At 49.3% G+C, this 57,671-nt stretch carries 52 protein-coding genes and 1 pseudogene (1 of these 53 running past the window's edge); 20 read left to right on the top strand and 33 right to left on the bottom strand.

All coding sequences use genetic code 11. From position 1 onward, the window contains the following. From PGR14_RS08350 to PGR14_RS08465, 24 genes are all read right to left on the bottom strand, one after another. On the bottom strand, positions 1 to 3,395 hold a 3,395-nt coding region (locus tag PGR14_RS08350; protein WP_270223229.1), incomplete at its 3' end, for a VaFE repeat-containing surface-anchored protein. 87 nt (positions 3,396 to 3,482) lie between these two features. After that, positions 3,483 to 4,106: a hypothetical protein gene (locus tag PGR14_RS08355; protein ID WP_270223231.1), complete on the bottom strand. Its 624-nt coding sequence runs from the start codon at positions 4,104 to 4,106 to the stop codon at positions 3,483 to 3,485. A 24-nt stretch (positions 4,107 to 4,130) separates the two neighbouring features. Beyond that, positions 4,131 to 4,661, bottom strand: coding sequence for a hypothetical protein (locus tag PGR14_RS08360; RefSeq protein ID WP_227183816.1), 531 nt, complete (start codon positions 4,659 to 4,661; stop codon positions 4,131 to 4,133). Between the two features lie 149 nt (positions 4,662 to 4,810). Then, a complete protein-coding gene (locus PGR14_RS08365) occupies positions 4,811 to 5,569 on the bottom strand; it encodes a DUF4313 domain-containing protein (protein WP_270223234.1) in 759 nt (252 codons plus the stop codon). A 21-nt stretch (positions 5,570 to 5,590) separates the two neighbouring features. Further along, positions 5,591 to 7,777, bottom strand: coding sequence for a type IA DNA topoisomerase (locus PGR14_RS08370; protein WP_270223235.1), 2,187 nt, complete (start codon positions 7,775 to 7,777; stop codon positions 5,591 to 5,593). 82 nt (positions 7,778 to 7,859) lie between these two features. Then, a complete protein-coding gene (locus PGR14_RS08375) occupies positions 7,860 to 8,609 on the bottom strand; it encodes a MuF-C-terminal domain-containing protein (protein ID WP_270223237.1) in 750 nt (249 codons plus the stop codon). A 91-nt stretch (positions 8,610 to 8,700) separates the two neighbouring features. Continuing rightward, entirely contained in the window at positions 8,701 to 9,705 is a 1,005-nt protein-coding gene (locus PGR14_RS08380) for a DUF3846 domain-containing protein (protein ID WP_118453033.1), read from the bottom strand. Continuing rightward, positions 9,706 to 10,272, bottom strand: coding sequence for a hypothetical protein (locus PGR14_RS08385; protein ID WP_270223239.1), 567 nt, complete (start codon positions 10,270 to 10,272; stop codon positions 9,706 to 9,708). 48 nt (positions 10,273 to 10,320) lie between these two features. Then, positions 10,321 to 11,427 carry a hypothetical protein gene (locus PGR14_RS08390; RefSeq protein WP_270223240.1) on the bottom strand — a complete coding sequence of 369 codons (1,107 nt, stop codon included), beginning with the start codon at positions 11,425 to 11,427 and terminating at the stop codon, positions 10,321 to 10,323. A 34-nt stretch (positions 11,428 to 11,461) separates the two neighbouring features. Continuing rightward, complete coding sequence (locus PGR14_RS08395; RefSeq protein WP_270223241.1) at positions 11,462 to 12,424, bottom strand: hypothetical protein; 963 nt, start codon at positions 12,422 to 12,424, stop codon at positions 11,462 to 11,464. A gap of 58 nt (positions 12,425 to 12,482) precedes the next feature. Then, a complete protein-coding gene (locus PGR14_RS08400) occupies positions 12,483 to 12,722 on the bottom strand; it encodes a hypothetical protein (protein ID WP_117527892.1) in 240 nt (79 codons plus the stop codon). A gap of 28 nt (positions 12,723 to 12,750) precedes the next feature. Beyond that, positions 12,751 to 13,293 carry a hypothetical protein gene (locus tag PGR14_RS08405; protein WP_270223242.1) on the bottom strand — a complete coding sequence of 181 codons (543 nt, stop codon included), beginning with the start codon at positions 13,291 to 13,293 and terminating at the stop codon, positions 12,751 to 12,753. Between the two features lies 1 nt (position 13,294). Continuing rightward, positions 13,295 to 14,539: a hypothetical protein gene (locus PGR14_RS08410; RefSeq protein ID WP_270223244.1), complete on the bottom strand. Its 1,245-nt coding sequence runs from the start codon at positions 14,537 to 14,539 to the stop codon at positions 13,295 to 13,297. 61 nt (positions 14,540 to 14,600) lie between these two features. Continuing rightward, on the bottom strand, positions 14,601 to 15,869 hold the full coding sequence (locus PGR14_RS08415) for a hypothetical protein (RefSeq protein WP_270223245.1): 1,269 nt from the start codon (positions 15,867 to 15,869) through the stop codon (positions 14,601 to 14,603). Positions 15,870 to 15,989: 120 nt separating this feature from the next. After that, the gene (locus PGR14_RS08420; RefSeq protein ID WP_270223246.1) at positions 15,990 to 17,054 is read right to left on the bottom strand and encodes a type IV secretion system protein; all 1,065 of its coding nucleotides are present in this window, start codon (positions 17,052 to 17,054) and stop codon (positions 15,990 to 15,992) included. 34 nt (positions 17,055 to 17,088) lie between these two features. Further along, a complete protein-coding gene (locus PGR14_RS08425) occupies positions 17,089 to 17,952 on the bottom strand; it encodes a hypothetical protein (RefSeq protein ID WP_270223248.1) in 864 nt (287 codons plus the stop codon). A gap of 22 nt (positions 17,953 to 17,974) precedes the next feature. Beyond that, positions 17,975 to 19,747: a glucosaminidase domain-containing protein gene (locus PGR14_RS08430; protein ID WP_270223249.1), complete on the bottom strand. Its 1,773-nt coding sequence runs from the start codon at positions 19,745 to 19,747 to the stop codon at positions 17,975 to 17,977. Between the two features lie 41 nt (positions 19,748 to 19,788). Continuing rightward, positions 19,789 to 22,545, bottom strand: a complete 2,757-nt coding sequence (locus PGR14_RS08435; protein WP_147344057.1) for a VirB4-like conjugal transfer ATPase, CD1110 family — start codon at positions 22,543 to 22,545, stop codon at positions 19,789 to 19,791. Continuing rightward, positions 22,466 to 22,903 carry a PrgI family protein gene (locus PGR14_RS08440; protein ID WP_082430262.1) on the bottom strand — a complete coding sequence of 146 codons (438 nt, stop codon included), beginning with the start codon at positions 22,901 to 22,903 and terminating at the stop codon, positions 22,466 to 22,468. The genes PGR14_RS08435 and PGR14_RS08440 overlap by 80 nt, the downstream gene beginning before the upstream one ends. A gap of 18 nt (positions 22,904 to 22,921) precedes the next feature. Then, on the bottom strand, positions 22,922 to 23,146 hold the full coding sequence (locus tag PGR14_RS08445; protein ID WP_082421059.1) for a hypothetical protein: 225 nt from the start codon (positions 23,144 to 23,146) through the stop codon (positions 22,922 to 22,924). Between the two features lie 29 nt (positions 23,147 to 23,175). Beyond that, a complete protein-coding gene (locus PGR14_RS08450) occupies positions 23,176 to 23,370 on the bottom strand; it encodes a hypothetical protein (protein WP_117527907.1) in 195 nt (64 codons plus the stop codon). A gap of 64 nt (positions 23,371 to 23,434) precedes the next feature. After that, positions 23,435 to 25,468 carry a VirD4-like conjugal transfer protein, CD1115 family gene (locus PGR14_RS08455; RefSeq protein WP_270223251.1) on the bottom strand — a complete coding sequence of 678 codons (2,034 nt, stop codon included), beginning with the start codon at positions 25,466 to 25,468 and terminating at the stop codon, positions 23,435 to 23,437. Continuing rightward, complete coding sequence (locus tag PGR14_RS08460; RefSeq protein WP_270223252.1) at positions 25,458 to 25,994, bottom strand: hypothetical protein; 537 nt, start codon at positions 25,992 to 25,994, stop codon at positions 25,458 to 25,460. Before PGR14_RS08460 ends, PGR14_RS08455 begins: the two co-directional genes overlap by 11 nt. 11 nt (positions 25,995 to 26,005) lie before the next feature. Then, positions 26,006 to 27,478 (bottom strand): hypothetical protein, encoded by a 1,473-nt coding sequence (locus tag PGR14_RS08465; RefSeq protein WP_270223253.1) that lies wholly within the window; start codon positions 27,476 to 27,478, stop codon positions 26,006 to 26,008. Between the two features lie 603 nt (positions 27,479 to 28,081). On the opposite strand from PGR14_RS08465, the gene PGR14_RS08470 reads away from it, so the two are divergent. Continuing rightward, positions 28,082 to 28,885 carry a PD-(D/E)XK nuclease family transposase gene (locus tag PGR14_RS08470; protein WP_270223255.1) on the top strand — a complete coding sequence of 268 codons (804 nt, stop codon included), beginning with the start codon at positions 28,082 to 28,084 and terminating at the stop codon, positions 28,883 to 28,885. Between the two features lie 501 nt (positions 28,886 to 29,386). On the opposite strand, the pseudogene PGR14_RS08475 reads toward PGR14_RS08470, so the two are convergent. Beyond that, positions 29,387 to 29,635, bottom strand: a pseudogene (locus PGR14_RS08475) (plasmid mobilization protein); the annotation flags it as partial. Positions 29,636 to 30,015: 380 nt separating this feature from the next. Between PGR14_RS08475 and PGR14_RS08480 the strand changes: the two are divergent. The 3 genes from PGR14_RS08480 (at position 30,016) to PGR14_RS08490 (ending at position 32,478) form a co-directional block, all read left to right on the top strand. Continuing rightward, positions 30,016 to 30,441: a GNAT family N-acetyltransferase gene (locus PGR14_RS08480; RefSeq protein WP_055248682.1), complete on the top strand. Its 426-nt coding sequence runs from the start codon at positions 30,016 to 30,018 to the stop codon at positions 30,439 to 30,441. 25 nt (positions 30,442 to 30,466) lie between these two features. Continuing rightward, positions 30,467 to 30,910, top strand: coding sequence for a GNAT family N-acetyltransferase (locus tag PGR14_RS08485; RefSeq protein WP_055248683.1), 444 nt, complete (start codon positions 30,467 to 30,469; stop codon positions 30,908 to 30,910). Positions 30,911 to 31,224: 314 nt separating this feature from the next. Then, positions 31,225 to 32,478 carry an ATP-binding protein gene (locus PGR14_RS08490; protein ID WP_055261663.1) on the top strand — a complete coding sequence of 418 codons (1,254 nt, stop codon included), beginning with the start codon at positions 31,225 to 31,227 and terminating at the stop codon, positions 32,476 to 32,478. A gap of 530 nt (positions 32,479 to 33,008) precedes the next feature. Here PGR14_RS08490 and PGR14_RS08495 read toward each other — a convergent pair. After that, positions 33,009 to 34,769, bottom strand: coding sequence for a diguanylate cyclase domain-containing protein (locus tag PGR14_RS08495; protein ID WP_082424225.1), 1,761 nt, complete (start codon positions 34,767 to 34,769; stop codon positions 33,009 to 33,011). Between the two features lie 227 nt (positions 34,770 to 34,996). Then, positions 34,997 to 35,755: a GntR family transcriptional regulator gene (locus PGR14_RS08500; RefSeq protein ID WP_055155945.1), complete on the bottom strand. Its 759-nt coding sequence runs from the start codon at positions 35,753 to 35,755 to the stop codon at positions 34,997 to 34,999. Positions 35,756 to 36,169: 414 nt separating this feature from the next. Here PGR14_RS08500 and PGR14_RS08505 point away from each other — a divergent pair, with 414 nt between their 5' ends. Both PGR14_RS08505 and PGR14_RS08510 read left to right on the top strand, forming a co-directional pair. Continuing rightward, positions 36,170 to 36,931, top strand: a complete 762-nt coding sequence (locus PGR14_RS08505; protein ID WP_008371256.1) for a creatininase family protein — start codon at positions 36,170 to 36,172, stop codon at positions 36,929 to 36,931. A gap of 12 nt (positions 36,932 to 36,943) precedes the next feature. Then, entirely contained in the window at positions 36,944 to 38,020 is a 1,077-nt protein-coding gene (locus PGR14_RS08510; RefSeq protein ID WP_008371255.1) for a M42 family metallopeptidase, read from the top strand. Positions 38,021 to 38,241: 221 nt separating this feature from the next. On the opposite strand, the gene PGR14_RS08515 is transcribed toward PGR14_RS08510, so the two are convergent. From PGR14_RS08515 to PGR14_RS08525, 3 genes are read right to left on the bottom strand one after another with little or no spacing between them, the layout of a single operon-like run. Further along, positions 38,242 to 39,186: a TlpA disulfide reductase family protein gene (locus PGR14_RS08515; RefSeq protein WP_055248687.1), complete on the bottom strand. Its 945-nt coding sequence runs from the start codon at positions 39,184 to 39,186 to the stop codon at positions 38,242 to 38,244. 42 nt (positions 39,187 to 39,228) lie between these two features. Further along, positions 39,229 to 40,116, bottom strand: coding sequence for a 4Fe-4S binding protein (locus PGR14_RS08520; protein WP_055248689.1), 888 nt, complete (start codon positions 40,114 to 40,116; stop codon positions 39,229 to 39,231). Next, positions 40,109 to 40,249: a CD1871A family CXXC motif-containing protein gene (locus tag PGR14_RS08525; protein ID WP_055248691.1), complete on the bottom strand. Its 141-nt coding sequence runs from the start codon at positions 40,247 to 40,249 to the stop codon at positions 40,109 to 40,111. Before PGR14_RS08525 ends, PGR14_RS08520 begins: the two co-directional genes overlap by 8 nt. Positions 40,250 to 40,371: 122 nt before the next feature. On the opposite strand from PGR14_RS08525, the gene PGR14_RS08530 reads away from it, so the two are divergent. Both PGR14_RS08530 and PGR14_RS08535 read left to right on the top strand, forming a co-directional pair. Then, entirely contained in the window at positions 40,372 to 41,067 is a 696-nt protein-coding gene (locus PGR14_RS08530) for a response regulator transcription factor (RefSeq protein WP_227084779.1), read from the top strand. After that, positions 41,064 to 42,248 (top strand): sensor histidine kinase, encoded by a 1,185-nt coding sequence (locus tag PGR14_RS08535; RefSeq protein ID WP_055248693.1) that lies wholly within the window; start codon positions 41,064 to 41,066, stop codon positions 42,246 to 42,248. Before PGR14_RS08530 ends, PGR14_RS08535 begins: the two co-directional genes overlap by 4 nt. A 133-nt stretch (positions 42,249 to 42,381) precedes the next feature. Here the strand turns inward: PGR14_RS08535 and PGR14_RS08540 are convergent, their stop codons facing one another. Then, positions 42,382 to 43,230, bottom strand: a complete 849-nt coding sequence (locus PGR14_RS08540; RefSeq protein ID WP_055248695.1) for a LysR family transcriptional regulator — start codon at positions 43,228 to 43,230, stop codon at positions 42,382 to 42,384. A 352-nt stretch (positions 43,231 to 43,582) separates the two neighbouring features. Here PGR14_RS08540 and PGR14_RS08545 point away from each other — a divergent pair, with 352 nt between their 5' ends. The 7 genes from PGR14_RS08545 to PGR14_RS08575 all read left to right on the top strand — a co-directional run bounded on the left by PGR14_RS08545 (position 43,583) and on the right by PGR14_RS08575 (position 48,796). Next, positions 43,583 to 45,331 carry an ABC transporter ATP-binding protein gene (locus tag PGR14_RS08545; RefSeq protein ID WP_055248697.1) on the top strand — a complete coding sequence of 583 codons (1,749 nt, stop codon included), beginning with the start codon at positions 43,583 to 43,585 and terminating at the stop codon, positions 45,329 to 45,331. 2 nt (positions 45,332 to 45,333) lie between these two features. After that, positions 45,334 to 47,064: an ABC transporter ATP-binding protein gene (locus PGR14_RS08550; protein WP_242856279.1), complete on the top strand. Its 1,731-nt coding sequence runs from the start codon at positions 45,334 to 45,336 to the stop codon at positions 47,062 to 47,064. 327 nt (positions 47,065 to 47,391) lie between these two features. Then, positions 47,392 to 47,598 (top strand): helix-turn-helix domain-containing protein, encoded by a 207-nt coding sequence (locus tag PGR14_RS08555; protein WP_005341250.1) that lies wholly within the window; start codon positions 47,392 to 47,394, stop codon positions 47,596 to 47,598. Between the two features lie 69 nt (positions 47,599 to 47,667). After that, positions 47,668 to 48,096 carry a hypothetical protein gene (locus PGR14_RS08560; RefSeq protein ID WP_055248699.1) on the top strand — a complete coding sequence of 143 codons (429 nt, stop codon included), beginning with the start codon at positions 47,668 to 47,670 and terminating at the stop codon, positions 48,094 to 48,096. A gap of 52 nt (positions 48,097 to 48,148) precedes the next feature. Continuing rightward, positions 48,149 to 48,364, top strand: a complete 216-nt coding sequence (locus PGR14_RS08565) for a DUF3791 domain-containing protein (RefSeq protein ID WP_055248701.1) — start codon at positions 48,149 to 48,151, stop codon at positions 48,362 to 48,364. Next, entirely contained in the window at positions 48,321 to 48,578 is a 258-nt protein-coding gene (locus tag PGR14_RS08570; protein WP_242859496.1) for a DUF3990 domain-containing protein, read from the top strand. The genes PGR14_RS08565 and PGR14_RS08570 overlap by 44 nt, the downstream gene beginning before the upstream one ends. After that, positions 48,566 to 48,796, top strand: coding sequence for a hypothetical protein (locus PGR14_RS08575; RefSeq protein ID WP_055155952.1), 231 nt, complete (start codon positions 48,566 to 48,568; stop codon positions 48,794 to 48,796). Before PGR14_RS08570 ends, PGR14_RS08575 begins: the two co-directional genes overlap by 13 nt. A gap of 169 nt (positions 48,797 to 48,965) precedes the next feature. Here PGR14_RS08575 and PGR14_RS08580 read toward each other — a convergent pair whose 3' ends face one another. Beyond that, positions 48,966 to 50,309, bottom strand: a complete 1,344-nt coding sequence (locus PGR14_RS08580; RefSeq protein ID WP_270223258.1) for a D-serine ammonia-lyase — start codon at positions 50,307 to 50,309, stop codon at positions 48,966 to 48,968. 136 nt (positions 50,310 to 50,445) lie between these two features. Here PGR14_RS08580 and bilS point away from each other — a divergent pair, with 136 nt between their 5' ends. Further along, positions 50,446 to 50,949 carry a flavodoxin family protein BilS gene (bilS, locus tag PGR14_RS08585; RefSeq protein WP_022220512.1) on the top strand — a complete coding sequence of 168 codons (504 nt, stop codon included), beginning with the start codon at positions 50,446 to 50,448 and terminating at the stop codon, positions 50,947 to 50,949. Between the two features lie 57 nt (positions 50,950 to 51,006). Here the strand turns inward: bilS and glsA are convergent, their stop codons facing one another. Further along, positions 51,007 to 51,954, bottom strand: a complete 948-nt coding sequence (glsA, locus tag PGR14_RS08590; RefSeq protein ID WP_022220511.1) for a glutaminase A — start codon at positions 51,952 to 51,954, stop codon at positions 51,007 to 51,009. 194 nt (positions 51,955 to 52,148) lie between these two features. Here glsA and PGR14_RS08595 point away from each other — a divergent pair, with 194 nt between their 5' ends. The 4 genes from PGR14_RS08595 to PGR14_RS08610 form a co-directional block, all read left to right on the top strand. Beyond that, complete coding sequence (locus PGR14_RS08595) at positions 52,149 to 53,384, top strand: MFS transporter (RefSeq protein WP_055248703.1); 1,236 nt, start codon at positions 52,149 to 52,151, stop codon at positions 53,382 to 53,384. 175 nt (positions 53,385 to 53,559) lie between these two features. Continuing rightward, the gene (locus PGR14_RS08600; protein WP_055248705.1) at positions 53,560 to 54,609 is read left to right on the top strand and encodes a LacI family DNA-binding transcriptional regulator; all 1,050 of its coding nucleotides are present in this window, start codon (positions 53,560 to 53,562) and stop codon (positions 54,607 to 54,609) included. Positions 54,610 to 54,784: 175 nt separating this feature from the next. Continuing rightward, the gene (locus PGR14_RS08605) at positions 54,785 to 56,737 is read left to right on the top strand and encodes a PTS beta-glucoside transporter subunit IIBCA (protein ID WP_055248706.1); all 1,953 of its coding nucleotides are present in this window, start codon (positions 54,785 to 54,787) and stop codon (positions 56,735 to 56,737) included. 111 nt (positions 56,738 to 56,848) lie between these two features. Beyond that, positions 56,849 to 57,671: the 5' portion of a glycoside hydrolase family 32 protein gene (locus PGR14_RS08610; protein WP_055248708.1), read on the top strand. Its footprint extends 602 nt past the window's final position; only the first 823 of its 1,425 coding nucleotides appear in the window; its start codon is at positions 56,849 to 56,851; its stop codon lies beyond the right edge, outside the window.

The raw sequence follows: 57,671 nt of genomic DNA on the forward strand, positions 1-57,671 counted from the left end.
ACCTTGTCCTTGGCCTTGAGGTCGGACGCGTCGAAGGTGAAGGTAACGTCCACATCACCGAAAGCGGTTTCGGGAATGAACTCGGTCTCGGCTGTGACAGGGTTGCCGTCGGCATCGAGGAGCTGCTTCTTGGAGGCCTTGCCGTCCTTGTCGGTGACCTTCTCGTAGAGGGTGCCGGAAACCTTGTAGGTCTTGCCGGGTGTCACGTTCATGTAATGGACGGTATCGGCGATGGTGGCATTATCCTCGCCGATGAGGTTCTTATCACCATCAAGGGCATCCGTTGCGGTAGTGGAGAGCTTGGGCTTCGTGATGATGACAGTCTGGCCGGAATCATTCACGTCGGCATGGGAAGCAATCTCCTTGTCGTTGTGGGACAGGGACTCGAAGGCAACGAGAGAGGTACCTTCCTTGAGCGAACTGCCATCGAAGTAGAAGGTCACATCGACGTTTCCGTAGGAGTCCTCTGCGGTGAAGTTTGCTTCCGCAGTGACGGGGGTACCGTTCTTGTCTTTGAATACCTTCTTCGTGACCTTTCCGTTCTTGTCAAGAACCTTCTCATAGAGGGTACCGGTGACCTTGTAGGTCTTACCGGGGGTCACGTTGTTGTAGTGGACAGTATCGCGGACAGCGACATTTTCCTCACCCGTGACCGTCTTGTCACCGTCGGCAGCATCGACGGCGGTGGTGCCGATAACGGGAGCCTTCACGGTAACGGTCTGGTCAATGTCGTTGATATCCTTGTGGTCGGCAATCTCGATACCGTTCGTGGCAACAGTCTCGAAGGCGACGAGCTTGGTGCCGGTCTTGATGCCGCTGGCATCGAAGGTGAAGGTCACGGTCGTGGTACCGCTTTCGGCTTCCGCCGTGAACTCCGCAGTCGCGGTGACGGGGGTGCCGTCGGCATCCATGAAAGCCTTCTTGGTGGACTTGTCCATAAGGGTTCCCGTGAGCGTGTAGGTCTGCCCGGCGGTAAGCCCGGTGTAACGGACATAATCGGTAACGGTAACATCGCCCTCAGCGGTGACGGACTTGCTATTGTCCGCATCGCCCACGGCGCTTGTCGAGAGCTTCGGCGTGAGCACGGTCACCTGCTGGGAAACGTCGGATTTGTCCCTATGCTCGGCGAGCTTCGCACCATTTGCATCGGTAAGCGTCTCATAGACTACGAGGGTCTTCCCCTTGAGGTCATAGGAATCGAAAGTGTAGTCAAGGGTGACGGAACCTGCGGAGTCCTCAGCCGTGAAGGTCTTCTCGGCAGTGATAGCCTGACCGTTTACCGTGACGGCATCGCCGGTAGCGGCATCATGCAGCTCACCGATGACGGTGTAGGTCTTACCCGCGACGAGATGGCTGTATTCCACCTTGTCGGAAATCTTGACGGTGCCGACTCCGACGTAATGGTCGCTATCAGAAGCGTCGTATGCAGTGGTATGGATTTCAGGCTCAGGGTCATCGAAGGTGCCGAGGTCGATGGTCTTGGCATCACGGGTCACGGTAACAGTCGTGTTGATGAGAGCATAGCCCTCATTAGCGGAGCAGCGAAGCTCTTCGACGGAATAGGTGTCAAAGGGCAGGGCACCGAGCTTGTTGTCCGCCTTGACGGCATCGGAGGTGGCAGTGGTGCCGTTCCCATCGAGTACGCTGTTGTTGCCGAACCAGAAACCGGCGTTAGCATCGAGCTTCGTGCTGTCGATGGTGCCGCTTGCGGTCAGCGCCCAATCGTTTGCGTTGGTGTTCGAGTCATGCGCGTTCCAAGAGGACGCGGAGCTGAAATAGCCGTTCTCGTCGGTCACGGCGATATGGGACTCACCGGTGGTGAGGGAGGTCACCTTGAAGGGCACACCGGCGAGGTGCGCGGAACCGTTATCGGCCTTTTTCGTGAACTCGATATCGGAGCGGTAGACCTGCTCGGCAACCTTCGGGACGTTGTAAGTACGAACGGCACCTGTGGTCGGATTCTCCTGAATCTTCTGGAAAGACACATCGTCGGACTTCACATAGCCTGCGGGTGCCTTGGTCTCACGAATGACGACAGTGCCGCGCGGGATGCACGGGTCGTTATTAGAGTTGTAGTAGAAGGTATCGCCGGAAACAAAATCGTCGGCCTTGAAGTTGGCGATTCCGTTTTCGTTCGTCTTGAACGTCCAAGAACGCGTCGGCTTCACGTCGGCGTTCTTAAGGTCATCGTAGCTCTTGTAGTCAAGGGTGGCATAGTAATCGACGGTGAACTCGGCACCTGCAAGGGTGGCGGAACCCTGCGGGAGGTTGCCCGCGCCGTTATAGGTCTTCTGGCCGTCGTATTTACCAAGGAGCATAGCCATAGGGTCATTTGCAGGATTGTCGCTGACCGAGAGCTTCACAGGCGAAGACTCCCGATTCGCTCCGGAAACATCTGCGGTGTAAACCTGCGAATCGGTGAAATATCCCTTGGGAGCCTTGGTTTCCTTCACATAGTAGCGTCCGGGATTGAGCGAGACGGTGTTCGCGTTCCCGCTTGCGTTCGTCGTAAGGGTCGCTACCTTGTTCGAGCAGTTGGAGTCAGTGTAGACCCCATATTCGGCACCTGCGAGGGAATAGCAGTCATTGGCATCGGTAAGGGTCTTATTTGAGGAGTCCTTATGCAGTGTCAGATATCCCTTGTGCAACGTCTTGATGACACGGTAGTAGCGAACGGGATACTTGGGCGTGATTTTGGAAATCACGTTGCCGCCTGCGGAGTTCGGGAAATAGCCCTTTACAATTCCGTCTGCGTGGCTGGAAGAGTGCCAGAAAAGGTCTTCCGAGCTGTTGCTGCCCCAGAAGAAGCCGATATGGCAGTCTGAATTGCTATGATTCCAGTCCGCCGGCTCCATGTAGATGATATCGCCCTTCTCAAGGATACCGGACGCGAGCATCTGCTCTTTGGAGCTGAATGTGTAGCTGACGGCATTGTTGTCGCGACAATACTCTTCCCATTTGGAGGCGTTCGCTTCGTTGCCCCTGTTGTAGCCGTCCTTGGCGGTATAGTTTCCGATGATGGATGTGTTCGCTCCGCAGGCACGGAGGACGGCAACCACAAAACCGGTGCAGTTCATATAGGCACCGCTACCGTACTCGCCCTTCGGTTTCCAGCAGTCCCAAGTGTCGATTGCGCCGTCCTCGCCATGAGGCCCTTTGTTGCCGTATGGCGTGGTGAGGTAATACTCGTCGTTCTCGTGCTGGGAGAGCACGGACTCGACCGTCTTGGTGGCACCGAGTGCTTGGTCGATGGTCTGACCGGCAGAATAGGCGCTAACACCCGATTTCTGCGCGGCATAGGCAAGCCCGGTGGGGCAGGCCGATTGGAAGATGAGCACTGCGGTCATGACCGCAGTGAGCACCTTAGATTTCTTGATTCGTCCGAGAATCTTCATGTGTTCTTTTCTCCTTCCTTGTTTGCGTGGTTTTCTGTAGCTTCGTTGGTGGTTCGTTTGAACTGCGTTTCTCGTTTCGTTCTATCTCTAACCGAAGTCATATCCGCCGATAGCCCCGGTGTTGTCTTCCTCGTTTTGACCTTCCCCATCATCGTCTGCGAAGCCCTCGTCCTGTGAGATTTCTGCATCGCGGATGCGCTCGATGGCGGATTCGGTGTAGCCCATGATGCGGGCAATCTCATCATCCGAGTATGTCGGGTGCGCATGTTTCAAGTAGTCGAACACGGCGATGGCGCGACGGTTGATGGATTGCACTGTGGCATCGGAGTAACACAGCTGCTCCATGGCGAAGAACCGCTCGCCATTTATCAGCTCATCGCCCTCCCGCCACAGGAGCTTTTCGCCGTCCTTCTTGAGCCAGACCACATCGTCCAGCTCATCTGGCGAGACGAGGAGCATGGCGCTCCCGACCTGACGGGTGGCGGCGGGAACCTTGGTGCCCTCAAGGGTCACCTGCCCGCCTGCGTGCTGCGGATTTCCGTCATACCAGTGCTCTGCGAGGATGATGCCGTTTTCCTCAAGGGCACCGAGGTAGAGGTTCCAGTCGGTAAGGATGTTCGTTCCCTTCGCACGGAACGGCTCGGAGTTCGTCTGGGCAGACGAGTCGAACTTCTCGTAGCGGAAGGACTTGTAGAGCACCTCGATTACCATGGACTGTCACCTCTTTCCTCTGTACTACTGGGCAATATCCTGCCCGGTTCGCGACTTGGTGGACTTGGCGGGGTCATCGCCTGCGAGCGCGTCCTTCCCGGTCTCCATGTCGCGCGCTTCGCCCGCAAGGCTCACGCCGTCCTTTGCGGCGGCACGCTCTGCGGCTTTTTCGGCCTTATAGGAGTCCTGCGCCACCTTGAGTGCGTGGGTGAGGTCGGTGGCCTTCACCTCGTAGCGCTGATACGGGTGCTCGGCATCGTCCTTCTTCCCCGTCCAGATGGGCACCGGCTCGTCCTTCTTGAACGAGACCGTGGCGCGTCCCTTCTCAAGCATGTCCTTCTTCATGTAGTCGGAGAGGAACACGTCGGTCGAGAAGCCGCTCACGTCGATGCCGTTCACCTTCGTCCCCTTGGGGAAGGAAACGAAGCACTTCTCGAAGGTGCGCCCGTCATTTGCCTGAAACTCGTGGGGCGTGAGGAAGGCGGCGGGCATGTTGATTTTGGCGTAGTTGTCTGCCTTGGGAGCCTGCTCTGGCTCCGGTGTCTTCTTGGGCATGTTTTTCCATCCTTTCTGTCTGTGCGGAACGGGTAGTCCCGCGCGGTGTGTATACGGTACCCGATTTTAGCACAATGGTGTGTTTTGGCTGCTTGGGATAGCTGTCGGCGAACGGATGCAAGTCCGGTTCGAGTGAAAGCGGCTCATGCCTATCGCACCCCCTTCACATGGTTCGCGGGTTGTTCCGCGCGGGTCGTATCGCAGGTTTCGAGCACGGCGCTTCCGGAAGCGCAGTCATGGGATTCGGCGTTCAGGTCGTAACCGCTTTCCAAGGCATCCGTGAACTCGCTACCGTATACGTTTTCGAGTGCCGCGTGGCACGCATCCTGCATTTTGGCAAGGCTCATATGGTCTGCCGATGCGAACTCGTTTAAGTCACGCATATTGCCCATGACTTCGGTATCGAAGGTGAAGGCCGGGTAGGAGCAGAACCCCGAACGCATGAACTGGCCGGTGAAGGCTCCGAGCTGGGAGATTTTCGAGAGCATCGCTTCTCCCATGTTATTGGTGTCGAGGAAAACGGTCGCGTCCTGTTGCAGCGGGGAACCGAAGTTCACGGTGACGCTGCTCCAAGGCTGTCCGAACGATTCGTCGGTTGGGTCGGAGAGATAGGCGGTCACTGCAAAGTTTCCGTCCGCATAGGACTCCTGTACAAGCTCGACCTGCTGGGTGTATCCGAAGGCATCGAAGGAGAACTCGATGCCCGATTTCTCACTGTCGTTTCCTCGCAGGTTCCCAGAAAGCATGTCCGGGGAGAGCGGTATGGCAGGGCGGTCTGGTGCGGATGTGGTCGTATCGTAGGGCGCTTCCGGGGTCTGGGCTTCTGGCGCGTGGGGCATGGAAGCCTGCCCGAAATCCATGTTCCGAATATCCTCGGGAAGCATATCCGGTGATAGGAGTGTTGCCATGTCATTCCTTCCTTTCTGCCGCTACCTGCGGCCTTTCTTCGTGGGTTTTCTCGGTGTGAAAATGGGTTCTACCGACCCGTCCTTTTGAAGAACGACTGTGCAATCGAAGGTCTTCCCGGCCTTGGACTTGCAGCCCCTTAGCGAGACCGCCTTCCCGTCAAGAAGGGATGCGGCCTGCTTCTCGGTGAACTTCTTGGTGCAGAAGCCGAACAGCTTGAACCCGCAGCCCGCGACCTCCTTCCAAGTGCCGTCCTCCTGCTTCTCGTTCTTGATGGAGGAGCAGGCGTAGATGGAGCCGGTCTTTACAACGTCCTTGCCGCACCTCGGACACTTGCCCACTACGGTCTTTCCGGCACCTGCGATGGATGCGCCCACGTAGGCGGTCTCGCGGTGGTGATTGAAGACCTCGATGACGGAATCTTGCAGGGCGTTCACGTCCGCCTTACCGTCTGCGATATCCTGTTGGATGAGCCACCATCTTGCGGTCACGTCTGCACCGCGAATCTCCGGCGGGAGGAGTGCGTAGAACGCCTTGGCCTTATCGGTCGCTCGAACCTTTCCCTTTCGTTCCTCAAGGTAGCCACGGGTTTTCAGACCCTCGATGATGGAGGAGCGGGTGGCCGTCGTTCCGATACCGCCGTGTTCGCCCTTCTTGCCGTCATCCTTACGCTTAAGGATTTCCCGGATTTCCGGGTCTTTGACGTACTTCGCGATGGATGCCATGTCTGTGATGAGGGTGCCCTCCGTATAGGGTGCGGGCGGGGTGGTCTCCCCTTCCGTGATTGAGCAAGAGATACCGGCAAGGGTGTGGCTTCCTGCGGGAACCCATGGGTTCCCCGTATCGGAATCCTCTCTGACACGGCTGTTCGAGACGTTCGGGAAGACAGCCGTGAACCCCGCGTCCGAAAGGCGCTTCGCTGTGAGCTTAAGCGTTCCGCCGTCCACGCTTACCGTGCTCTCGCTCACGTCGTACACGGCGGGAGGAAGAAATTGCACCGCATAGCGCTCGCAGATGGCGGTGTAGACCTTGGCTTCGTCCGGTTCCATCGCGGACACGGGCGCATCCGCTTCCTGCGGGATGATGCCGTGGTGGGCGGTCACGTTCCCATCGTTGAACGCCTTGGAGTGGAGCCGGTAATCCAAAGACCAGCGCACACCGAGGTTCTTCATCGCCTGCGCAAGGACTGCCGGTGCCTGCTCTCGGTGCTCTTCCTTGAGGTATTGGGAATCGGAGCGGTTGTAGGTGATGGCTTTGTACTTATCACGCAAATCCTGCGTGATTTGCTGAGTCTCGGCGGCAGTGAAGCCGAAGCGCTCGCTCATGTCGGAAAGCAGTACGGTCAAGTTGTAGGGAAGCGGCGGGTTCTCCTGCTTTTTCGATACGGTCGTTTCAAAGTGCAGGTCGCGTCCGTCGAGCTTTTCCTTAAGGGCTTCCAGCGTATGCCGCTCGAACAGATGCTTCTCACCGGCAAGCAGCTCCTTTCCCGGCAGATACTTGAAGGTGAGTTCTCCGGCATCCGAATCACCGCTTGCAAACAGCTCGTAGAACTTTCGGGTGACGTGGTGGGCGATGGCTTCGTCGCGTTTCACCACAAGCCCCAGCGTCGGTGTCTGCACGCGTCCGACGGTGAACAGGCCGTCGAGACGCTTGGTGGCGAGTCTCGTCTCGTTCACGCCGAAGCACATATCCGCCATCTGTCGGGCAAAGGCGGCGTTCCCGGCACCCCGGCAGGAATCGTTGGGCACGAGCTTGTCGAATGCCTTCACGATGTTCTTCTCGATGTTGTCGTTCACGTAGACGCGCTCGACCTTACCGGTATAGCCGAGGTAATCCAAAAGCTCGTCCACGATAAGCTGCCCCTCATCGTCCGGGTCACCGGCGGCGATGACGGAATCGCAAGTTTTAAGGAGTCCCGCAATCTGGTCGATGAGGGGCTTTTTGCTCTCTCCGGTCTTCTTATCGACCGCCGGTTCCTTCGGCCAGTCGTGAACCTCGATAGGGAGTACATCAAGGCTCCAAGGCATTCCCCATTTTGGGTCGATGGCATCCGGTTTTACCAGTTCCAAAAGGTGGCCGGCGCAGGCACAGACCGTGTAGCCGTTTCCCGAGATGGGAAGGCGGGCGCTTTCGGACACCTCTTTTCCCGTGATGGCGCGGGCGATATCGCGGGCGAGCATCGGCTTCTCCGCGATGACTAATTTGCTCATATGGTTTTCTCCTTTCTGCTTCATTCAAGGGGCGAAGGTTAATATCCCCTATCCAGCCGGTAATCGTTAACGGCCTGCGTATCTATCCAAGGCACTTCGGGCGTTGCAGAATCCTGTCAATATCGAGACCGGAGCAATTTCCCGCAAGCAGAAGCCCGGATAGGTCTTCGAGCGCTTCGATTTTCCTGCCGCTTACGAACACGAAGGCATCCATATCCCGTAACAGGGCGAAGTAACGGATGAAGTTCTGCCTGCTGTAGACGCTCAAAACCATATTCGTCTCAACTTCGCGCTCCCCGTAGTTTCCCGTGCCGTCCGGCTTGATGCCCGCGATGAGCGGGGTGTCGTAGGCATCGGTCGCGAGAAGGATGGCAAGCAGAACATCGTCCCTGGTCGGGCTGTTGGCGAGAACCACCGGGGAAGCAAGAAGCTCGGGAAAACGCTTTACCTGTTCGATGGAGAAGCCGTGCCGGTGGGGGTTGTAATCGGATTTCGGTGTGAGAGCCTGAAAGAGATGCTTCTGCGTGTAGAGCATGGGGCGCTGCTCGAACCCGGTCTTCAAGAATATCTCCGGCGTGTCGCAGACTTTCAGGGCATCGTAGGGGCTGTATACGCCGCAGGCGGCAAGGTCAACTTCGTGTCCGAACCGCAGGTACTCGCTGCATCTGTTTGCATAGGCTTCTTGTGCTTTTACATTTCCGTTCCCATCCTTAAGGCGGGCGATGCCGCACGTGTCGAGATAGGTTAGGCGTTCATTATCCGGCATTGCCACGGAGTTCTCGTACTCGCAGATGGTCGTGATAATCTCGGAGCCTTTTTCTGCTTTCATCATTCGCACCTCCCGTTCTTTTTCGCATTTGTGGAGATGCCGCTCCCATACGGGATGCGGCATCCTGTCTTTCAATTTTTTGTCACTTTGGGTTCTATTCGATGTTCTGGTCATCCTTTCCGGGCGCATCCATTGCAGGCGCATCCGCCGCGAGCGCGTTCCTGCCGGAGGTGCAGTCGTGAATCTCCACGGAAATGTCGTAGCCGCCCGGAGTGATACCGTGCCGGATATCATCGACAGCCTTCGCCCCGCTTCCGGGTTTACTGATAACGGTGAAGTAACCTTCCACGCGGGCAGTCTCCCCATTCGTGAGCGACCGGCTCTCCCCCGTCTCCGGGTCGAAGCCCACGGCTACGATATCGCCGTTCAGGACGGTGTAGAAGTCCCCCATCTTCACGACCTTCGAGTAATCGAACTGGGAGAGATACCCGGCTTTTGCCATCTCCTCGGTGGCGAAGATGGCACGGTTTGGCGGGCAGGTGAACAGACACTCCTTGTTCACGTAAAGGGGAACCTCCTCGCCGAAAGCGATATCGAAAGTCTCGATATTTCCACCCACCAGTGCTTGCAGCGATTTCAAGGTGGAGCCGTTTTTATCCGGCAGAAGGGTCACCTCGCGCGGAGGTTCGCCAGTGGCGATGAGCATGGCACGGATACCCTGCTCTTCGGGAGTACCCAGTGCGTCTTCGGGAAGCGGTGCGCCGCCCTCATTCTGGATAAAGGCGGAAAGCTCCACGCGGGCGCGGTTCATCGTCGAAAAATGGTTTGCGACCTCGTAGCGGCTTTCCAGCTGCTCCCGGAGCAGGACTTTCAGGAGAGGAATCCGATATTCGTCACCGGCTGTCTCCTTGAAATCACCGATGGGGTCGTAGTCCGGGTTGCCCCAATCGGAGCGGAATCCGCCATCTTGCAGCACGCGGCGCACGTACTCCTCCGGTTGCTCATCGAAATTCAGATATCCGGTGAGGGTTGCCCAAGTATCCCCCTCCGGCCAAGCGAAGGCATAGGTGAAGGACTCCTTATCCGTCTGTTTGACGAAACCTGCGCCCGAGCCTTCCCTGCCGAACAGGGAACCTATCTCCTTGAAATTATCAGTCATCTATTTCACCTCCTTGTCCGGGTCAACTTCCGGTTCATCCTTGGTCTCCGTCTGGGTGTCGATTTCCTTCCGTGCAGAAGCCATTTCATGTGCTTCCTCGCCGCATCCATATTCCTCATCGCCAAGGGTGCAATCATCGAAGAAGTCCTTTGGCAAGTTCGCACCCATGACCATGTTCATCATGTTCAAGGCGGAGTCGGAGTTGGGGCACTGTATCCATGGGTAATCGTCCTTCTGTACGCGCCCGCGCAGTAAAAGCTCGCCGAGGGCTTGCTGCCATGGGGTGATATCGACTTCCCTGTTGTACAGCCGGAAATCGGTTATGGTCTTGCTGCCAAAGCAGGAAATCATGTCCGCGATATCGGAAAGCGGCACCTCGTCAAGGTCGATGGACTCGCAGGCCACCTTCCAAGCGCCGGTGGCATGTCCGGTCTCCGGGTCGCGGACTGGAAATGCGGTAGCCAGACTGACGATGGCACCAAAAAGTCCATTGGTTTTTTTCCTCTTTGAGAAAGCGAAGTTGTCTTGAATCTCCGTAAAGTTGTTGTCGAGATATTCATCTTCCAAACGGCTCCAATCGCCGAACCATTAGGGATTCGATATGTTGTTAAACATCTATTCCATCTCCTTGTTCTGATTGATTTTCGGGGTGCCATCAAGTCCCGCCCGCTCCGCAAGCGCTTCCTTGCCGGATGCCATGTCACGGGATTCGGACTTGACACCGGTTTCGGTAACTTGTGCCTTCTCGGGTTCCGCCTGTGCCAGCAGATGCTCCTTCATGGATTCCAGAGCCGAAAGCGGGGTGCCGTCCTTGGCTTCCGCCAGCAGATAGCGCATCTGCTGGGACGTAAGGGCTGGGGTGTACATAAGGATTGTGGAAACCTTTGCCATATTGGCATCGGAAAGCTCTGCCGCTGTCGCATCGAAGACGGACATGAGCTGTTGCGCGTTCATCCCTGCGCACACCTGCATGGTCATCATAAGAAGCGGCGCGTTATATCCGCACCGGTTCACGGCATAGGCGCAGGCGCTCATTTGCTCTGCGGAGAGGGAAGCCGGGAACAGTTCCGCAAAGTCCGCATCGCTCAGGTCGGCAACCGGGGACTGCCCGCGCATGGCGGTAAGGAGGGCGATTTGCTGCTCCGGTCTGTATTCCGGGTTCATGATACGCGCCACCTGCGCCTTGGTCATGGAGTTCTCCCCAGTGTAGGGGTCGTGACATGCGTTTTCCATGGCGGCAGCAATGACCTCCATGCTCTCAGGGGTAAATGCAGGCTTCGCGATGGCGCGGACGGTCTCATAGGGGACATGGCCTTGCAGAAGGATATTGTTGATGGTAAGCAGCTGGGAGCGGGAGAGACGTTCTACAGGCAAATCGCTCCCCCCGTGCGCCACGACCAGATAGGCGGCTTCCATGCGCCGTGCGTCCATCTGCGGGTCTAGGAAGCGTGCGAAGTCTCCGCCCCTGATAGCGATTTTCGCAATGGCCGTCATCTGGGCTGCGGTGTACTTGGGGGTCGCGAGAGCATCCAGCACGTCTTCTCCCACCGCCGGGTTCAGCGCGGCGGCGATGATGGCATTGGCCTGAAAGCCGTTGTACTCGTGTTCAGCAAGGCGCAGCGCGTCGGCTTCGGTTAGGCCACGGTCAATGGCCTGTTCGTACTGAACGAGCTGTTTGTCGGTAACGGTTTCCGGGTCGAATGTTTTTCCGTCAGGTGTCATAGGTGTCCTCCTTTCTGCTCATGAAACGGCTTTGTCACAGGGAGCCATCTGCCTTTTCCGCGCGTGTCGGGGAATCCTTCGTCTCCGACTGGCTATCGAGTTCGGTGCGAGCAGCCTTCGCGTCGCGGGCTTCGGATGCGAGGGATGCGGCAGTCGCTTCCGGCTCGGCGGATGTAGACTTCTCGGCTGCACGCATGGCTTCGGCGGGGGAAGCCCCGTCCATCAGCGCAAGGTCTACCGAACGCAACTGCGCAAGGTCAAGCTCCGTCACGGGGAGGTCTTTGCCGCCGTGGAACAGCACGGAAACAGCCGCCTTAAGTGTCTGCTCATCCATATTGCGAAAATCGAGGGGGTTCTTGCCGACAGAAGCGATATCCAGAAGACCGCGCATCTTACCGGATGAAAGGGTCTTGTCGGCTATCGTCTCAAGCGTCTCTGACGAGACGTGCGGGTTACGGGCGGCTTCCATGAGGATATCCGCCTGCCTGTGAGAGAAATCATGTTTAGCAATCTGCGTAGCGATGGGAAGCGGCACATGGCTCTCCATCGCTTCGGCGTAACGGGGGTAGTCTACGTTTTCAGGCACCGTCGCAATGCTCTCCGGCACCGCTTCATAGGAGACGATATTTCCGTCGATGCAATAGCCGAGGTCGATGGAAAGATAGCTGTCAGCTTCCTTGGTCTCGGGGGAAAGCTCGCTCTCCTTAACGAGTCCCATGATGCGGTACACGTCCTCGGGGGTCGCACCGGAATCGAGAAGTTCGTGAAGGGTGTTCTCGATAGCACCGGACACATCCTCCATCTCCGGGTCGGACGTGCGCTCACCGAACGCGAAGCAGGGACGGGCGAAGTTGGTGTTCAGGGTATCGACGGTATAGACCCTGAGTGCATACTCCCCCGGAGCGTACCAGTAGTCCTCATCGTTGGAGTAGGTGAGCAGGAGGGAGAGGTCAACGGGAATCTGCTCCTGCCCAATCCAGAAGTCGTTATCTGGCATGGCAATCATCCTTTCTGTGTTTCTAGTTGTGCGGTTTGCTGGCTTTCTGTGGTTCTATCTAACGGGAGAGGTCGGGCTTTGCGACCAGATGCTCGCGGGAAGGTGCGGCAGATGCGCCTGCAAGCTGTTTGGAAGCGGCCATCATGTCCTTGGCTTCCCCGGAGAGGGAGATACCGCCACCGCCCTTTCCTCCGATGCCCGCACCCTTTGTCACGACGGCCTGAACGACCTCTTTTGCGGCCTGCTTGGCGGTATTTACAAGGCCGCTTCCCGTGCTGTCACCGAAATCTTCTGCCATGTTCATTTCTCCTTTCTTGCCAAAACGCCTAAAAAAGGTCGTTTTCGTTGCTGTCTCTCGACTCATTCAGTTTCCGAATCATATTGAGGGCGGCTTTCCTGTTCTCCGGGAGAGCGAAGCGCGATAGGGCGGCTTCTTTCGCTTCCCCCGAAAGGGAATAGCCGCCATCGTCCGCACCGGGCAGGATGCCGAAGACCTCCTTGCAGGTCTCCTTGAGGAAAGCATTCACCTTCGCAAGGTCATCGCCCTCAAGCCAGTCGGTCGCGGCTTGTGTGCTGAGTGGATAAGCGAATCCATACGCTTCAAGGCCGTCGAGGTCGGCACCGACCATTCCGTTCCAAGGGTAGCCGAGCAGGGTGTTCATGTGGAAACTGGCTACGAACTGCCCGTTATCCTCGGTATCGTAGAACTCGACCATCGTGTCACCGCAGGGGGGATTTTCATTCTCGCTTTTTGGTAAGCCGCCATCCGCGCGGGGTTCACCGGGATAGACGAGATGCACGCGCCACCTGCCGGTAGTGAACTCGCGTGGGCAGGCATAGTTAAAGTTCTTTGTCTTCTTACGCTTCATGCTAAATGGTATCTCCGTTGTTCTCGATGGAATCGAAACATTCCTGAATCATCTCCGCAACGGATTTCCGGTTCTCGTTCAATCCATTGCGGGAGGTGGCAGCATCCCTTGCTTCCCCCGAAAGGGAATAGCCGTCCTCCCCCCTATCGTCACCGGGAAGGGAGCCGCAGAACTCCATGCAGCTTTTCTTGAGAAAGTCGTTCACCTTCGCAAGGTCATCGCCTTCAACCGTCCAAGCGGGAATACCGCCATCAAGGGAGAACTGGTTCCCGTTCTTGAGCATCGTGTCGAGGGAGACGGCAATAGAATCGTCCTCAAGCAGGTCGGTCATGTAGTAACGAGAGACGAACTGCCCGCCCGGGAAGCGTGCGGCATCCTGCGAGGTATCGTAGAACTCCACAAGGGGGTAGGACGCGCGATGGGCGGCGGCAGGTACGCCAGAGTAAGCATTTAACTCATAGGTCAGGCAACCATCGAGACCGTAACGCTCTCCGGGGTAGATAAGATGCACACGCCATTTGCCGGTGGTGAAGTCGTGAGGGAGTGTCACTTCCTCTTTCTCGTATTCCTCAGAAGGGCATCCGAAGGACTGCTCCATGTAACGGGGGGCGGCGCAGAGTTCCGGGCTGTTATAGAGGTCGTGGATGAACTGCTTCTCATCGCCAAGCTCATAGTGCTTTCCCATGGCGGTAAGCCCTTCGAGGGGCAGATAATCTTCGTAATCGAGCTGTCCCCAAAGGCGTTCGCCCTCATCGGTGAGCTGACGCATCTCGACGGATACGCGCCCGTCATGGTGGGCACCGGCAAGGTAAAGCGTGCCGTTTTCGTCCCAGACCTTCTGAATCTCGCAGTCGGCGAAAACGTTGCCCCGACCGAAACGGGACGGAGAGCAATCGGTGGCGGCATCGAAGTCCTTGTAGACGGTGATAACGGGGATTGTGTCATCCCAACGTTCTACGCTGCCAGCAACAAAAATGTGGTTGCCGCCGTAAGGGTTGATGAAATCTGACATGTCTGACTTCTTCCCATCGAAGAAGGCGGTAAGCGCCCGCATCTCCTCCTCGTAATCGAAGTCGCGCAGCTTCATCGCGTGTTGGAAAACCTCATCATCGGTGAAGCTCTCGCGCACCTCATCTTCGGTCAGACCTTTACGTTCCATAAGGTCGTTTACCGCCCATTCCACGCCTTCGTCTCCGTAGTAGGAGTCTTCGTCGAAGACGATACGCTCTTTCGGTTTCGGTTCCATAGAGTCTCCTTTCAGCAGAAAACGGGTGGAGCCTTGCCCTCACCCGTTTTCAGGCATATTTCTAACGGTTGTCGGTGTCTACAGGCGGCTGTGCATTTCTATCGTCCTTTTCCGGGGCATCCTTTTCCGGGGCGTTACCATCAAGCCCATCCCTGCCGTTTTCCATATCGTGCGCTTCGCTGTCAACGGAAACCGCTTCCGGGTCGATATCGCACTCAGAAAGCTCGGTCTTCCACTGCTCGGCGAACACCGCGTCGTATCCCTTTTCGTTCACGGCGCGTACCGTATCCACACTCAGGACATAAGGATTTGCGCGACCTGCGATATCGTCGATATCCTGCCCAAAGTCGGTCGCGACTTCGGCGAAGTCCTCCCCGTACCGCTCCTCGAACGCGGCGCTTACGGCACCCATGATGGTATCCTTCGCGTCATCGGTCGGCGCATAATCCTCATCATAGGAGAGGTCGTTTAAGATTTCGTCTGCAAGGCTTTCCCGGATGGCATAGACCCCCATATCCCTTAGCTGGTCGAGGGTGCCGTAACGGGAGATATCCTCACGATGGTCGTAGAGGTCGGACTTGAAGCACTCGTACTGCGCCATCTGAACCATCTTGTAGATATCGCCCTTGCAGCCTTCGAGAAGGCCGTCGAACTCGGCTTGTTCCAACCACTCCGTGTGGTCTGGAAGCCACGAGAGAAGGGCATGATAGTTGTCATCGACCTTATAATCGGCAGTTTCACTGAACGCGTTGGTGAGGTCACCGTCGAAATCAAAATCCTCCACCTCGTCGCGCAAGTCCCCGAGGTCAAGGTCTCCTTGCAGCTGCTCGATAGTAACGAAACCCTTCGGCAGCTTCGGGTGGTCATAGGCGTACCGCGCGGCACGCTCGGATGCGGCCTTCTCGACCAGAGTGTTTACCTCGTCCTCATGCTTTGTCAGGGTTTTCGATATCTCTTCGATTTCCCAGCCGGAGAGGTACAGCTCGTCCTGCATCCACAAATTCGTCTCCTTGCAGGAGTCGTAAGCACGGAGGGCGGCAGATGGCTTTACCCCCTGTGCGTAGAGCTTATCCACGAACTCGTCAGTGGAATACTTTCGCAAGGTGAGGGCATCGTCTGCGAGGGCGGAGAAGACCTGCGTGACAGTCGGCTCCCCAAAAGCCCTTGGGTCAGATACGAAGGTGGTGGAGAAGTCCTTTCCGCCTTTGGAGAGGGTGAGCAAGTATTTCACGTAATAGTCTGGGGCAACGGTGTCCCTTTCCCGGTTCGTAATCTTCATCTGGAAGCCGGACAGAAACTTAGCCACTGCTTCCGTAGTGTCGTATGCCATAGCGCGTTCCTTTCTATCGGAAGCCGATGCTTGGCTCCCAATAATAACTTATTAAGGGGAAGGGGCGCACCGGTTTCGGCACGCCCCTTCGGTGAGTGGTAGCAGGTTTTCGGTAAGCGTCTACGCGCCGAGGATTTCCTTTGCCCAAGAGCCGGACTTTACAAGCCCCATCATGGTCGTGATGAGAACGGCGATAGTCTTGATGATGACACCGAACGAGTCGAATGTTTCTACGCCCTGTGCGAGACCAAGCATCTCAGCCTTTCCAAGTCCGCCGGAAACCGCGAGGGCGGTCACAAGATGCGGATAGAGGTAGAGGATAAGAACCATGACCACGCCTGCGAGGGCTGCTGCCGCAAAGTTCTTGAGGTAACCGATTCCGATTTGCTTCGTCTCCTCGAAGCCGAGAAGGGAAATGGGAATCGGAGAGAAGGCGGCATAGACATAGAGCTGAACGGAACGCCCGAGGGCAACGACCATCGAAACGGCATAGAAAACGAGTCCGACCACCCATGAAATGAGTCCGAAAATCAAAAGGAGGAAGCATCCGCCGAACGTAGCGTCGGCTGCATCATTCTTGGTCATCTTGATTCCGGGTTCATACCAGTTTTTCGATTGCAGTTTGTCCGACACGTTACCAACGAGGTCGTTGAAGATGCCGTAGATGGCGGAAACGAGGTCGAGGGCGTTGTCGATGAAGTAGCTGAGGATGCAGTAGGTCACCACGAGGAACACGATATCCTTCACGGCAGGAAGGGTGCTCGTCGCGTCGATGCGCTGGCTAATCTTGATGAGCTGCATCAGCATGAAGAGACCCAGGATGGCATGGGCAACGGGGATGACCCCGGCCTGATAAAAGTCCTTTATCACGCCATACGGCTCGGTTGTTCCGAAAAGCTCGTTGAACGGCCCGGAAATGAACCTCGCATCAAGCGTCTGGTTGATGACACCGAAATAGGTGTTGAAGAGCGTGGCAGCGATTTGGAGAAGCCACGTTTTAATCATGTTGGGGATATCAAGGAAGTCCCCGATGACACCCGCGTAGGCCGGATGGGGAATGAGGAGCACGAGTGCGCAGGCGGCGAAGAGCGCGAACGTGCCCATAAGACAAACCTTTCTCCTGCGCAGGGGAACCGTCTTCGTCTCCTCCCGCTGTGTGGCTTGTAAAGTCAGTTGTTCATTCATAGAGATTCCTTTCTGCCTGCATGGCGATGCTGCCCTAGCCCTCGAAGGAGAACTCGCCCGTGGACTGCTCGTAAACGCAGGTGACGGAAACAGAGTTCGAGTCGTTGAGCTTGAAGTCCGTGGTGATGACCCCGTTCTCATAATCGAGGTTCACGACCTTTTGCCATGTAGCTTCGGTGACAGAAGGGTAATGGACGGCGCACCACTTGGAGAGGGCGGTGATGACGGCCTTCTCATCCCCGCCGAAGAGTTTCGTGACCTCGCTGTTCATGCCCTTCACGGTAATGTTTGTCACCGCTTCGGCACGCTCGTATGCGGTGTTTTTCTGAGCGAACATCGTAGAGCTTGTAAGGGTGGAGATGGTGTTCTCACCGGGGGTCTTAGAATCGGAGTTCACCGCAGCGCCACTGCCGTCCGTGTAGGTCACGATATGGGTGCCGGTATCGGTCTCGAAGACGATGGTATAGAGATAGCCGCCGTACCCATCGGAGGTCTTTTCCACGCGGGAGATGGCGTAACTATGGACGGTCGGAGTTCCGTTCACCGTTTCCACGTAGGAGTCATCGGCAAACTTGAGGGTGTAGCGCCCCTCGCTTACCGACCAGACGGAAGAGGAGAGGGTGTCGATGAGTTCCTTGGTATCGGTATCGTATCCCTTGATGATTTCCTTCTGGGCATCGGTAAGCTCCACTTTCCCGGTTTCCTCCTTCGTCTTCTTCTCAGCGGCTGTGGTAGTGTCCGTGTTATTTCCTGCGTTCTGCTCCTTTGCGGTTTCCGCGCGGTGATGCGACACGTTGATGGCGCTCATGGCAGAGCCGCAGGTGAACATCAGGAGCAGGCACAGGGCGATGACGGAAAACTTCTTGTGTTCCGTCATCCATGCTTTCAGTTTCTTCATAGCAGGTATCCTTTCTGGTTTCCTAGCGCCAGTCCCATGGATAGCCGCAGACAACCCATCCTCTTCCGTTTTGGGAAACCCAATCGGACAGGGAGATGGTGCGCAGACCGGAGTAAATGCTATCCATGACCTTGCCGTCACCGATATAGATGCCGACGTGCCCGTAAGCGTTACCGGCGGGGGTATTGGAGCCGTATTGGGCGGAGATGAGCATTCCTACCTTTATCTGGGAGAGGTCGGTGGTGGCGCGTTTCTGGCTGTAATTGGCACCGTATCCCTGATTGCCGAGCTGCGTATTGCCGTTGCCGCCAACGGGATGACCGGCTCTTGCATAGACCCTTGTTGTCCATGTGGCGCAAAGGTTGGCTCCCGGCCACGGAGTCTGCGAGCAGGCATTCACGATATCCTTCTGCCACTGGTCGGCGCTCTGATAGTCCTGCCCGCCACCGGGAATGAGGGTGGTGCCGGAGTATTGGTTCTTGAACTCCTCTGCGGTCATGGAGTCGAGCTGCGCAACGAGCGGATAGGCTTGGCAGATGGAACGGTACTGGGCGATATAGCTGTCCTGCGACGCGGTGTAGTACCCACCCTCGCCGAGGGCACGCAAAAAGAGTTCGGAGTTGTTGGTGTCGATGGCCTTCTGGTAATTGGCAACGCGGGTGTAGTTGGATTGTTTATACAGATGCTCGCACCGGTATTTCATGTACGAATCATCGTCTTTGAAGACGGCGAAATCCGCGTAGGTCTTGTAGGCAGAGCCGGAAGCACTGTATTCGGTGGTGAGCATTTTAACGGAACCCGTGATGAGTCCGCCGTAGTCATAACCGGCATATTTCACGCCGCCGTAGTTGTGGTACAGCCGCCCGAGGTCGGAACCGGAGTCCGAGGTGCCGTTCTCAATCATCATCTGGCCGAGGAGTGCCGAAGCGGGATATCCGTACTGCTCGTGGGCGTTCAGGCACGCGAGCACGAGGTCGTAGGTGACCCATGCAGGCATCCCGTCAAGCGATGCGCTCTTTTGCTCCTCATCGGCGGCACCTCCACCGACAACAGAAATCAGGCCGAAGGCCAAGATGAAGGCAATGATGAGTGGAAAGAATTGGGAGACGGCACCGGCAAGTGATGAAAGCATTCCCTTGATGCCACCGGAAAGAATCGTGAGCGCCTTTTTCTTTCCCGCTTGCGCCGCAGCATTCTCGTAGACGTTCCTATGGAAGTATTTGGAGAACTGCATCCGCTTCTGGGCAGCTTTTTTATCCAGTTTCTCGGTGCGGTATTTCTTTTCCGAGAGGGCACCGAGAGAGTCTTTCTTTTCAAGTGCATCCTTACCGGAACGAAGGTGCTTTCTCGCCTTTCCGGCAAGTTTCGCGCCGGTGTGCGTGGTTGCGACCAAATCGTCCGTGCCTTCCAGCTCGGAGTCTTTGAGAGCGTTGTGGGCAGCTTTTGCGGCTACACCCTTTGCACCACGTTTCAGGCTCTTATTCAGATTGTGGCGAGACTGCACCTTTTTCGTGAGGGCATTTTTTCCGGTTAGCTGGCTACGGGATTTTCCGTCAAGGGCATCGGCGGCGGAAGTCTTCTTACGTTTCCTTGCGATGGCATCGAGGGCGGTACTTCCCGCGCCGTGCGTGCCCTTCTTGCCGACGGAATAGAGGTCACCCTTTAAGGCTTTGGCGCTCTTATCTGCCTTTTCCACCAGACCGGTATTGACGGCATCCGTCTTTTCGGTCTTGAGGAGATTGCTCATGGCTTTCTCACGGTCGTTTCCGCCGGTCGTGAAATCCGAAGCCTTCATCTGACGTTCACCGTCCTTTCCGGGGTCTTCTTACTGGGTTGCTAGATAACAGGTTTTGCATCTTTCTTGTCCCCAAGCCCCGTCTTCTTCGTCTCATTGGGGTTCGTGGAGAACAGGTCATAGAGAACGTTGCCGGACGGGAACTTGCCGCGAATCGGCACGCGGGCGTTTCCTGCGATGAGCAGGCCGTCACCCGGCTCTGCGGACTCGTCGATGCATTCCTCCTCCTGCTCGGACAGGTTCAGAAGCTCCGCCCATTTCATACGGTCGAGCGGGGACTGCTTGAGAAGCATGAGGAAGTCCGCGTTAAGGACGATATTTCGCGCCGCTTCGTTGGCGAGCATCGCCGTGGCGTTCTGACTGATACCTGTCAGCAAAAGTCCGAATTTTCGACCCTCATTCGAGAAGCGGGAGAAGTAGTTAAGTACCGTCGGGTACGCGAACATACTCTGCATCTCCTCGACATAGAGCCATGTGCGGACGTTTCGCTTTGCATTGAAGTACATGCGGTTGCGGACGGCTTCGCAGACATTGATGAGGGCGAAGACCAGCATGGAATCCGGCAGGTCTTTCAGGTTGAAATCCACGATGCGGGTGTTGAAATCGACGTTGCTCTGATGGTTGAAGAAGTTCATGGAACCCTTCACGAATCGCTCGTAACGGAGTGCGATGACCTGTGCCTGCTCCTCCGGCTGCTCGTTCGCGGCATCGTAGAAGTCCTGTAAGGTCGGCGGAAGATTGTCTCCGCGCTCTGCGGCCTTCTGGAAGGCAAGCTCGGTGCAGCGCTGTACGAGCGACTGGTCAACCTCAGAGAAGTTCGACCCGGCTTCGGCAGCGGAAGCGCCCGCCTGAGCTAACATCGCGTCCACCTTGAACGCAATCTGCTCGTTTCTCGTCATGTGTTCCACGGATACCGTATCGAAGGGGTTCAGATGGGTTCCGGTACCCACGCCGAAGTGGTAGGTGCTACCGCCGTAGCGTTCGGCGATAGCGGTGTACTCGCCTGCGCGGTCGATGACGTAAATCTCGTCCGTCGGATTGGAAAAGATGGTGCCCGTCATCTCGGTCTTGGTGAACATACCCTTACCGGAGCCGGTCTTGCCGCAGACGAAGCCCATCGGCGAGGTGAGCTTCTTGCGGTTGCAGACCACGAGGTTGCGGCTGTGCTTGTTCTGACCGTAGAAGTTGCCGCCCGCATCGTCAAGCTCCTGCGTGGCAAACGGAACGAGGATGGAAACCTGCGCCGTGGTGAACATGCGGGAGATTTCCACGTGGTTATGGCCGAGCGGGAGGATGGAATTAAGTCCCTGACGCTGGCGATAGTCATAGGTGTCAAGCTCGATGGAGTTCTGACGTGCCGTGGAGATGATGCGAAGTACCTGCGTATCCAGCGCTTCCTTGCTCTCCGCGTAAGTGTAGACAAGCCCCGTGAAGACATAGAGACGCTGGTTCTTGTTCTGCAAGTGGTCGAGCACGTCCTCCGTCTCCTCCTTGGAGTATTTCAGCTCCTGCGGGAGGATGGAGAAGTCATAGCCTTTGTTCACTGCCGAGCGCTGTTCCTCGATGATTTCCTTGTCAATCCATGCGGAACGGGTGCGCACGTAATTGATAGCCTTGGATTTATCCATGGGCTGCACGTACCACGTGATAGCCATGGGGATAGGAAGGTCTGCCATGTCGGCAAGTGCGCGGTCGGAAAGTTCTGAGCCGAACTTCTTCATCACGAGTACCTGTGCGTAGACACCGTTATCGAGTTTTACGCAGTCGTTATAGTGGCCGTCCGGGCGGAAATCAATCTGCGTCGGTGCGATGCAGTCCTTGGTAGTCTGTAAGCGCTTGGCGGAAATATCGCGCTGGTAATCGAACAGGAACGGCTTATAGGGGTTTAAGAGTGAATGGATGACAGAAAGGCGCTGGGTGCCGTTCATAAGGTGTGCCTTGCTGCCGATGGAGTTTAGGATGCGGGAGGATTCGACCTCGATACGGGAGAGCTGACGCGCTGCATCTTCTGCGGTGTCTGCCGTCACGGAATAGGTGAGGTAGCGGTTCCTGCGGATGTTGCTGACCCCCTCCTTCACCTTATCGTTCAGGATGTTGTTGAACACCTGCGCGTCGTTCCTTGCAGCATCGTTTGCCTGACGCTCCGGGTCGAAGAACTTGCGGTGACCGACCTCTTCCTTGAGGAGCGGCGTGTTGATGACGCTCATCTGCACGAGCGTATCCGCACCGAACTGGTCGTAAAGGCGGGTGATGGCGGAGAACATGGCTTTCTGCTGCTCATCGCGCACCGAGTGGTAACTGGTGTCATCGAAGGCGATGGAAGAGGAAAACATTCCCTCCTCCACCTCACAGATGCCGTCCTGATACATCTTGTTGTAGCCGATGTAGTTCACCACGTCTTTCGCGGAGTCGCGCTTCTTTCTGGCATCGGCCATCTTATCGGACAGCTCCTTGTCCCTGTCCTTTAACTGGGACTTGATGGAGCTGTAGGTCTTTTTCGCTTCCTTCTCGGCCTTCTTGGCTTCCTTTTTCCTGCGCTTCATCTCGCGCTTGGCGTGCTTCTTCTCCTTTCGGGTCAACTTTCCGGCACCCTGCGTGACGTGTGCGACCTGAGAGATGGCATCCATGTCGATAGCGCCGGTATCGGAGCGCAGGGGCGCGGTGTTCCCGAACCCGTCACCGGATGCATGGACGAACGCGTCCACGTCAAATGCGGCGTTAAGAGATGACCCGTCCTGCCCTTGGGGAGTAGGATTCGATGCCGCGAAGGTTTCCCTGCTTTCGGTAGTGTTTTCCATAGATAGTTCCTTTCTGCTTGCTGTTTTCCGACTCAGAGAGAAGTCCCGCAAGACGCATGGACGGCTTGTAGAAGATGCGGTCGTTCGTGAAGTTTGCCTTAAGCCAAAGCGGCGCAAACTGCTCGAAGGGCATCCCGCAGGGCTTCACGAAGCCCACGCACCAAAACGGCAACGAGACGGCGTAGATAAAATAGGTACAATCGCTGACGTTCAGCCCCAAAACGAAGTAGATGTAAAGCCCGGCAAGTACCGAGACAGAAAGCGCACCCGTGATGGATACCAGGGTGCGCATGGTCATCTTGCCTACGATTTTGGGCTGATACTCGGCGATATCCTTGTGTACTGCTACAGAGAGCATGTTAGATATCGCTCCTTTCTAACCCGCGAGGGAACCCCAGTTGATACCGGTCTTGAAGTACACGGCAGCACCCACGACGATGGCACCGCCGATAATCATGGCGAGGGCACCGGAGAGCTGACCGCCGCCGCCCTGCATACCGTCCTTGATGGTAAGACCAAGGTTCACAAGGCCGAAGACGATGAGGATGCCGCCGAGGGCGGTCACACCATCAGAGAGAAGGTTTTTCACGTTTTCCAGCATGGTTGATTCCTTTCTTGTTTACTTGTTTTCTAGTAACCGTACAGATGGGCAAAGGCGATACAGGTAAGTCCCGCGACGATGATTGCAACGGCTTTCCGTATCTCCCCGCCCCCGCCGCGAAGAAGTCCCGCGAGGGTCATCCCAAGATAGATGATTCCCACGACGGTGAATGCGCCCGCAGCGGTTCCTATCGCCGGGGCGGCGAGTTTGACGAGTGTTTCCAAGTTCCTTCCTCCATTCGTCCCCTTTCTGCCTTTTTCGCGTGGCATTTCTCTTAATAATAAGTGACTACCGGTTCAGCAATTTACCCAGAAGCCCTTTCCTTGATTTTTTCCATGCCGCCCACTTCCACGCTGTGAACTCCGCACCCATATCCTCATCGGGGGTGTACGGCTCGCAGCCGTTTTTCAGATACCGCTCGAAATCGAAGGAGTTCTTATGCAAACGCTTCCAGTTGCGCTTATCCACGATATAGCGGTATCGCTTATGGGCGTGGGGGTCGTACTTATCATCCATGAGCGGGTTGGTACCGGCGATGAGCAGGATTGCCTTTAAGCGGCTCATCTTTCCGATTTCTGCTGCGTCGATAAGGTCACGACCCTGAATCTGCAAGTTCTTACTGGCGCTTGAGGACTGCCCCGTGGACTCGTTGTAAGTCATCTGATGGATGGTCTGCTTGCCAATCATCTCCGCAATCTCCTTGTTGGTGGAGTTGGACTTGCCACCGAGGAAGAGCGTCGAGTCGCAGCAGTCGATGATGGTCTGCGCCTTCTTATCGTATTTGCTTTCCAGCTGGCTCATGGATTGCAGGATGATGGTGATGCCGATGTTACGGGAACGGGTGACCGCGATGGTCTCCTCAATCTGCGGGATAGTGCCGATGTTGGCGAACTCATCGAAGATGAAATGCACCGGGGTCGGGAGTTTCCCGCCATAATCCGAAAGGGCTTTTCGGCACAGCTGGTCGATGGTCTGCCACATGAGGATGGCGAACAGGAAGCTGAGGGTTTTGTCGGTATCGGAGAGGATGCCGAAAATCGCCACCTTCGCATCCGGGTCACCAAGGGTGTCAATCTCCATCTCGTCATAGGTCAAAAGCTCGCGCACGCCGTCCGTCGCGATGGGCGCAAGGCGCACGTTGCAGGAAATGAGGATGGATTTTAAGGTCTTGCCTGCGGCCACCTTGAAGTTCTTGTAGTTCATCAGGGCGAAGTCCTCGTCGGCGGAAAGTCCCCCGCAGTCGGCGGGCTTCACGCCGTCGGAGTTGCGCTTGAACTTACTGGGCACCCAAGACCAGCCGTTATCTGCCTGTTTGGTGCCAAAGCTCCTTGAAAGACCGGCATTTCCCGCAGCGTCAGGAGAAGAGCCGTCGTTTTGCTTGTACTTCTTGCCCTCCTCGATTTGGAGGAACATGAGGTCAAGAGCGGACTTGAAGTTCTCATCGTTCTCTCGTGCTTCCGCAAGGGAGAGGAGCGTGAGAAGTGAGGACATGTTGTAGTCCTTCGCCGGGAACCAGTCACGCAACAAGGCGATGAGCGCCGTGTAGAGCATCTTCTCCGCGTTCTCCCAGAACGGGTCACCGCTCGATTTACCCTCGGGGTTCGTGTTCATAATGAAGCAGTTCACGAAGGAGAGGATATCGGTATCCGTCTTCACGTACTTTAACGGGTTGTAGTGCATGGACTCATCAAGGTTGATGGTATTGAAGCTCTTGAGCTTATAGCCGTTGTCCGTGAACAGGTATCCGGCATCCTTAAGAAGGGTACCTTTTGGGTCGGTGACAAAGTAGCTGGTGTTGAGCTGGCAGATGTTCGGGGTCACGTAGTTAAAGGTCTTACCGGAACCAGAGCCGCCGACCACGAGGACGTTTAGGTTGCGGTCATATTCCGGGTCGAACTTGGGACGGTGCAGGGCAAGGCCGAAGTTCTTGGTGAAGAGAAGATTGTTGTCTTCGGTCTGCAAGTCCTTAAACTTCTTTCCTTCCTTCACAGTGCCCCAGCGGGCGGAACCGGATTCTTCGCCGGAACGGTAGTTTCCGATGAACGCCACGTAGCGAAGCCAAATCATCCAGATAATGAGAAAGCAAGCCCCGCCAAACAGCAGGGAGTTACTGGTCATATCGAGGGTAAAGGGCGCATCCCCTATGGTCTCCCACATGGTGAGCATGGCATCGCCCAGATGGTCGAAAATCTGACCCGGATAGGTGACGAGGGTTTCGGCATAACGGTCACCGAGATAGAAGAAGACCGTGGCGATGAAGAGGGTACCGAGTGCCGAGGTGGCAATCTTCTTATTGATTTCCGGGTTCGCGCTATTTGCCATATGCATCCTCCTTTTCCACTTCTTCCAGCACAAGCAGGAGCGTGGTCACAATACTCGTGCGCGTCTCCCGCATGGCCGCGTGGCGGAATCCTTCATAGCAGGTGAGCGAAAAGTCCTCGGACACATCAATACCGTTGGAATCGCGCGGAGTGAGACCGTCGCAACGGGAAAGGGCGGAAGGCTCCCAGAGGGTCGTGATGCCATCTTCCGATTTCACGCGCTTGCACCCGGACTTCATTTCATAGAAAAGGTTGTCGAGGGTGGTATGGGTCTCGTTGTCCTTTGGCAGGGCGGCATCGAGGAGGGAGATGAGGTTCCCGATGGTACGCTGGGCAGGCTCGCACCAGTCCCTTAAATATCCAAGGGCTGCCATCAGAAGAAGTTTTTCCGTCTTCTTAAAGAAGTCCCCATCTGAATCGGAAAGGTTCACGATGGATTCTGCGATGGTCTCGATATCGCTGTCTGACTCCATGGTAAGAAGCGGAGAGCATTTCAGCCTGTCCGGCAATTTGTCTTTGAGTGTCATGGTCTATCTCCTTACAATACGTCTTCGCCGTTAAAGGGCAGGCTCGAACCATGCTCCCGCGTGGTTTCCTGCGCCTTCGTCTCCGTATCCATCTGGTTCTTGGCAGCGGTCATATCCCGTGCTTCTCCCGTGAGGGAATAGGACTCGGAATCATATTGCTGCTCCTCGCGAATATCGGAGGGGCGAATCTCGCTTCCGGTCTGCTCTACATCCATGACGGCGGTGCGGGAATCGGTATCTGCGCCATCGTGGCTCTCAATACCGGAGTTCGGGTCGGGCGTGCGCCCGTCGTTATCCATGGAACCGTCGGATGCAACCGGCTCAAGCAACTGTTGTTCGTCACGCATCTGCTCCTGCGTCAGACGCGCATTCTGCATGGCAAGGTCTCCATCCGGGAGGGTGCCAGCGTCCTTCGGGGTATTCTGCTCGAACCAGTTGTGGGTCACATCGAGGTCGTACCGGTTCTTTAACGTCTCCGCAGAGACCGGCCAGTCGCGACCGCGCTCATACGCCGGTACCGAACCGTCCTTATTCAGACTTGCAGGCTCGTAGGCCATGACCTCACCCTTGCTGGTTTCGGTCACGCCGAAGCCCTGCGCGTTCATCTTGCGCTCGAAGTCGGAAAAGTCCGTGCAGTCTTCCCTTGCCTTTTGGGCAGCGTTTCGGATGTTCTGGGTATGGATGGCGGTGTCCTCGGCACGAAGCGGGGAAACCTTATCGCTACGGATAGGCGCATCCTTTCCCGGCGCGTCATAAGTCTTTTCCGGGGCATCCGTTTTCACTTGCGTCGCATGAACCTTATAGGGGTCACTGACAGCAATCACATCGAAATCCTCATGGGTCTCACGACCGACCATCTCGGTAAGCTCCTTGTGGGAGTAGCCGGAGAAGAAAATCGAATCGTCGATATTGAGGTTTTCGGTATCCTGCTCGCTAAAGAGCACATCGTAAGTCTTGTCTGGCGCGTCCTTGTAACGGATGGTGACCGGAATGACCGTTACGTCTTCCGCCGGAAGGTCGGGATAGCCTGTCAGCTCCGTGAGGGAATCCATGGTCTTCTTATTCACGGGTTCCGCGTGATTCAGCGCGTCGGTGATACGCTGCTCATCGAGACGCGCCATCACGTCCTTAAATTGCGGGGCATACCCTGCGACGGTCTTAGCATCCTCCTTGGCAAAGGCAAGGAAACCATTTCCCTGTTTGTCCGTGTAGGCGGCGGCATAGGTACCATTCTCGCGGCATACCTGCGCATAGTAGGCGGCTTCCTCGGAAGTACCAAAGGGCACGACCACCTGCTCACGAGAGGATTGCTTCTCAGCCATTGCTTTTGCGGCTTCGGGAGTGTCCCCCTCCTTCTTATAATGGCGCTGCCACCAGTCGAAAGCACGTTCCCTGCCACGCCCGAACCGCAGATAGTTCTCCGTCTGCCTTGTGACGAAGTTTAGGAGGGCGTTTCCCATGTCATCGCCGAAATCCTGAGCCATGTGGCATCATCCTTTCTTTTCCGATTTTCTGTCTTTTGAAGCGGCAAGAATGCCGTCTCCTTGGGGACAGATTATAACGCAGGCTATTTTTCTATCCCTCTGTCCTATACACGAACATGCAGGTAGAAACTGCCAAATGCACGGATGCCGATGATAGAAAAAGACACCATTTGGCATCAAATGAACCCATTTGCGCCTATTTGCGAACGTTGACCCTTTTCTCATCTGGGTAGAGGGATTCGCCCCTCAACCATCCCGCCCACAAATCTTTCATAAATCCGCAGGCGGATTGACGGAAACATTTGGAACGGAAAAGTTGACCGGCTCCGACTTCCGTGCATTCGCCTTCGCTGCCGCGATGCGCCGGACGCAGGAAAAGCGAGGGGCTTTCCCGCCGGGCACCGCGACCGCTCATTATATGCACGGAGATTGCTGAAATGGGGCGCTGCCCCAGACCCCGGCCACTCCGCGCAAGCCGCAGGATTTTGTCCTTTCGGCGGGGAAAATACAAGTCTTGAATGTTTACCGGCTTTCTTGTAAAATATATATATAGCAAGATGGTTGATACCTTCTTGTGAGTCGAACAGGAGGTGGTTAACACCGATGAATCAGGAAGAAACGATGCTTTTGCATAAGGAGAGATACAAGGAAACGATTAAGAACCTGACCGTGATGAGCGATATTCTCGCACGGAACGTATTCAAAGATAAGAATGCCTGCGAGTATGTCCTTAGAATTATTCTGGAAGACAAAGAACTGACCGTCATCGACAATGAGACGCAGATGGATTTCAGAAACATGCACGGCAGGGGCGTCGTGTTGGACTGCGTGGCAAAGGATGGAAGCGGACGCGTCTTCAACGTCGAGATACAGCAGGATGATGAGGGAGCGCACCCGAAACGTGCCAGATACCATCTTGGGATGATGGACTCAAATGTGCTGGATACGGGAAAGAACTTCGATAAGCTCCCGGAGACCTACGTGATATTTGTCACCTTGAAGGACGCGCTTGGATGCGGACTCCCGATAGCCCATATCGACCGGATAATCCGCGAGAACGGCAAGGAGTTCGGGGACGAGGAGCACTTCATCTACGTGGATTCCAGCAAGGACGATGGCAGCGAGCTTGGAAGACTGATGCACGATTTCCGTGTGAAGGAAGCGAAAGAGATGCAGGCAGGAGCCTTGGCCGACCGCGTACACGAACTGAAAGAGACCGAGAAAGGGGTGGAACATATGTGCAAGGAAATGGAGCAGCTTTGCGATGAAAGAGAACTTGAAACGAAGAAGAATGTGGCTTACTCCCTCGCTGAAAAGAAAATGAGCGTTGAGGATATTGCCGAGGTTATAAAAGTAAATATTGAAACCGTAAAGAGCTGGCTCGCAAGCACAACAGCGGCAAGATAGTTAGCCGCATAAACAGCTTCACGGTTTTATGGCTCTGCGGGTTATCAGCTCGCAGAGCCTTTTGATATTGACTCCTTAGTGTCTAGTGTTGATTCATTCGAGTATCCAATTCTCCAACGAGAGCGTTGGAATGACTAGACGATTTTACGAACTTTGAGTTGCTAACATTCTGCTAACAGATACCGTTCCACAAGTGGATATGGAGTACCGGTTAGGACAGAAGGAAGCATCTGCTTAATTCGTAGAATGCCCGTAGTTACAGCGTCAAGCGGTCATCTGGTATCAGAGGATACCAAGTGCTACCGAATTGCAGGGAGAACTCCTAAGCGAGGGGTCGGAGGTTCAAATCCTCTTGGCGACGGGCTTCAAAGCGTTCGAAAATGTTAGCTGGATTAGCTGACAACGAACGCTTTTGTTATTTTCTAATCACGTTCGTGACACAAAATTCCATTCAAAATGATCAATTTCCAGCTAACGCAATCCGATTTTTGTTAGCTGACAGCTAATCTGATTGAGATTCGATCCGATCTTTCCATATTCACTGACCAGTTTTCTGAGGTCATTCATGTCTGCAACCACTTCAATCTGATGATTGATTTGTTTTTCAAGCAGGAGTTTTCTCAGATATTCTGATCGGCTAATGGACAAACAAGCTGCACCTTGATCTAATAAATCCAGTTCGACATCTGTAAGACGTAATCCTATAAAATGTCTGTGATTTAGTTCTTTATCTTTGTTTTCTGTTCTCATATTCCTCCTTTCGCTGCGACTATTCCTCCCGCTGGGAGTCCACGTATTTTAATATCGGCTGTCCCTTCCGATATTAGAAATAGTGCTGTGAACACCTTTAGGTGGAACCAACAGACAAGTGAAACGTCTGTTATTGAGAGGGTATTGGGAAATCCCCATCAAGATAAATCCCATAGGAGAACAAGATGCCAAATGGCAATACTGTTAAACATGGGTGGATCTTGCTCTTATTTGTACCCCTCTATATAACGAAACGCTCAGAGGCTGTTTTACAGTGGGGGAAATGAAAAAAATCAAAAACTTGATGATTAATGGTGAGCTTGTGATAGAATGGAAAAAAGAGAAAAGCATAAAGGATGTAGTTGTGGAGAATATTTGTTATGATTAGAAAATTGCTGAACGGAGATATCGATAGAGTTGCCGACATATGGTTAAAGACAAATCTGAAAGCACATTATTTTATTTCCAAGCAATACTGGAAAAGTAATTATGAACTAGTAAAAGGAATGATGTCACAATCCGAAGTCTATGTGTTTGAAGCAGATAAAATGATACAAGGATTTGTAGGACTAAACGATGAATATATCGAAGGTATTTTTGTTTCTGAAGAAATGCAGTCATGTGGCATAGGTAAGCTTTTATTGGATTATATTAAGGATAAAAAAGTCAGATTACAATTAAATGTATACCAGAAGAATACCAGAGCAATTTCTTTTTACCAAAGAGAAGGTTTCATTATTCAATGTGAAGGTTTGGATGAAGTTACTGGTGAAAAAGAGTACACCATGCTCTGGAAACAAAAATAGAAATCGGAATTTGAAGGTGCGATTGATGAAAATTATCGAAGTTAAAGAGAATAAAAAACAATATCTTGATTTGCTCCTATTAGCAGATGAGCAGGAAGATATGGTTGACCGTTATCTTGATAGCGGCAAGATGTATGTACTTGATGATAATGGGGTCAAGTGCGAGTGTGTCATAACGGATGAAAAAAATGATATACTCGAAATCAAGAACATTGCGACAGTTCCAGAATATCAAGGGAAAGGTTATGCAAGAGCCTTAATTGAGTTTATTGTTAATAATTACAGAGAACAATACGCCATTCTGCAAGTCGGAACAGGCGATAGCCCACTGACAATACCATTTTATGAAAAGTGTGGTTTTGTCCGTTCACATATTATATCAAATTTCTTTACAGATAATTACGATCACCCAATCTACGAGAGCGGAGTACAGTTAGTAGATATGGTGTATTTGCAAAGACCTTTATAATTAACTTCCAGTTGTTGAACTGAATCCGAAAAGCATTAGGGCGCAGAGGAGATAGAATCCTTTGCGTAAAAGACTAACGAACATATTTAATGAAACATCGGAACCATCTTCTTTTTGTTGTCTACCTATAATAACGATTGGAGTAGTCGATTATAGACACTGCAATCAAAAAAATCTGAAAATATATTTATCAACATTACATAAAAGTGTGTAGATGCACATAAAATGGGAATACATATTGAAATTCAGGTCGTTCTGTGATAGAATTTCATTACTAAAAAGTGTGCAGATGCACGGAAATGGGGAGTGTAACGATGGAGATTAAAAGAGACGCTTACCTACAGCAGCTGATCGAGCGAAAAGATAATGGAATGATAAAGGTGATTACCGGCATTCGTAGATGTGGCAAATCCTTTTTGCTGTTTACCATCTTTAAGAGATACTTACTGGAGAACGGCGTTGATGTTGATCATATTATTGAAATTGCATTGGATGGTATTGAAAATGAGGAATTAAGAGATCCCAAGGTATGCTTCAAGTACATCAAGGATGCCATGAAAGACGACGGGAAGTATTATCTCCTTTTGGATGAAGTGCAGTTCATGCTACGATTTGAGGAAGTGCTGAACAGCCTGCTACGCATGAGCAATATTGATGTGTATGTCACCGGAAGTAATTCCAAGTTCCTGTCCAGCGACATTGTGACCGAATTCCGTGGCAGAGGTGATGAGATTAGAATCTACCCTCTCTCCTTTGCAGAGTTTTATTCTGTCTATGACGGCGATTATGATGATGCCTGGGATGACTACATGATCTACGGAGGATTGCCGCAGATCGTAAGTTTCCAGAGCGAACGACAGAAAGCGGACTATCTGAAGAACATCTTTGCAAATGTCTATCTGAAGGATGTTATTGAAAGAAATAAGATTCAGAACGTGGATGAGATTGGGATTCTGGTTGATGTGCTTGCATCTGCAATCGGCGCACCGACCAACCCTTCAAAGATTGCCAATACCTTTGCCAGTGAGCGCCAGATGACTTATGCTAATAAAACCATCTCCAAGCATATCGACCATTTGACAGATGCTTTTTTGATTTCCAAGGCAAGCCGATACGATATTAAGGGCAGAAAGTATATCGGTGCAAATCTGAAATACTACTTTACTGATCTGGGACTGAGAAATGCACGTCTGAATTTCAGACAGCAGGAGCCTACTCATATCATGGAGAACATTGTTTATAACGAGTTGCTGATCCGTGGCTACAATGTTGATGTGGGTGTCGTGGATATCTTCGATAAGGATAAAGAGGGCAAACGTGTTCGCAAGCAGTTGGAGGTTGACTTTGTGGTGAATCAAGGAAACCAGAGATACTATATCCAGGTTGCATATGACATGACTTCGGAAGAAAAACAGACGCAGGAGTTCAATTCTCTGCGTAATATCCCGGACTCTTTCAAGAAGATCGTCATTGTAAATGGCAGCAAAAAGCCTTGGAGAAATGATGAAGGTTTTGTCATCATGGGAATGAAGTATTTCTTGCTGAATGCGAATAGTCTGGAATTTTAAGTCGATTTGAGTTGTTGCTGTGGTGTTGTTCTATTTCAAAAAAGAGTGAAATGATATAAATAAGGCCACGGCTGATTTCGTGTTGGAACAGCCGTGGCTCAGTTTATTTTTTTATCCGTACAAACGAGACTGTTCCGCAGATTATGTAGAACAGACAGAGTACGATTCCGATAGTGAGAACATACGAGAATAAAGATGAACTTAAGAACGAGATAAACAAAAGTTTGTTGAATTAAAAATGAAATAAAGTTCCAGTAATCTTTTCTGATGTAGGTGTTATGATTATCACCATATTAAATGCAATTCGCTGTCTGTTTGTGAAGAAACTGTAAAAGGCAGATAGAACATAGATAAAGAAAAAGAAATGTTATCCGATGAAAAATTTGTACCGACTTTCAGAATTTTACAAGATTTTTGCCAATGAATTGTGTATATAGCAGAAATCCTGCAAAATCCTCAAGCAGCAAAGAAAACTGCGAAACAGAGCGTATGAAAATAGATCATACGCTCTGTTTTTTTGCAATATTTTATTATCTTGCGAATTTATCATTATAACGAATATGCATATCTTTCCAATCCATGAACAATACGTAAAATACCTTTCCGTATTGCGGGTTCTCTACAATTCTTCCATGATCAAGCACAGAAAAATAAGTTCCGTCAGCTTTTCGAAGATGGAAGTGAATATAGTCATTTTCATTACCACTGTCAATCTGTTCCCAGATACTTGATTCTATCTGTTGCTGTTCATCTTCCCGGATCAAGTTGCGAAAACTTTTCTTAGTAAGTCTGAACAGTTCATCTATATTTTTATATCCTGACATATGAAGAAATTCATCATTTGCAAAAAATAGTTCATCATCTTCTTTGTCAGCTCTGTATATGATGAATGCACCTGGAAGATGTTCCGCGATATCCTTGAATGCGAATCCAAGCTGTTTGCGGGCACCTGACCGAAGTCCTTCTCTGTAGACCATACATCCATTTTTTCCATGAAGCTTTATTTCATAAAGAGCGGCATCTGCGCAGCGCATGAGTTGTGAACGATTGGATGCAAATGTTGGATATTCTGCATATCCTAGAGAAATATAAAATGCATGTTCCTTACCATGGTATGAGAATGATTTAGGAAGTTTGGTGAATTTCTGCAGCTGTATATCTGCTTCTGCAAAGGTACAATTTGGTAAAAGAATGCAGAATTCGTCACCACCATTTCTTCCAAGTAATGCATCGGATGGGAAAAAAGTCTTCATGCTGTCTGCAAGATTCTTTAGTGCCCTGTCTCCATAATTATGTCCATAGATATCATTAATAAACTTGAAATCATCAATATCAAGGAGCGCAGCCACAAAATGTGCTTTTGGATTTTTTTGAATCATTTTTTCTGCAAATTCATCAAATCCATAGCGGTTATAAATATTTGTAAGAGAATCTGTGCGCGCCAGTATCTGAAACTTTTTCTTATGTTCTTTTGCTACTAACCATACTCTGGTAAGAACTGACAGGAGAAGGCTTATTGTAAGAAATATTCCGATGATGATTATCAGTAATGTGGCATTTCTCCATCCACTTTTAGGAGTTACTTCAAATTTCCAGTTTTCATCTCCTATTGTAAATGTATAAGAAACAGGACGATTTATTTGCCCATCTGATTGATAAACCACTTTATAAGTATCACTCCATGGAGCGTCTGTTTTTGAAATTTTGTATTCGTATCCAAAATTTGAAAGTGCACTGATTGAATCTGAAAAAATATCCGGAACACGCAGAATAACAATAGTAAATCCCCAGAAATACTCATGTCCATTTTTATCTTTCAGGTATACGGGATTGCGGACTGCAATTCCATATCCTCCCTGTTTTAATTTGAAGGGGCCCTGCGTAATGATTGTATGGTTGTCTCTTGCGTAACAGGAAATTTTTCCGCGGTCTTTATCATGGATCAAATCAATCTTACCTGCCTCCTTTTCATTAGCCGGATAAATATCTGTAACAACACCATTAGGAGCGAGCTGTACACTTTCAATAGAATCAGACATAAGATTTCCTGCAATTGTTTCAAACTGATGGATTTCGCCATCTTCACTTATTAAGATTTGCTTCAAGGTATCTGTGATCTCAATTCCATTTGTAATTTCATTCTTTATTCGTTCGCCATAGGTGGCTACGTTTAATTGTGCTGTTATGTGTCTCTGCTCTTTTTCGTGGGCGTCTGTTTTGTATACAATCAAACTAACAAGGCATATGCCCAGTAAAAAAATGATAAGAGGCACAAGTGTTTTCTTTTTCACTTGGTTCACCTCATTTTGTCCATGGGAATTATTATAATAAAGCATTATATCACAGAAGTTGAAAAACAGAATAAGTTTTATGAAAAACGGACTGTGCATAATCCTTATACATGAAATGAAAGAAATCCTTGGTGATGAAGTCGATCCAAAAGACAAAAGAAACATATTATGAACCCTTCAAACCAAACCCTCAAGTTTGCCCCTCAAACCATTATTAATGAAACGGATCAAAAGCTCTGTTCTTTCATGAGTGAAAGTCTGTATACACGTCTGCCGGTTTCTTCATAATGCTGATCCAGAAGATCACAGGTTGTCTGGAGATCGTTAATCCGGATGGCCTCCAACAGACATTGGTGTGTCCATACTGCAGCGCTTCCGTTATAAGAGGTATTTTGATCCGGTGTGTTTGGTTCTAAGCATTTGGCATTCTGAAGCGTTTCAGCATCTCCGCTTAACTGTCCAAAGCGATTAGCATTTTGAACCGAGAGGAACATGGCACCATTCAGTGGACTCAGCAGCTCCCACATTTTGGTCAGTCGGTTAAGCTGGGCAGAACGAATGATCTGCAGGTGGAATGTCTCATCTGCACGAACAGCCTTCATAGTATTGCCTTCGAGAATAGCCTTTCGAAATTCTTCAATACTGGCTTCCATTATCATGAGACTATAGTCACTAAGAAGGCAGTTACTTTTTTGGATTGCCAGTTTTTCAAGGCTGCCGCGCAGAAAAAAGACTTCATAAGCGTCTTGTGGAGAAAGCAGTGCGACTGTACATCCTTTGTTAGGACAGTAATCGACTAAACCTTCGACAGCGAGCTGTCGGAGTGCTTCGCGCACAGGACCTCGGCTGAGTCCGAATTTCCGGGCAATTTCAGCCTCTACCAGTTTTTCTTGAGGCTGAAGGATTCCATTGATGATCTGCTCCCGCAGAGATTCAAGAACAATTTCTGATGTAGTAGTATTTGATGTTTTTCTTTGTTTCTGCATATTTACCTCATAAAATTTTCAGAATAAGTATCCGTTTTCGATAGGTACGCTTGGTTCATAGTAGAACATACCGCCAATTTCTCGCATGTTTCATTTCCTTACTAATTAATAGAAAAAATTATACGGATGTCTTTTGTCCGTTAGCAAAAAACTTATTATAATTATAGTGGATTGTTAGCAAAAACGAAAGCACTATTTTCCCGCTGTTAACATTAAGTTGAAATTGTTGACAATCATATTTGCATGGACTATACTTGGGTTATCAAGAGTAGCTCAAAAATTCTGCATTGTCATAAAAAAATCCTAAAGGGGAATAGGAAGCAACGCAGTAATTGATGGATGTCGGACTGTCTGGTTTCCGAATAGTCCGATTTTCAGCTGAGAAGAATAATTATAGTAGGAAGGAGAGAACTTATGAGACTTACAAATTTGACTTGGCCGAAAGCTCAAGAATATTTTGAAAAAAACGATATGGTACTTATTTCTATCGGCAGTATTGAGTGTCACGGCCGTCATATGCCGCTTGGAACCGACACACTGATTCCGGAGCATTTGTTGGAGAAAATCGAGAAAAAGAGTGATGTTTTGATTGCTCCGACCATTCCATATGGTTCCTGCCAGTGTTTAGCTCCATATCCGGGTACAATTGATATTGACAATGAGGTACTCTATCAGTTTTGTCGCCAGATTTTTCTGAGTCTGTATCGTCACGGCGCAAGAAAATTCGTTTTCCTGAACGGGCATGGCGGAAACATCAAGATGATTGAACGCCTTGGCATGGAATTCGAAGATAAGGGCTGTCTGGTGGCTATGCTTAACTGGTGGCTGATGGCATGGGATATGAACCCGGCGTGGAAAGGCGGCCACGGCGGTGGTGAGGAAACAGCTGCGATTCTTGGAATCGATCCGTCTTTAGTTGATAAGAGTGAGATAGGTGGTGAACTCCAGTTTAAGCACCTGTCTGATAATCTGAAGACAACCGGTTTCCGTTCTGTTGAGTTCAAGGGAGTTAACGTTGATATTATTCGCAATACTCCGCATGTAACAGACAACGGCTGGATCGGACCGGATCATCCGAGTACCGCTACAGAAGAGTGGGGCAAGGAAATGCTTGAGACTACAGCAAACTATATTGTTGATTTCATGGAAGAATTCAAGAAAGTAAAACTTTCATAAAGAGGTGTCATAATGGATAAAAAAACAACATTGGAAATGATTGCAGCAATTTCAAATGCAAACGGTACATCCGGTTTCGAAGATGAAGTGGTTGCAGCGATTCGTCCTTACGCAGAAGGACTCGGAGAAATTACAGAAGATCGCATGCGCAACCTGTATATCCGCCGTAAAGAAAATAACGGCAAACGTCCGGTTGTTCAGCTTGACGCACATAGTGATGAGGTTGGTTTTATGGTGCAGGCTATCTGCCCGAACGGAACTCTCCGCATCATTCAGATCGGAGGTTGGGTTAACCACAATATTCCGGCTCATAAAGTCTTGGTTCGCAACCGGTTCGGAGAATATATTCCGGGGCTTACTGCCAGCAAGCCTCCGCATTTCATGACAGAGCAGGAGCGTAAAGCACCTCTGGATATGAAAGATATCACGGTAGATGTTGGCGCTGTTTCTAAAGAAGAGGCGGTTGAAAAATTCGGCATTCGTATCGGTGAACCCGTAGTGCCGGATGTGACATTTACATATTCAGAAACCACAGATCTGATGGTTGGCAAGAGCTTTGACTGCCGTCTGGGATGTGCGGCAATTCTTAAGACTATGCATACCCTGGCTGGTCAGGAGCTGAATGTGGATATTGTTGGCGCTTGTGCAGCACAGGAAGAAGTTGGTGTACGCGGTGCCACTGTAACAGCACAGGTAATTAAGCCGGATATCGCAATTGTTTTTGAAGGCTGTCCGGCAGATGATACCTGCGTTGAGTCGTATATGGTTCAGACAGCTATCAAGCGAGGACCGATGCTGCGTCACATTGATGCCCGTATGATCACCAATCCACATTATCAAAGATATGCGCTTGATTTAGCAGAAAAACTTGGCATCCCGGTTCAGGATGCAGTTCGTAGTGCCGGTTCAACCAACGGTGCAGCTATACATCTGACTGAAAAAGCGGTTCCGGTTATCGTTATCGGAGTTCCGGTTCGCTATGCACATACACATTACGGAATTTCAGCTTATAGCGACTTTGATAACGCTGTTAAGCTGGCATGCGAAATTCTTAAAAGACTTGACGAAGAGCAGGTTATGAGTTTTTAAATACAATACATAAAAGAAACAAAGCATTTTCGAGACATACTAACAGAGAATTGTATTGCTACGCTTGAATGTTACCTAAATCATAAACAAAGCATTCGGAAAACCTCAGAGCTAGCAGAAGGTTAAACATGGAATCCTGATAAATAGGAATACACCAAAAAAAATAGGGGCTGCCGCACTAATGCGACAGCCTCATTTAGCATACATCTTCAGTAAATGAATTATTCCTGATCAAGTATGGACTGAATTTGTTTCATTAATTGCTCGTAGTTTGATTGATCATCGATTCCGCCCATGAAAGGTTCGCCAACGATATTTCCGTCTTTATCTACGAGAACTGTTGTCGGGAATGCCATAATGTTTCCTGCATATTTTCCAACTGTTGAATCGGAGTCGAAAGTCAGGTTTTTGTAGGAAGCTCCCTTGGCCTTCAAGATTTCTTTCGCTTCTTTGATACCATCCTGATTATCATCTAATGTATCTGTATTGATACCAACAACTTCACCGCCCATTTTCTTAATTGTATCATTTAATTCATTCAGTTTAGAAAGTTCTTCAACGCAAGGCTTGCATCCACTGAACCAGAAGTTTACAACCGTAACTTTATTTTTGGTGAAAAGGCTTTCATCTACATCGTTACCATCCAGGTCTTTCCCTTTGAAACCGTGAAACACACCTGTAGAGTCATCTGTGCCGGAGGAACTACTGCCGGAAGAACCAGCTGCGGCAATTTCTTTTTCAAGTTTTGCAATTTCTTCTTCAATACCGCGGATCGTTTCAATGTCTTTACTCAGAGTAGCATATTCTTCTTCGGAGAAAGAATCTTTGTTTGATTCTATTATATTTGCAAGAAAGTCCGCATAGTTTTCATTCTTGGTATCATCGTCAATGTTCTTGCTCATAAAGCCAAATGCTTTGTCCCACACATCTTTGTGATCTGCAAAGATCTGGTTTTCCTGTTGGTAAAGGTCATTCAGCTTTTCATTCAGATCACCCGAACTGCTTGAATCTGTTGTGGAAGTATCTTCCTGCTTTGAGCTTTCAGTTGTTGCGGAACCGGATGAAGTTTTGCAACCTGTGAATGCAAAAAGAATGAAAACGGCAAGAGATGCCGCAATTACTTTTTTTAATTTCATTGAGTTTGTTCTACTTGTTTTGTTTTTCATGATTTTTAATCTCCTTTTGAATATCATTTGATTCATTTTTGCTTATTTATTGTCAGCCTGTTTCTTGTTTGAAAATCCGTAATGATAGCAGATCGCATTTGTCGGACAGGCTTTCATACATGCTCCACATCGGATACATTCCGGGTGATCCGGTGTGTCTACTACATTTACATCCATTTTGCAGGCATGGCTGCATTTTTGACAGTTAACACATTTTTCAGGATCCACCTTAATCTTAAGTAATGATATTTTGTTAAACAGCGAGTAAATGGCACCAAGCGGGCAAATCCACTTACAGAATGGGCGGTAAAACAAAATGCTTAAGATGATTACAAGTACAAGGATTGTAAACTTAAACGTAAATAAATGTCCGAGTGCCGCGCGGATTCCCGAATTAACAAGTGCCAGTGGAATTGCACCTTCAAGTACGCCTTGTGGACATATGTATTTGCAGAAGAATGGATCGCCCATCCCCAGCGAATTAGTCACAAATGCCGGAAGCAGTATAACAAAAACGACCAGAACCGCGTATTTCAGATACCGCAGGGGTTTTAGTTTTGCAGTAGACAGTTTCTTACCCGGAATTTTATGCAACAGATCCTGAAACCATCCAAACGGACAGAGAAAACCGCAGATAAATCGTCCTAACAGAACTCCCAGCAAGATAAAGAATCCGGTGATGTAGTAGGTGAACTTGAATTTTGATGAACCGACTACAGCCTGGAAAGCTCCAATCGGACAGGCACCTGTGGCAGCCGGGCAAGAGTAGCAGTTCAGTCCGGGTACACATATTGTTTTTACCTTTCCCTGATAAATTTTCCCTTTAAACAGATTCGGAATATGAAGATTGGTCAGCAGTGTTGCAGCTGCCTGAAACCATCCGCGGAAACGAACCAGGAAGTTCTTGTTTGATTTTAATTTCTTATCCAATTCCGACACACTCCATACATAATTTTATTGCCTTACTGAGTACAGTTGCAGCTTCTCCACGGTAAATCCCAACAAGGAAAAATACAAGACCGGCTACAAGTAAAAAAATTTGTGTTGCTTTTTCTGATTTCATTAAGATACCACTTGTTACTGTAAATAGTAACTGCTCCTTTCAATGTTATTGCTCAAAGTCGGCTTATTGACCGTTCAGTGACTACATTATATAATATGAGATGTAAATTTCCTGTTAAGAAAATGGAGAAAAGTAAATTGAGATTATTAGTTGTTGAAGATGAAAAGAAATTATGTGATATGATCGCGAAAAGTCTGCATCTGGCAGGTTATGAGGTGGACATGTGTAATGACGGAGAGCAGGCACTGGAGATGATCTATGCGGAACTGTATGACCTGATCGTGCTTGATCTTAACCTGCCCGGGGTGGATGGGATGGAGATCCTTCGGGAACTTCGCAAAGAAAATGAAGAGACAAAAGTATTGATCCTGTCTGCGAGAAGTCAGATCGCAGATAAGGTTGAAGGATTGGATTCCGGTGCAAATGATTATATGGAAAAACCATTTCACCTGCAGGAGCTGGAAGCGCGCGTGAGAAGCCTGACAAGAAGAAAATTTATACAAAAAAATATCTGTCTGGAATGCGGAAAACTTCGATTTGATACGAGAGAAAGGGTTGCATATGCAGACGATAACCCAGTTGCGTTGACGAGAAAAGAAAATGGGATTTTAGAATATCTCCTTTTAAATCAGGGAAGACCGGTCAGTCAGGAAGAACTGATCGAGCATGTCTGGGATTCTTCTGTGGATAGTTTTAGCGGTTCCATCCGAGTGCATATGTCTTCTTTGAGAAAAAAACTGAAAGCAGGACTCGGATATGATCCAATCGTGAACAAAATCGGTGAGGGCTATAAGATAGGGGGAAATAGCAAAGCATGAAGAAAATATCACTCCAGTGGAAATTAACACTTCTTACAACCGTGTTGATCACCATATTATGCGGATGTCTTACCTTTTTCTTATATAAAAACGGAGTCTATTATTTCGATACGCTTCAGGAGTCTATCACGGATCAGGGCACAGAGCCGGAATCGGTGTACATTGATATTCCGGATAATGAGTGGGATGACTTTGTGTCACAGTTTTCCATGAAGGTTTATAACTCCAAATCAGATTATAGAAGCAGAAGCCTTCTGATTACTGCTATTGTAGCGCTGTTTGGCGGCGCAGCGACTTATTTTATCAGTGGACGGGCATTGAAACCACTCAGAAAATTTTCAGAGACAGTGGAAAAAGTTCAGGCACAGAATCTGAAAGATTATACGATCGAAGAGAATAAGATTGCAGAGCTGGACAGACTTCGCATATCTTACAATAAGATGCTTATACGGCTTTCAGAATCATTCGAGACGCAGCGCCGGTTTACGGGAAATGCAGCACATGAGTTACGTACTCCACTGGCTTTAATCCAGGCACAACTGGATCTATACCATACAACAGAACATCCGGAGAGTACCGCAGTGGCAGAAGAGACAATTCAGATGGTAACGGAGCAGAATGAACGTCTTAGCAAGTTGGTCCGAACGCTTTTGGATATGAGCGAATTACAGACCGTATCGCGAAATGACAGAATTGAGCTCCATAGTCTGATCGAGGAAGTGCTGACAGATCTGGAACCGCTGGCACAGGAAAAAAAGGTTGAACTGATACAGAAGTCACAGGGAGCAGGAGCAAAGGCAGATGAAGAATTGTTTTTGACAGGGAGTGATATTCTGATTTACAGAATGCTATATAATCTTGTGGAAAATGCGATTAAATATAATCGGGAAAATGGATCCGTTACAGTATCGGCAATAAGGAAGAAGAACGAAGTTGTTCTGACGGTTTCGGATACAGGAAATGGAATTGATGAAGCATTCAGGGAGCAGATCTTCGAACCGTTCTTCCGGGTAGATAAGTCAAGAAGCCGGGAACTCGGAGGTGTGGGGCTTGGCCTTGCGATGGTGCGAGAAGTTGTGCGGGTTCATGACGGAACGATTGAAGTTTATACAAATAAGCATAGCGGAACGACATTTGAAGTGAAAATGGGTATAGGGGCAGACTTTGAAAAAGCAGTATAATCGAAAAACAATTCGTAAATCGATCATACTGATGTTTATCGCTTCCACCTGCCAGAACATGGAGAATCCGTCTTACAATTCACTTACCGTATCAAAAATAAACTGAGGATTATTATTTTTGATACGGTTTAAATTATTTCAGACAGACATCCATAAAATCCTGCACTACCGCCGTCGGCTTCCGCCCCTTCTGCCAGATCAGAAGGATCTTCGTCACCAAATCCGGTTCATCAAGCACCTGACAAGTCAGCCCTTCGCAAAGCGGCTCCATGGACTGCGGGAAGATCGCCGTGGCAAGCCCTTCCTTCACCCAGAGGGTAGCGCCCCTGGCATCATCACACAGGCAGAACACCTCCGGAACCAGATTCTGCGCGTGAAATGCATCCATAATCAGCTTTTCATAACGCCGGTAGAGAATTAACGGTCTGTGGACTAAATCTTCAAGAATGAGCGATTTCCGCCTTTCTGAAGGCATCTCCGGATTGGAGACAGCGATCATCGGCTCCGAATGCAGGACTGCGGACTCCACATCATCCAGCCGGAGTGGCGTGCGGACAACCGAAATATCGATGATCCCTTCCTGAAGATAATCATATAACGTATACGTGATCCCGTCGTGAACCTCAAAATTCACGTCGGGATTTTTCTTTGAAAATTCTGCGATAAACGGCATGACTGTGCCGACCGTCGTCGGCGTGATCCCGATTCTCAGAACCCTTTTTTTACCCGTTTGGGACACCTCAAGCTCTGTCGATCTGGCATAATCCAGAAGGCTCGCCGCACGGTCATACAAAAGCTTACCTGCCGCCGTCAGGATCACCCCTTTATGGGTACGCTCAAACAGCTGCACGTTCAGTTCATTTTCCAACTGCCTGATCTGATAGCTGAGGGGCGGCTGTGACATATTGAGCTTTCTCGCCGCTTCATTGATGCTTCCCGTATTCGCGATTTCCCGGAAATATTCCAGCTGTCTGAGTTCCATTTTCTTTTTTCCCTCCGTTTAGTTATATGATGATACCAGGGTCAAAAGGTCAGCAAGCCGATGCAAGCTTGCTTCCAAGAGGATTTTCGACCTCTTGACCCGCCAAAAACCTGAGTAAGTAGCCATGTTTCAAAGAAAAATGAGCGGATTACGAATGTTTTTGAGGATTGCGAGAGTGCAAAGCACGTAGCAATCTGGTATCAAATAGGTCAAAATACCTTTTGCCACTCACATTGTTATACTTTTTTTATATTAAGCTGTCATAAAAACAATATTATTCATATTGATGGTAGCGCATTATAATGAGTAGGTCAAGAAAAAACTAAGAAGTAAAGAACAGGAGTGAGTGTGTTTGAAGAAACTTTGGGTTTATCTGAAAGAATACAAGATGGAAAGTATTCTTGCACCATTATTCAAACTGCTGGAAGTCGTATTTGACCTTTTGGTTCCGGTGGTTGTCGCCAAGATCATTGATATTGGTATTGCAAACAATGACCACGGCTACATCGTAAAGATGTTCCTGGTGCTGATCCTCATGGCTGCAGTCGGTCTTAGCTGCAGTTTTACCGCACAGTATTTTGCTGCAAGAGCGAGTGTCGGCTGTGCAACCAATTTAAGACAGGCCGTATTTGACCACATTCAGGGCTTTTCATTTACCGAACTTGATACGATTGGTACGGACACCCTGATCACACGGATGACCGATGATATCAACCAGGTCCAGAACGGCATCAACATGGGACTTCGTCTTCTTCTGAGAAGTCCGTTTATCGTAATCGGTTCGATGATCATGGCATTTACGATCAACTTTAAATGTGCGCTGGTATTCGTTGTGGCGATCCCTCTTTTATTTGTCGGCGTCATTTTCATTATGCTGGTCAGCATCCCGCTTTTTAAAAAAGTGCAGGCTGCCCTGGACCGCGTCACAGGACTTACCCGTGAGAATCTGACAGGTGTCCGCGTGATCCGCGCATTTTGCCGCGAAGAAGAATCGGTAAATGAATTTGAAAAGAGCAACACCGAACTGACCAGGTTAAATGAATTTGTCGGAAGAATTTCCGCCCTGTTAAATCCATTTACCTACGTGTTGATTAACATTGCAACTGTCATCCTGATCGCAAGAGCAGGACTCCAGGTCAATCTCGGAACCATGCATCAGGGACAGGTTGTCGCGCTTTACAACTACATGGCACAGATGATCGTCGAGCTGATCAAGCTGGCTTCCCTGATCATTACACTGAACAAGGCGATGGCATGTGCAGACCGTGTAGCCGGTGTCCTGGATATCAGGACTACCATGCATTATCCGGAAACCCCTTCTGCAAAGACAGATCCTTCTGCAAATGAAGTTGAATTCGACAAGGTATCCTTCACCTATGCAGGTGCCGGTGCATCAAGCCTTTCTGATATCAGTTTCTCTGTAAAAAAAGGGCAGACAGTCGGTATCATCGGTGGTACCGGATGCGGAAAATCCACTCTGGTCAGCCTGATCTCCCGTTTCTATGATGTAACCTGCGGAACCGTTAAACTGAATGGACGCAATGTAAAAGAGCTCACCAATCAGGAAATCCACGACAAGGTCGGAATCGTACAGCAGCGCTCCGTCCTTTTCAAAGGCAGCATCCGCGATAACATGAAATGGGGCAATGAAAATGCATCTGACTCCGAGATCTGGGATGCACTGAAAGTTGCACAGGCAAAAGAAGTCGTAGAAGGAAAAGACGGACAGCTTGATTTCATGCTCGAGCAGAACGGAAAGAACCTTTCCGGTGGACAGCGTCAGCGTCTTACCATTGCCCGCGCTCTTGTGAAAAAGCCGGAAATACTGATCCTCGACGACAGCTTAAGCGCACTTGATTTTGCAACTGACGCAGCACTTCGGAAAGCCCTCGCAGGACTGGAAGGAGAGACAACAACCTTCCTGGTATCCCAGAGGGTTGCAGGCATCCGCCAGGCAGACAAGATTTTAGTATTAGATAATGGAGAACTCGCCGGATCCGGTACACATGATGAACTTATGAAATCCTGCGAAGTTTATCGTGAGATCTATTTCTCACAGTTCCCGGAAGACCGTGCAAAATATGAAAGAGGGGAGATGTAGGTATGAAAAAAGACAATGTAATGAAAAAGCTTTTTAAATATATCGGAAAATACTGGATCCTCCTGATCCTCAGCATCATCCTTGCCGGAATATCAGTGGTTCTTCAGCTTTATGTGCCGGTTCTCTTCGGTAATGCGATCGATGAGATCGTAGCAGCGCACAATGTAAACTTTACCCAGATGTGGCTCTATCTGAAGCAGATTCTTCTGTTCGTAGTGATCGCTGCAGCCGCAATCTGGATCATGAACCTTGTCAATAACCGCATGACCTATCATATTGTACAGGATATCCGATCCCAGGCAATCCGCCACATCCAGAAGCTTCCGCTTTCTTATCTGGACCAGCACAGCACCGGCGATATTGTGAGCCGTATCATTGCCGATACTGATATCCTTTCTGACGGATTACTGCTCGGATTTACCCAGTTATTTTCCGGCGTTGTGACCGTTGTTGTAACCTTGATCTTCATGTTTTCCAAGAACGTGTGGATCACTTTGATGGTCATCCTTCTGACACCACTCAGCTTCCTGGTGGCAAAATTTATTTCCTCACGCTCTTTTACCATGTTTAAAAAGCAGAGTGAAACCCGTGGAAAACAGACTGCTCTGATCGAGGAAATGATCGGAAATCAGAAGGTTGTCAAGGCATTCGGATATGAGGACAAGGCTTCAAAGCGTTTTGATGAGATCAATAAAGAACTCAAAGAATATAGCCAGAAAGCCGTATTTTACAGCAGCCTTACCAATCCGTCCACCCGTTTCGTAAACAACATTATTTACGCTGCCGTAGCACTTGCAGGTGCATTCCTGATCCCGCTTGGAACCCTGACTGTCGGCGGTCTTTCCGTACTGCTTTCTTACGCGAACCAGTACATGAAACCATTCAACGACATTACATCCGTAATCACGGAAATGCAGAACGCCCTTGCATGTGCGACACGTATCTTTGACCTCTTAGAAGAACCGGAAGAAGTAAACGATTCTTCTGAAGTACTTGAGAAGGTGGATGGAAATGTGGATATCGACCACGTAGATTTCAGCTATGACAAGAGTAAATCTCTGATTGAAGACTTTAACCTTCAGGTTGAATCTGGTATGCGTATTGCGATCGTAGGTCCTACCGGATGCGGAAAAACAACATTTATCAACCTCCTGATGCGCTTCTATGACGTGGATTCCGGAAAAATCTGTATCGACGGTAAACCGATCGATGAGATTTCCCGACATTCGCTCAGAAAGAGCTTCGGTATGGTGCTTCAGGATACCTGGATCAAATCCGGTACTGTCCGTGAAAATATCAGCTTCGGAAAACCAGATGCCACGGATGAAGAAATCATCCGGGCAGCAAAAGAGGCAAAAAGCTGGGATTTCATCCGCAGACTTCCGCAGGGACTTGATACCGTCCTGCATGAGGACAGCATCAGCCAGGGACAGAAACAGCTCCTGTGTATCACAAGAGTTATGCTCTGTCTGCCGCCAATGCTGATCCTGGACGAAGCGACTTCAAGTATCGATACCCGTACCGAACTGCAGGTACAGGAAGCATTTGATAACCTGATGAAAGGTCGTACAAGCTTTGTCGTTGCACACCGCCTGTCTACGATCCGCAACGCTTCCCTGATCCTCGTCATGAAAGACGGTAAGATCATTGAGCAGGGAACCCATGAAGAACTTCTGAAAGAAGGCGGCTTTTATAGTCATCTGTATAACAGCCAGTTCCAGGCAGTGTCATAAAAGGATAACGGTGCTTGAGCGGATTCGTCGGAAACATCCAAAACAGTTAAGGATGGATTCATGGAAGCACCAGATGGTGAGATTCCATTTGATTAATTCAGAATAAATGGTTGGAGAGGCTGCCCTTTGCCGGGGCATCCTCTTTTCCATTTTACAGAAGAAATCAAAAATTACAGGTATTCGACCTAACGAAATCGTGATATAATGAGCGCAAGAGAGCCAACATGCTTGCATGATTGGCAAACGGCGAATTGGATCATGATAGTTGCGAAGCAACGGTCATGATATAATCAAAATATATTTGAATGAGAAATATGGAGATAGCTTATGGGCGTAAGTTATAACAGATTGTGGAAAATGCTCATAGATAAAAATATGAAGCGAATAGAGATGCAGTACCTCACTGGAATCAGTGGAAATATTCTTGCCCGGATGGGGAAAAATCAGTATGTATCAATGGAGACGATTGAGAAGATCTGCAAGAAGCTAGACTGCACTGTTGATGAGATGATGGAATTTACAGATGATGAGTAACAGGAGGTTAACTTCCCGTTTATCGGGAAGTCGCAGAGAACGAAAAAACGGTATTTGGAGGTATTCACTATGAAAAAGATTATAACCGTAATGCTTTGCATTGTGCTGGTTCTTCTCTTTGCCGGATGCGGAAAAGACGGCGATACATCAAAAGTGGAAATTGATTATGGAACATCTTCCGTTTATTCAAAAGAAGAAATAGACTCTGCCATTGAGATTATAAAAAAGCAGTTCACTTCGTTTGAGGGCTGTGAATTGCATAGTCTTTCTTATATGCCCGATGAAGAATGCAACAATGCAGATAACATTGAATGGATGAACAATTTAAGAACGGATGATAATAAAGAAGCCTTTACGCAATGTATTGCATTTGAAAGCAGTTTCCGTTCGCCGAAAAAAGGTGGCGGTGCATGGGAAGCTAACGAAGAATACACTTGGTCATGGTGGCTTGCACGGAGTGAAGGCGGAGAATGGAATCTGATGACTTGGGGTTATTGATAAGAGTAGAAAATTCCAGTATTATTGACCAAGAAATTAAGGAGGATTCATTATGAGTGAGAAAACAGAGATTACTTTCATGCAAACAAGATTAATCCGGCTTGCTTCAGAAGAGTGGCATTTACCTGTTGAACAGATTATCCTCTTGTTTAAAGAAGCCGATGTTCTTGGATATATAGAAAAATGCTATGGGATTTTTCATTGTGAAGGTGATGAAGCTGTGCTTGAAGATATTACTGAATTTTTGCAAAGAAATGGCAAGGTATGATATCATTGCAGGAAAGATTGCGGATGATGCAACAAACGCTACCCTTACTGCTTATCTTGCCGGGGCTTTCGGGACAGCAGGCGATAAGGAAGCAGACGATTTCTGCATCAGACAGTTGCTGCCCAATAAATTAAAAGATCAATATTGCTTTAAAACGGAAGCAGCTATTGAGTGTCTGAAATTTGTGAAAGGTGAGAAGATATGGCTGAAGTAACAATTCCAAAAGAAAAACTGGATTATACAATCGACCTTCTTATCGCTATGGTGACAGAAGAAATCGCAGAAGAGACGGGCAAGGACAGAAAAGAGGTATTGACAGATTTTCTATGTTCAAAGACAGGAAAAGCACTGTATGATGAGAAAACAAAACTGTGGTGCAATGGTCCGGCATATATAACCGAATTGTATAGGGAAGAATTAAAGAAATCCTGATATGGAATGTGAGTTTAAATTTATACAACAATGGCGAGCAAAACTTTTATTCCATATAGCGCAACAATTAAATATTTCAAAAACGCTGAGGTCAGCATTTCCTAATCATGGAACAATGACCTCAGTTTTTTATACCAGGAATCGGCATTCATGAATCAGCCGGTTCTTTTTATTTCTCCAGATACGTGTTTTTGTATTCTTCACGAATTGCTTCCGGCACAAGACTTCCGCCTGTTGCCCATGCAATGTGTGTCGCATTTTTCATTTTCTCTCCAAGATGATTCTCCTGTAAATATTTACGTGCAGATTCATTCCTTTCAATCTGTATTGGTCCTTCAAAAGAAGCACAAGCACTTGGCTCAAGAAAAATGTTCTCTGTTCCGAGAAGGTCTCTCATGTAATCATATAATTTTCCATCGCGGATAGTAAATTCGCCGCCAAGCAGATTCTTCATTACTCTGCCTACAAATCCAGAAGGACGTCCCACGGCAAGCCCATCTGCATGGGTAAGTCCGGTAAGCCCAATATCCTGTACGGAAATCTCCTGGTTCAGTCCGGTTGCCATTCCGACTAGCATACACGGTGCCTGTGTCGGTTCTATGAAAAAGCAGTGTACATAATCTCCGAACAGCAGCTTAAGTCCAAAGCATACACCACCCGGTGCTCCGCCTACTCCGCAGGGAATATATACAAAGAGTGGATGTTCCTCGTCTACTGCAACATTCTTTTCTTCCAACTGCTTTTGCAGACGTTTTGCCGCTACTGCATAACCAAGAAAAAGTGTTTTTGAATTTTCATCATCCACAAAGTAGCTGTTCGGATCTGCATCAGATAAAGCACGTCCGTTTTTCACCGCTTCACTGTAATCTGACTCATATTCCTTTACTGTTACCCCATGGCTTCTGAGCAAGTCTTTTTTCCACTGTTTCGCATCTGCTGACATGTGTACGATCACCTGATAGCCAACTGCTGCACTCATGATTCCGATACTCAGTCCAAGGTTTCCGGTGGAACCCACCTGAATGGTATACTTTTTGAAAAACTCTCTGCATTCTTCACTCGCCAGTTTCTCATAATTGTCTTCCAGACTCAAAAACCCATGCTCTAATGCAAGTTCTTCTGTGTGCTTCAAAATCTCATAAATACCGCCGCGTGCCTTGATCGAACCGGCGATTGCCAGATGGCTGTCCTGCTTTAATAATAAGTTTCCTTCCAGATTGCTGTCGTATTTCTCATTCAGCAAATCCTTCATCTTCGGAACCGGTGTCAGAACAGATTCAATGATTCCGTTTTTCTCCTTTGTTTCCGGGAAACATTTCATAATGAACGGTGCAAAACGCTCCAGTCTGCGCTCGGCATCTTCTACATCTTCCATACCAAGTTCGATCTGTTCCATTGCTTCCCCACAAGCTGATTTGTCCGGATTTTGCCAAAACACTTCTTTTTCACTGCGGATTTCCTTCAGAATCGGTGTTTTTTCTTCCAGCACTTTCAAATCAACCATTGCTTTCATACCTCTCTTTCCAAATGACTTTATTCATACCTATATATTACCTTATTTCTTGTATTATGCCTACCACAAAAAAACTGTCAATCCTAAAAAATAGTGTTATAATTAAAATATGTTTAAAAGAAACGGGGTAATAAACATGGGAAAAGAAAGATATTCTATTTTATTCAGCAGCATGACAGGCAATACAAAGGAACTTGCCGACGCGATCCGCGAAATACTTCCGGAAGAAACTCTCGATTATTTTGGCCTATGTAAAGATGCAGATCCGCAGTCAGAAATACTCTATATCGGCTTCTGGACAGACAAAGGAACTGCTGACGAAGCGACAACCACACTGTTAAAATCACTTAGAAATAAAAAAATCTTCTTATTCGGAACAGCCGGCTTTGGTGGAAGCGAAGAGTATTATCAGAAAGTACTTCACAACGTACGTGAAAATATTGATCCGAGCAATCAGATAGTAGGAGAGTATATGTGCCAGGGCAAGATGCCGATGGCTATGAGAGAACGGTATGTGAAAATGAAAGAAGATCCAAACCACAAACCAAATCTTGATATGTTGATTGAAAACTTTGACAGAGCTTTATCTCATCCGGATAAAGCTGATTTAGAGAAACTTCAAAAATCTGTTTTAAGATAAAAGAAAAACGATACCGCAGAAACTCTTATGAAAGAATTTCTGTAGTATCGTCTTTTTTTATTCTTCTACCTTCCACTCTCTGGTATCAAAGATGTGAAGATGCAGTGCTTCTGAAATATATCCCAACAATTCGCAGCCTGCGATACAGTTTCCTTTTTTGTCAAGAGACGGTCCGTAGATCCCGATTCCCATTTTCTTTTTCGACACGCTGAGGAGACCTCCGCCGACTCCACTCTTAGTCGGAATTCCTGTTCTTAATGCAAATTCCCCCGATCCGTCATACATTCCGCAAGTAAGCATAATGGTCTGAACCATCCGCACAGTTTGAGATGAGATCAGACGTTTTCCGGTGGAAAGCTGCACTCCGTCATTTGCCAGCAGAAGACCGAACCTTGCCAGATCTCTTGCATTTACCGACATGGAACACATCTTGGTATAAAAGGTAACACTTTCTTCTACATCGGTATCAATGATGTCCTTACTTTTTAAAAGATAGGCAATCGCCTTATTTCTTGCGCAGGTCGCCATCTCAGACTGAAATACGGCTTCGTCTATCGCGATCTCCGGATCTTCGCATACTTCCTGCATATACTTCTGCATATCTTCGATGGAATAATGGTTCACTAGCAGACTTGCAACCGTAATTGCTCCGGAATTGATCATCGGATTAAAGGGCCGGTTGCTCCGGTTATCCAGTTCTACCAGTGAGTTAAAAGCCTCTCCCGACGGCTCCACGCCCACATGATCAAACACAAACTCTGCTCCAAACGTTTCCAACGCCAGACACAGTGCCATTACTTTGGAAATGGACTGTATCGTAAATCTGTCCTCTGTATTTCCGGTCTCAAATTGATTGCCGTCTATTGTGTAAAGGCAGATCCCAAGTTTATTCTTATCTGCCTTGGCAAGCTCCGGAATATACGATGCGACACTTCCATACCGGATCACACCTTTTCCGATACGGATGGCATTTTCCAGTATTCTCGTAACTTCTTCTGATTTCATCATATTCTCCTTTTTCGCTCAGTCGTAATCCCCTACACCTTCTATTTCCTAAGTACTAACATACATCATTTTCCGGCTTCAATCAACCACCATTTTTTGCTGAAACCCGACGGAATAAGATAGACAAAAAAGTGCCCTCATTGTATATTATTAGTAGTTTAAAACTGGGGAATATGCAAAGGGGAAAATGTATCATGAATCTAATTTCACAATACAAAGGTCTTAGAAAAGAAAACTATGTCTTATGCTTCGGACGCTTTGTGACGGCCATGGGGGCAATGGTCCGTCCGATGCTGACGATGATCTTAAGCCAGAAGCTTGGGATGAATGCCGTGCAGGTTGCCTGGATCACGGCACTGATGGGGATCCTGACGATCCCGGCAAATCTGATTGGTGGAAAGATGGCCGATCGTTTTAATAAGAAAATGAATATCGTTTACCTGGATATGATTTCCGTCATTTCTTATATCATCTGCGGACTGCTCCCGCTGACGACAAAATCCATTGTGCTGATGTTTATCGCATCGACCTGCCAGAACATGGAAAATCCGTCCTACAATTCGCTTACTGCGGACATCACCCTCAGCAAGGACAGGGAGAGAGGGTATTCCCTCCAGTATCTGACAGCAAATCTCGGCGGCGTGATGGCTTCTGCTGTAGCCGGATTTATGTTTCGCAATTACTTATGGCTTGCATTTTTGCTCAGTGGAATTTCCATCGGCACTTCTTCTGTGCTGATCTATTTCTTTGTACAGAATATCACACCGGAAAAAGAAGAAAATGATAGCAACGCCATTTATCAGGCCGAACGCCACGGGGAAAGCCTGCTGACGATTCTTAAAGAAAACCGGCTTGTTCTGCTGTTCATTCTGATCACCAGCGGGTACACAGCACTTTACCAGATGTATAATTATCTCTTTCCTATGGATCTGATCCGTCTGCACGGGGATACCGGTGCGGTGATATTCGGAACAGTTACCAGCATCAACTGCTTTATCGTTGTTCTCTTCACACCATTTATCACCCAGATCCTGAAGCGATCCTCCGAACCGAAAAAGACAATCTACGGATTTTTACTGACACTGGTCGGCTACGTATTGTTCATCCTCTTTTCCGGGCACATCCCGTTCTATTATGCGGCAATGGTCGTACTGACATGGGGTGAGATTTCTTACATGCTGGCGGAAAGCCCGTACATGACCAGGCGTATCCCATCCAGCCACCGCGGAAGAATCCACGGGTTGATGGAGATCATCCGTATCGGATTTATGAGTCTGTACCAGCTTTTGATCGGATTTATTTACAAAAATCATACGCCAATCTTTACCTGGATCATCGTTCTTCTGACAGGAGTCGCATTCTTGCTTCTGGCTGTTATCTTAACGAAAGAGGACAAAAAACGCTATAAAAATCTGTATCGCAGATTATAATAATGATGTGAACGGCAAAATTTACTTTTGACACTTACATCATTTTAAAAAGTTATAACCAAAATAATACAGGCAAGACCAAGATTGGATTTTCTCCTTTCTCCGGTCTTGTCTGTTATTTTGCTTTCCACTATAATAAGAGTATCAAATACAAAGGAGTTTCATTTACCAGATTATGACCATCAAAGAAATCGCACAGCTCGCCGGTGTCTCCAGCGCAGCTGTATCAAGATATCTGAACGGCGGCTACGTCAGTGAAGGGAAAAAAGAACAGATCCGTAAAGTCATCGAAGAAACCGGATACCAGCCATCCGCACAGGCGCGTATGCTTCGTACCAAAAAGGCAAGCCTGGTGGGCGTGGTCGTCCCGAAGATCAATTCTGAATCCATCAGCCGGATCACTGCCGGAATTGAAAGTGTTCTCGCCGAAAGAGGCTATCAGATGCTTCTTGCCGGAACCGACAACACCCCTGCAAAGGAAGTAGAATACCTCCGGTTATTTGAAAATTATCCGGTGGACGGAATTATTCTTGTCGGTACGATATTCACCGCCGGTCACCGGAAATTTTTAAAAGAGACAAAGGTTCCTGTTGTCGTGATCGGGCAGCGCACCTCACACGCAAACTGCATTTACCACGACGATTACGGTGCAGGAAAGGCAATGGGACAGGCCGTTGCCGGATTCAGTAAAAAAGGAGTTGCTTACATCGGCGTTACCCGTGATGACAAAGCTGCTGGTGCCGCAAGAGAGGACGGATTTATCGCAGGACTCAAAAATGCAGGTGTCACGCTTTTCGAGGAAAATAAGCGAACCTCAGCCTTCACGCTGGAATCCGGATATGAGTCTGCTCTGGATCTTTTGGAAAGCAAATGTGATATCGATGTCATATCATGTGCAACCGATACCATAGCAGCGGGAGCAATCGAAGCCATTCAGACCTACTTAAAAAAGCAGATTCCGACAAATGCAGCCGATGCAGGTGCAAGAATGCGCTATATCCTTGAAAATACGTCCATCCGAGTAACCGGATTCGGAGATAACCAGATGTTAAAAGCCGTCACCGGAGGAATCCCAACCATCCATTTCGGCTACAAAACCAGTGGAATCCGCGGCGCAGAGCTACTTCTTGACAGTATTGAAAGAGGAGAACAGATCCCGATCGAGATGAAGCTCGGCTTCCGTCTTGTTGGAGCAGACCCTTCAGACTCCGAAAATCTTACCTGATTTTCCTGATTTCCCGGAGTTTCTTAAGGAAATGAAAGTTTCTTTCAACACTTTTCACAAAAAACAATATGAATTATCAGTAAAAATGCCATATTTACAAATGGCATTTTTTTTCATATTATTTAAGCATAAGATATGAAATCGATTACACATTGTATCTAAAGGAGGAGAGAATATGGATTACAGAAAAACCGCAAAGGAAATTCTGAATCATGTGGGTGGAAGTAAGAACATCGTATCTGCTGCCCATTGTGCTACCAGACTTCGCCTTGTCATTGCAGACAACTCGAAAGCGGATAAGACAGCACTTGAGAATGCAGACGGAGTAAAGGGTGTATTTGAAGCATCCGGACAGCTCCAGATCATTCTCGGAACAGGAACCGTCAACAAAGTATTTGATGAATTTATTGCAATCGCAGGCATCACAGCCAGCACGAAAGCAGAAGCAAAAGAAGCTGCTGCCGAAAAGCAGAACTGGTTTATGAAAGCCATCAAGCTTCTGGGAGACATTTTCGTACCGATCATCCCGGCGATCGTAGCCAGCGGTTTCCTTATGGGAATCATGAACGCACTGGATTTCATGAACAGTAACGGGTTCTTACACATCAGCACAACCAGCTCGATCTATGTATTTGCAACCCTTTTCAGTAACATTGCTTACACATTCCTGCAGATCCTGATTGCATTCTCCGCTGCAAAAGCATTTGGCGCAAATCCTTACCTTGGCGCAGTTATCGGTATGATTATGATCCATCCGTCCCTGCAGAACGCCTACACAGTTGCAACAGAAGGTGTTCAGCAGACACAGAGCGTGTTCTTCGGACTGTATCACATTGACATGGTCGGCTATCAGGGACACGTTATTCCGGTTGTCATCGCTGTATGGATCTTATCCGTACTTGAAAAAAAGCTTCACAAGATCGTACCGGAAGTTTTAGACCTTTTTGTCACACCGCTTGTCAGCGTATTCGTAACCGGATACCTTACACTTTCCATCGTCGGACCAATCTTCGTATGGGCTGAAAATGCAATCCTCGGAGCAATCCAGTGGATGCTGACACTTCCACTCGGACTTGGAAGTCTGATCATGGGTAGTTTATATGCACCGACCGTTGTTACCGGTATCCATCAAATGTACACAGCCATCGATATCGGACAGCTTGCAAAATACGGTGTAACCTACTGGCTGCCACTCGCAAGTGCAGCAAACGTGGCACAGGGTGCGGCAGCACTTGCCGTTGCTGTAAAATCAAAAGATCAGAAGATCAAATCCCTTGCACTTCCATCATCACTCAGTGCATTTATGGGAATTACAGAACCTGCAATCTTTGGTGTAAACTTAAGATTCTTTAAACCATTTATCGCCGGATGCATCGGTGGAGGATGCGGAGCCCTTTATGCTTCCCTTGTTCACCTCGGTGCAAAAGGAACAGGTGTAACCGGTATCTTCGGAATCCTGCTCTGCCTGAACCAGCCACTTCAGTACGTCATTGAGATGGCAATCGCAGTCGGTGTTGCATTTGCAGTATCCTTCGCACTTTACAAAGACAAGAAGAAAGAACCAGTCGCAGAAGCTCCTGTTACTGTTGCAGCTTCCGTAGAGGAAACAGACAGCGAAGAATCTGCTGCTTCCGAAACCAAAACAGCTTCAGACAATACAAAAACCACTTCTTCCGAAGAAGTGTTAAATGCTCCAGTAAATGGAAAGATCATTCCAAATGATCAGATCGCAGACGATACATTTGCAGCAGAAGTCCTTGGAAAAACCGTAGCGATCGAACCTGCTGACGGCATCATCACCGCACCTTGTGATGGCGAAATCGTAAGCATTTTTGATACCGGTCACGCAGTATGCATCCTGACTGACGGCGGCGCAGAGCTTCTGATCCATGTCGGAATCGACACTGTAAAAATGGATGGAACTGGATTTACAAAGAAAGTATCTGACGGTGCAAAAGTACACGCCGGAGACGTGCTGATCGAAGCAGATTTAAATGCAATAAAAGAAGCCGGACATCCGGCAACAACCATGATGATTCTTACCAATACAGATCTGTATGATTCTGTAGAATGTGCCGCACCCGGCACTGTAACCGGTAAATCATCTGTTATGAAACTTACGAAATAAAATAACTCATGACAAATAATCAGATTTGTCTCCCGCAGCAGGTGTCGGATATCCGTATCAATACGTTTTCCGAACCGTTGCCTGCGGAACTATTTCCAGGAGTGAATCAATATGAACGCATTAACCAGAGATTTTGTAAACTTAGTAAATACAGCAGAAGAGAACCAGACAGCAAAAGAACAGACATCCGGCACACAGTTCCGCGAGAAACTGCACCTGATGCCTCCGGTTGGCTGGCTCAACGATCCGAACGGACTTTGTCAGATGGATGGTGTGTTCCACGCATTTTTCCAGTACTCCCCATTTAACGCCGAAGGCGGTGTGAAAATGTGGGGTCATTACACCAGCACCAATCTGATCGACTGGGAATACAAAGGTGTATCCCTCTACCCGGATCAGCCATTTGACTGCCACGGTGTATATTCCGGATCTGCCTTCCTCGAAGACGGTACAATGTATCTTTACTACACCGGAAATGTCAAACTGGAAGATGGAGATTTTGATTATATCAACACCGGCCGTGAGGCAAATACCGTACTCGTCACAACCAAAGACGGAATCCATTTTGGCAGCAAAAAAGAGCTGCTCCGCAACAGCGATTATCCTTCTGACCTGACCTGCCATGTGCGCGATCCGAAGGTCTGGAAAAAGGACGATACCTACTACATGATCCAGGGCGCACGTACTAAAAATGATGTCGGTCAGGCACTGATTTTTGAATCCTCCGATAAAATAAACTGGCACTTCCGCAGCCGTGTAGAATCCGAAAAGCCTTTCGGTTATATGTGGGAATGCCCGGATTATTTTGAAACGGACGGCATCAAAATCCTTTCCTCCTCCGTCCAGGGCCTGGAAGGCAAAGAGTGGGCTGACCGAAATGTATACCAGTCCGGTTACTTCCTTGTGGACGGCGACATTTTAGATTCCTACAAAT

The sequence above is a fragment of the Coprococcus sp. AF99-45 genome, from assembly GCF_027663865.1.
In the GTDB taxonomy this organism is placed as follows: domain Bacteria; phylum Bacillota; class Clostridia; order Lachnospirales; family Lachnospiraceae; genus Allocoprococcus; species Allocoprococcus comes.

What these genes read in the sequence shown, in the direction of transcription:
- PGR14_RS08380 (WP_118453033.1), bottom strand. Translation starts at nt 9,705, where the DNA reads ATGACTGATAATTTCAAGGAGATAGGTTCCCTGTTCGGCAGGGAAGGC.
- PGR14_RS08505 (WP_008371256.1), top strand. Translation starts at nt 36,170, where the DNA reads ATGAGACTTACAAATTTGACTTGGCCGAAAGCTCAAGAATATTTTGAA.
- PGR14_RS08485 (WP_055248683.1), top strand. Translation starts at nt 30,467, where the DNA reads ATGAAAATTATCGAAGTTAAAGAGAATAAAAAACAATATCTTGATTTG.
- PGR14_RS08565 (WP_055248701.1), top strand. Translation starts at nt 48,149, where the DNA reads ATGAGTGAGAAAACAGAGATTACTTTCATGCAAACAAGATTAATCCGG.
- PGR14_RS08440 (WP_082430262.1), bottom strand. Translation starts at nt 22,903, where the DNA reads ATGCTCTCTGTAGCAGTACACAAGGATATCGCCGAGTATCAGCCCAAA.
- PGR14_RS08365 (WP_270223234.1), bottom strand. Translation starts at nt 5,569, where the DNA reads ATGGCAACACTCCTATCACCGGATATGCTTCCCGAGGATATTCGGAAC.
- PGR14_RS08445 (WP_082421059.1), bottom strand. Translation starts at nt 23,146, where the DNA reads ATGCTGGAAAACGTGAAAAACCTTCTCTCTGATGGTGTGACCGCCCTC.
- PGR14_RS08605 (WP_055248706.1), top strand. Translation starts at nt 54,785, where the DNA reads ATGGATTACAGAAAAACCGCAAAGGAAATTCTGAATCATGTGGGTGGA.
- PGR14_RS08390 (WP_270223240.1), bottom strand. Translation starts at nt 11,427, where the DNA reads ATGACACCTGACGGAAAAACATTCGACCCGGAAACCGTTACCGACAAA.
- PGR14_RS08360 (WP_227183816.1), bottom strand. Translation starts at nt 4,661, where the DNA reads ATGCCCAAGAAGACACCGGAGCCAGAGCAGGCTCCCAAGGCAGACAAC.
- PGR14_RS08395 (WP_270223241.1), bottom strand. Translation starts at nt 12,424, where the DNA reads ATGCCAGATAACGACTTCTGGATTGGGCAGGAGCAGATTCCCGTTGAC.
- PGR14_RS08515 (WP_055248687.1), bottom strand. Translation starts at nt 39,186, where the DNA reads ATGAAAAACAAAACAAGTAGAACAAACTCAATGAAATTAAAAAAAGTA.
- PGR14_RS08535 (WP_055248693.1), top strand. Translation starts at nt 41,064, where the DNA reads ATGAAGAAAATATCACTCCAGTGGAAATTAACACTTCTTACAACCGTG.
- PGR14_RS08400 (WP_117527892.1), bottom strand. Translation starts at nt 12,722, where the DNA reads ATGGCAGAAGATTTCGGTGACAGCACGGGAAGCGGCCTTGTAAATACC.
- PGR14_RS08540 (WP_055248695.1), bottom strand. Translation starts at nt 43,230, where the DNA reads ATGGAACTCAGACAGCTGGAATATTTCCGGGAAATCGCGAATACGGGA.
- PGR14_RS08470 (WP_270223255.1), top strand. Translation starts at nt 28,082, where the DNA reads ATGAATCAGGAAGAAACGATGCTTTTGCATAAGGAGAGATACAAGGAA.
- PGR14_RS08420 (WP_270223246.1), bottom strand. Translation starts at nt 17,054, where the DNA reads ATGAATGAACAACTGACTTTACAAGCCACACAGCGGGAGGAGACGAAG.
- PGR14_RS08490 (WP_055261663.1), top strand. Translation starts at nt 31,225, where the DNA reads ATGGAGATTAAAAGAGACGCTTACCTACAGCAGCTGATCGAGCGAAAA.
- PGR14_RS08510 (WP_008371255.1), top strand. Translation starts at nt 36,944, where the DNA reads ATGGATAAAAAAACAACATTGGAAATGATTGCAGCAATTTCAAATGCA.
- PGR14_RS08575 (WP_055155952.1), top strand. Translation starts at nt 48,566, where the DNA reads ATGGCTGAAGTAACAATTCCAAAAGAAAAACTGGATTATACAATCGAC.
- PGR14_RS08405 (WP_270223242.1), bottom strand. Translation starts at nt 13,293, where the DNA reads ATGAAGCGTAAGAAGACAAAGAACTTTAACTATGCCTGCCCACGCGAG.
- PGR14_RS08550 (WP_242856279.1), top strand. Translation starts at nt 45,334, where the DNA reads ATGAAAAAAGACAATGTAATGAAAAAGCTTTTTAAATATATCGGAAAA.
- PGR14_RS08580 (WP_270223258.1), bottom strand. Translation starts at nt 50,309, where the DNA reads ATGAAAGCAATGGTTGATTTGAAAGTGCTGGAAGAAAAAACACCGATT.
- PGR14_RS08435 (WP_147344057.1), bottom strand. Translation starts at nt 22,545, where the DNA reads ATGGAAAACACTACCGAAAGCAGGGAAACCTTCGCGGCATCGAATCCT.
- PGR14_RS08465 (WP_270223253.1), bottom strand. Translation starts at nt 27,478, where the DNA reads ATGGCTCAGGATTTCGGCGATGACATGGGAAACGCCCTCCTAAACTTC.
- PGR14_RS08455 (WP_270223251.1), bottom strand. Translation starts at nt 25,468, where the DNA reads ATGGCAAATAGCGCGAACCCGGAAATCAATAAGAAGATTGCCACCTCG.
- PGR14_RS08555 (WP_005341250.1), top strand. Translation starts at nt 47,392, where the DNA reads ATGGGCGTAAGTTATAACAGATTGTGGAAAATGCTCATAGATAAAAAT.
- PGR14_RS08460 (WP_270223252.1), bottom strand. Translation starts at nt 25,994, where the DNA reads ATGACACTCAAAGACAAATTGCCGGACAGGCTGAAATGCTCTCCGCTT.
- PGR14_RS08560 (WP_055248699.1), top strand. Translation starts at nt 47,668, where the DNA reads ATGAAAAAGATTATAACCGTAATGCTTTGCATTGTGCTGGTTCTTCTC.
- PGR14_RS08530 (WP_227084779.1), top strand. Translation starts at nt 40,372, where the DNA reads ATGGAGAAAAGTAAATTGAGATTATTAGTTGTTGAAGATGAAAAGAAA.
- glsA (WP_022220511.1), bottom strand. Translation starts at nt 51,954, where the DNA reads ATGAAATCAGAAGAAGTTACGAGAATACTGGAAAATGCCATCCGTATC.
- PGR14_RS08415 (WP_270223245.1), bottom strand. Translation starts at nt 15,869, where the DNA reads ATGGCATACGACACTACGGAAGCAGTGGCTAAGTTTCTGTCCGGCTTC.
- PGR14_RS08425 (WP_270223248.1), bottom strand. Translation starts at nt 17,952, where the DNA reads ATGAAGAAACTGAAAGCATGGATGACGGAACACAAGAAGTTTTCCGTC.
- PGR14_RS08525 (WP_055248691.1), bottom strand. Translation starts at nt 40,249, where the DNA reads ATGAAATCAGAAAAAGCAACACAAATTTTTTTACTTGTAGCCGGTCTT.
- PGR14_RS08430 (WP_270223249.1), bottom strand. Translation starts at nt 19,747, where the DNA reads ATGAAGGCTTCGGATTTCACGACCGGCGGAAACGACCGTGAGAAAGCC.
- PGR14_RS08595 (WP_055248703.1), top strand. Translation starts at nt 52,149, where the DNA reads ATGAATCTAATTTCACAATACAAAGGTCTTAGAAAAGAAAACTATGTC.
- PGR14_RS08410 (WP_270223244.1), bottom strand. Translation starts at nt 14,539, where the DNA reads ATGGAACCGAAACCGAAAGAGCGTATCGTCTTCGACGAAGACTCCTAC.
- PGR14_RS08375 (WP_270223237.1), bottom strand. Translation starts at nt 8,609, where the DNA reads ATGATGAAAGCAGAAAAAGGCTCCGAGATTATCACGACCATCTGCGAG.
- bilS (WP_022220512.1), top strand. Translation starts at nt 50,446, where the DNA reads ATGGGAAAAGAAAGATATTCTATTTTATTCAGCAGCATGACAGGCAAT.
- PGR14_RS08500 (WP_055155945.1), bottom strand. Translation starts at nt 35,755, where the DNA reads ATGCAGAAACAAAGAAAAACATCAAATACTACTACATCAGAAATTGTT.
- PGR14_RS08600 (WP_055248705.1), top strand. Translation starts at nt 53,560, where the DNA reads ATGACCATCAAAGAAATCGCACAGCTCGCCGGTGTCTCCAGCGCAGCT.
- PGR14_RS08370 (WP_270223235.1), bottom strand. Translation starts at nt 7,777, where the DNA reads ATGAGCAAATTAGTCATCGCGGAGAAGCCGATGCTCGCCCGCGATATC.
- PGR14_RS08480 (WP_055248682.1), top strand. Translation starts at nt 30,016, where the DNA reads ATGATTAGAAAATTGCTGAACGGAGATATCGATAGAGTTGCCGACATA.
- PGR14_RS08355 (WP_270223231.1), bottom strand. Translation starts at nt 4,106, where the DNA reads ATGGTAATCGAGGTGCTCTACAAGTCCTTCCGCTACGAGAAGTTCGAC.